This window comes from Burkholderia sp. GbtcB21 (assembly GCF_019091065.1).
Classification (GTDB): domain Bacteria; phylum Pseudomonadota; class Gammaproteobacteria; order Burkholderiales; family Burkholderiaceae; genus Burkholderia; species Burkholderia pyrrocinia_C.
The window spans coordinates 56,307-113,977 of the sequence record NZ_JAGXKA010000015.1; the positions used below are offsets into that span (position 1 = coordinate 56,307).

The following is a 57,671-nucleotide window of genomic DNA, read 5'->3' on the forward strand; positions in this document are numbered from 1 at the left end:
GCCGGCGTCGGTGTGCCGTTCGTCACCGCATACGAGGGTTTGCGCCGGGCCGGCATGCCGACGGCCGACGACGTCGTGCTGGTGTTCGGTGCAAACGGCAAGGTCGGCCAGGCCGCGATCCAGTTGGCGACCGCGCGCGGCGCGACCGTGATCGGCGTCGAGCGCGGCCCCGGCGGCTATCGCGGCCACGCATCGGGCGACGTGCACATGATCGACGCGTCGCGCTGGCCCGTCGCCGATGCCGTGCACGCGGCGACCGGCGGCCGCGGCGCGGACATCGTCTACAACACGGTCGGCAGCCCGTATTTCGAAGCAGCGAACGCATCGATGGCGATCGGTGCGCGGCAGATCTTCATCTCGACGATCGACCGCAGCGTGCCGTTCGACATCTTCGCGTTCTACCGCGGCCAGCATACGTATGTGGGTATCGATTCGCTGCAGCTCGGCGGCGCCGCGGTCGCGCAGATCCTCGACACGCTCGCACCCGGCTTCGGCAACGGCACGCTGCGCCCGTTCCCGATCGGCGACGACTACGTGTACCCGCTCGAACGCGCACACGACGCATATCGCGCGGTGCTGGCCGGTGCGCGCGAGCGCGTCATCCTCAAGCTCTGACGCCGGACCGCACGGGAGACCGCCATGATGGATTACCTGACTTCGCTCGCGGTGGGCCTCGGCGTCGGCGTGCTGTATGCGCTGCTGCACGTGCGCTCGCCGGCCCCGCCGCTCGTCGCGCTCGTCGGCCTGCTCGGGATGGTGATCGGCGAACGCGCGATCGCGCTGCTGCGCTGACGCGCCGAAACGGCGCCGGCGCTAGCGATCGTCGCGACGTCGGAACGCCCACCATGCGGCGAGCGCGGTGAAGCCCGCGACGAGCAGCACCATCAGCCAGAAGCCGTGCTTGTTCTCCGAGAACGGCACGCCGCCGACGTTCATCCCGAAGAAGCCGGCGACGATGTTGATCGGCAGCGCGATCACGGTCACGAGCGTCAGCGTGAACAGCGTCCGGTTGTTCTGCTCGTCGAGACGCGACCCGATCTCTTCCTGCAACAGCTTGATCCGCTCGTTGAGCCCCGACAGATCGCCGAGCACCAGCGAGAACTCTTCGGTCGATTCGCGCAGCTCCTGCGTGTCTTCCACGTGCAGCCACGCGGGCGGCTTCGCGAGCAGCCGGAAGATCGACCCGGGCTCGGGCGCAAGCATGCGCTGCAGGCGTGTCAGCGTGCGGCGCATCGCGCCGAGCTCGATGCGGCTCGACGTGAGCCGCTGCGACAAAAAGCGATCCTCGATGCGATCGACGTCGATGCTCGTGCGCCGCATGATCTGGATCAGCAGGTCGGCCTGGTCGCGCAGCAGGTGCACGAGCAGTTCCGCTGGCGACCGGAACTGCTCGCCGTCGCGCACGCATGCGCGCAGCGTGTCGACCGAGCGCAGCGGCTTGAGCCGCGCGGTGACCATGATGCGCTGCTCGACGTGGACGAACAGCGTCGCGATCTCCGACGGCGTCAGCTCGAGATTGAACATCACGTCGTTGACGATCGCGCGCAACGCGCCGTCTTCCTGCTCGATGCGCGTCGAGCGCGAACCTTCGTGGAGGAATGCGAAGAAGCTGTCCGGCAGCCCGAGATGCGTGCGCATCCAGCGCTCGCTCGCGCCGTGCGCGAGATTGAAGTGCAGCCAGACGAAATCGTCCGACGCGACCGCGTCGCGCTCGCGGCACGTGCGCAGCCACGCGGCGGCCGCATCGGCGTCGAGCATTGCGCCGGATCCGCCCGGAACGAAGCGGAAGCCGCACACCATGCCGGACGTATCGGCGCCGTAAGTCTGTACGATCAGGTCCATCGTGTCGAAAGTCGTGCGATGCGCGGCGCGCCGCACATCGCGGGTCGCGGGCCCGCGCCGGGAAAAGAAAGGAGACGTATGCCCGACGGGCGTGACGCACTCGTGACAGTGTCACGCCGCATGATACCGGCAGCTTCCGTGCCCCAAAAGCAACGCGCCGCCCAACGGGCGGCGCAGATACGGCATCGCGGCATGCGCAGGACGCGTTACTGCCGCGTCTCCGACTGCGCGGCGTTCGGGCACGCCGGGTCCTTGCCCCAGTGGCCGTCGCAGACGCGCCAGCGGCACAACTGATCCTCGAAGAAGCCGCGCTCCGAACACTCCTTCACGCGCGCCCCAAGCGAACCGGTCGCCGCCGCCGTCTTGGTCGGCACGGCCTGCGCCTTCTGCGCGGCGAGTTTCTTGTCGGCCGGCTTCGTGCGCGCGACGAGCGCAGCGAGCAGATCGGCATCCGGATCGTCCTTCCCGGCCGCCTTCGCATTCGCGGTACGCGTCGACGCCGCATCGCGGCGCTTCTTCGCCTGCGCGAGCTCGGCTTCCTGTTCCTTGCGATGCTTGCGGGCTTCAGCCTTCGTCTCGGCCTTCGTGTTGGCCTTGCCTTGCGCGACCTTCGTGCTCTTCGCGGCGTCGGCCTTCGCGGTTTTCGTCGTCGCTGCCGCGGCGGCCGTGGCGGCTGCGGCAGCGCCGGCCGTGGCTGCGCCCGATGCGTCGTCGGCGCCATCGGCGAGCGCGCGCGACAGGCGGCTGTTGTCCGCGCCGGACGCGGACGATGCGGACGCAACGGTCCGGGAAGCCGAATCGTCGTTGACGATCGTGGCCGGCTGCGCGGCGGACGCGCCATTCTGCGCGACCTGCACGGCGGCACCGCTGGCCGGTGCGGCCTTGGCCGGCTCGGCCGCTGCGGGCGCGGCTGCAGCCGTGACAGCGACGGCCTGCTCGCCCGAATGCTGCTGCATGCGCCATGCGCCCCAGCCGCCGACGGCAATCACCAATGCCACGACGGCCGCAATCGGTGCCTTCAGCGAACGGCGCGCCGGTTCGGCGGGCGGCGTGACACGCCCTTCCAGATTCGCGAGAATGCGAGACTGCTGAGCTCCTCCGTTGCCTTCCGGTTTAGTATCGGACAGCAGGCTGGGTGGAGTTTTCGAATTTGAATTTTCCGGCGCACTCATTCAGCGTCTCATTGAATCCTGGTTTAATTCACCGCGATAATATAGCCCGGCCTCTCAAAGCAGCCTGATTCTAAGAGCAAGCATTGCAAAACACAATCAATTCCAATTTCCGGGGATTTCGTTGATTGCCGTCGCACTCGTCGCCTATTTCGCCCTTGCCGTCGCGGTTGCGGCACTGTTGCTTTTACCGGGTATCCGCGCGACGGTTTTCGAATCCGTCGCCCAGTTTCACGGCCGTCTTACGCGCCGTGCGAACGATCGCGCCGCGCGTACGCGGAGTCAGATTGTTAAATCGGCAAGCGCTACGCGCGGCGCATTAAACGATGTGCAAAATTTACTGGTTCGGCGGCGCTTGATGATTACGGTATCGGCAGGTATTCTTGCGACGCCGCCATTGGTCGCCATTGCGTTACGCGGCCGGCAATTGTTCCAGTACGACGACACGGCGCGCGTGCCCGACGAGAAGATCGCCGCGCTGCTGCAGGGCGAACAGCTCGTGCCGCCTCCGCCGCTGCCGCCGGAAGTCTTCGCCACCCGGGAAGTCGAACAGGTGCGCCCGGCGCTGAAGGATGCGAGCCGCGACTGGAACCTGCTGGACCCGGATTTCCGTACGCGTTTGCTGCTGGTCTACAAGATCATGCACGAACAATACGGTTATGAAATGGCGCTGCTGGAAGGTTACCGGAGCCCGGAACGGCAAAACCGGCTGGCGCAGATGGGCAGCAACGTGACCAATGCGGCGGCCTTCCAGAGTTATCACCAATTCGGGCTGGCGGCCGACAATGCATTCCTGCGCGACGGCAAGCTGGTCATTTCCGAGAAAGATCCGTGGGCGATGCGCGGCTACCAGTTGTACGGCCAGGTCGCCGAGCAGGTCGGCCTGACCTGGGGGGGCCGCTGGAAAATGATGGATCTCGGGCACGTGGAATACCATAAACCCGGTTTTAAACTGGGACGCGGCAGCTAGCCAGGGCTGCCGGACAGGAAATAATGAGGGCGGCATGGGGCTTTTTAATATCCCGGCAGGAAACGATACGGGCGACGCAAAAAATCGGGCATTCCGGTGCGCGATTTTTTGCGGCCGCCGCTTCCGTTTTAAATCTCACAGCGTCCTTTCATTAATGCGCGCGCCTTCTCCGATGCCGCGGGCGCATTGATGCCGGCCCCCTTCATCCCGTTTGACAGCATGGCGACACATCGCGGCGCCACCCTTGCCGCTCGGCGCGCCTGCGTCGCCTCACCGAATCGCACCGGAACCTGAACGTCCTATGCAACGCATCCTCAACGTGCTGACTCATCCGCGTACGCTCTCGATCGTCGGGATCGTCGCGCTAGCGGCCATCCTCTTCATCGTCGCCGACATGCTGCAGCTGCCGCTCCTGTGGGCGGCGATCGCGTTCGCGGCGATCCTCGCGCTGTGGCTCGTCGTCGCGCTGTGGCGCCGCTGGCGCGTGAAGCGCGCGAACCAGCAGCTCGGCCAGGTGCTGGAAGAGCAGGCGGAAACCGGCAAGATCGCCGCACCCGCCGCCGCCGCGCTCGCGCCCGACGCGAAGACGGCCGACCTCGACGTGCTGCGCACGCGCCTGTCGGACGCGGTGAAGACGATCAAGACGTCGAAGATCGGCCAGGTCTCGGGCGGCTCCGCGCTGTACGAACTGCCGTGGTACATCGTGATCGGCAACCCGGCCGCGGGCAAGAGCAGCGCCGTGCTCAATTCCGGTCTGCAGTTCCCGTTCGCGGACAAGAACAGCGCCGTGATCCACGGCATCGGCGGTACGCGCAACTGCGACTGGTTCTTCACGACCGAAGGGATCCTGCTCGACACGGCCGGCCGCTATTCGGTGCACGAGGAAGACCGCAGCGAGTGGCTCGGCTTCCTCGGCCTGCTCAAGCGCTATCGCCCGAAGGCGCCGATCAACGGCATCATCGTCACCGCGAGCATCGCCGAACTCACCGGCAACCGCCCCGAATTCGCGATCAACCTCGCGAAAAACCTCCGCCAGCGCGTTCAGGAGCTGACGGAAAAGCTCGAGGTGTTCGCGCCGGTCTACGTGATGTTCACGAAGGCCGACCTGATCACCGGCTTCACCGAATTCTTCAGCAGCAGCGACAAGCACGAGTACGACCGCGTGTGGGGCGCCACGCTGCCCTACGAGCCCGACGACAAGCGCGACGTGGTCGCGCAGTTCGACACGCACTTCGAGGAACTCTACGAAGGGCTGAAGGAGATCAGCGTCGCGCAGCTGTCGCTGTCGCGCGGCAACCAGCTGTCGCCGGGCCAGTTGAGCTTCCCGCTCGAATTCTCGACGATCAAGCCGTCGCTGCGCGCGTTCCTCGCGACGCTGTTCGAGAACAACCCGTTCCAGTACAAGCCGATCTTCCGCGGCTTCTACTTCACCAGCGCGCTGCAGGAAGGCGAAACCAACAGCGCGGCCGCGCAGCGCATCGCGCACCGCTTCGGCCTCGACGCAACCGCGCTGCCGAAGCCGCACAGCGCGTTCTCGAAGAACGGCTTCTTCCTGCGCGACCTGTTCTCGAAGGTGATCTTCGCGGACCGCCAGACGGTGCGCCAGTTCGCCAGCCCGACCAAGACGCGGCTGCGCTACGCGACCTTCTTCGGCTTCGTCGCGGCGCTCGCGCTCGCGCTCGGCGGCTGGACCTGGTCGACGATCGGCAACCAGCAGCTGGTCTCGAACGTGCAGGCCGACCTCGACAACGTCACGCGCCTGCAGCAGGGCCGCAACGACCTGCAGTCGCGCCTGCAGGCGATGGACATCCTGGAAGACCGGATCGAGCAGCTCGAGCAGTTCCGCCGCGACAAGCCGCTGTCGGTGTCGCTCGGCCTGTACCAGGGCGACCGTCTCGAGCAGCACCTGCTGACCGAGTACTACAACGGCGTGCGGCAGATCCTGCTGGCCCCCGTGTCGCAGAACCTCGCGTCGTTCATGAAGGACGTGAACGCGCACCCCGAGCAGCTCGTGCCGATGACCCGCCCGCCCGAATCGGGCGCCGTGCAGGGCGGCACGATGCCGGTCTCGACGAACGCGGCGGGCGCAGCACCGCAGGCAGGCGCCGCACCGGCCGCGTCCGGCACCGCGCCGGCCGCCGCGCCGCAACAGCCGGCCGCGCCGCAGGGCGGCCTCTACAGCGACGCGTCGCCGACCAACGTGCAGGACGCGTACAACGCGCTCAAGACGTACCTGATGCTGTCCGACAAGCGCCACGTCGAGCAGGCGCACCTGACCGACCAGCTCGCCCGCTTCTGGCGTGGCTGGCTCGAGACGAATCGCGGCAACATGCCGCGTGACGAGATGATCAAGAGCGCGGAGCGCATGATCTCGTTCTACCTCGCCCGCGTGAACGACAACGACTGGCCGATGATCGACGCGAACCTCGCGCTCGTCGACCAGACCCGCGAGAACCTGCGCCGCGTGGTGCGCGGCATGCCGGCCCGCCAGCGCGTCTACGAGGAAATCAAGGCGCGCGCGTCGACCCGCTTCGCGCCGATGACCATCGCGCGCATCGTCGGCGACGGCAACCAGGGGCTGGTGGCCGGCAGCTACGCGATTCCGGGCACGTTCACGCGCGAAGCGTGGTTCGACTACGTGCAGCCGGCGATCCGCGACGCGGCGACCAAGGAACTGCAGGCGAAGGACTGGGTGCTGAACACGTCGACGCAGGACGACCTGACGCTCGAGGGCAGCCCCGAGCAGATCCAGAAGACGCTGGTCGGCATGTACAAGACCGAGTACGCGCAGCACTGGCAGAAGTTCATGCAGGGCATCGCGGTGCAGGGCTTCAGCAGCTTCGGCCAGGCCGTCGACGGGATGAACCGCCTCGGCGACCCGCAGGATTCGCCGATCCGCAAGATCCTCGAGACCGCGTACGACCAGACGTCGTGGGACAACCCGTCGCTCGCGAACGTGGCGATCAAGAAGGCGCAGACGGGCGTGGTGAACTGGGTCAAGCAACTGTTCTCGCGCTCGCAGGCCGGCCAGGTGGCGGCCGCCAACATCGACATCAACGGCAATCCGGCCGAGGTGCCGATGGGTCCGGTCGGCCAGGAGTTCATCGGGCTCGCGCGGATCGTCGCGACGCATGACGGCACGTCGATGCTCAAGGGCTACATGGATTCGCTGTCGAAGGTCCGGACCCGCTTCAACGTGATCAAGAACCAGGGCGACCCGGGCCCCGGCGCGCGCCAGCTGATGCAGCAGACGCTCGACGGTAACGGTTCGGAACTCGCCGAGTCGCTGAAGCTCGTCGACGAGCAGATGCTGACGGGCCTCACCGATTCGCAACGCAAGTCGCTGCGCCCGCTGCTCGTGCGGCCGCTGATGCAGGCGTTCGCGGTCGTGATCCAGCCGGCCAGCGCCGAAGTCAACAAGGTGTGGAACGCACAGGTCTACCAGCCGTTCCAGAACTCGCTCGCGACGAAGTACCCGTTCGCGGCCAGCGCGAAGGTCGAGGCCGGCGCCGGCGAGATCGCGCAGGTATTCGGTCCGGACGGCTCGATCGCGAAGTTCGTCGGCACGACGCTCGGGCCGCTCGCGGTGCGCCGCGGCGACACGCTCGCCGCCCGCACGTGGGGCGACATGGGCATCGGGCTCACGCCGGACTTCACGAACGGCTTCGCACGCTGGGTCGCACCGCTCGCGGGCGGGGCGGCAGGCGGCGCGGCCGCGGCGTCCGAGCCGCAGACGGTGTTCCAGATCCTGCCGCAGCCGAGCTCGGGCACGACGGAATACACGATCGCGATCGACGGGCAGCAACTGCGCTACCGCAACACGCCGCCGCAGTGGACCAACTTCGTGTGGCCGAACCCGCAGGGCTCGCCGGGCGCGACGCTGTCCGCGACGACCTTCGACGGCCGCACGGTGCAGCTCGTCAACGAGCCGGGCCGCTACGGCCTCGAGAAGCTGATCAACTCGGCGCAGCGCAAGCGCCGTCCGGACGGCACCTTCGACCTGACGTGGGTGCAGGGCAGCGTGAACGTGTCGGTGACGATGCGCATCATCAGCACGTCGCAACCGACGGGCGGCGGCGGCGACCAGCCGCAGCAGCAGAGCCTGCGCGGCCTGCAACTGCCGTCGTCGGTCGCCGACGCGAGCGCGGGCGCCGCGCAGAACGCGACCCAGTCCGGCACGGGCACGCCGGGCGCAGCGCCGGCCATCGCGGCCGCCAACGCAACGAATGCACAGGGGGCGCAATGACGCAAACCGTACAGGCGCAAATCGCCTACTTCGGCAAGATTCCGTCGCGCGGCGACTTCGTGAAGAGCCCGCACAATCCGCAGTTGCTGCAGACGCTCGATCGCTGGATCGCGCAGGCGCTCGAACTGCTCGCGGAAGACCCGCGCTGGAAGCTCGTCTACGAGGATGCGAAGCCGATGCATTTCGCGTTCCTCGGCTCGCGCAGCAAGCTCGCGATCGCGGGCCACATGGTCGCGAGCCACGACGTGTCGATGCGCCGCTTCCCGTTCCTCGGCGCAACCGCGCTCGAGGTCGACCGGCCGCTCGCGTTCCTCGCGCGCAGCCCGCTCGCGTTCGCGCGGCTGTGGTCGCGCGTCGCCACGCAGATCCCGCCGCTGCTCGGCAAGGAAGAGCCGCCCGGCGCGCTGCAGGCGCTCGGCGACACGCAGGTGCCGATCGACGTCGGCGGCCCGGGCACGTCGCATGACGGCACCTTCAACGATTTCGTCGAACACCAGTCGCTGTATGGCCTGCAGCAGATGCTGCTCGAAAGCGGCCACCCCGTGCGGCTGCGCGGCGCGATGCTCGCGCTCGGCTCGCTGCTGCGGCCGGTGATGCAAAGCGGCTCGTCGCACATCGAGCGCGGCCTCACGCTGCCGCTGCCGGTCGATCCGTTCTATCGCAGCCTCGTCGCCGCGTTCTGGCTCGAACTGATCGCACCGTTCGTCGCGCAGGCCGACTTCGAGCTCGCGATCTTCATCGGCTCGATCGCCGAACGCGAACGCCTGATCATCGGCTTCAACGGCGCGTCGGCGAAGACGCTGCTGAGCGTTGTCGATCCGCAGACCTACGCCGCCCACAACATCGACATCGACGATCCCGAGTGGATCGACGCCCATGCGCAAAACGATCACCAGATCAGCAAGCTCGTCAGCTACCTCGACCAACCGCAACTCTCGCTGCGCGTCGCGATCGACGCGTTCCGCGAAGCGTTCATCGGAGGCTGACGGGATGCATCGCACGATTCACGCCCGGCGCCCGCGCTTGTCGCCCGCCCTCGCCGCTCTGTTCGCCGCCGGCCTCGTTGCCAGCGGCGCAGCCTTCGCGCAGAACACCGGCGCGACCGTCACGCCGGTCGGCAACGGCTCGGTCGCGACGACCGCACTGCCGTCGTCGAACCCGCCCCCCGGCGCCGCGCCTGCGACCGCGTCCGGCACGCTGGTGCACGGCACGGCCGGCACCATCACGCCGCCGCCCGCGAACGCGGCGCCCGGCCAGGTCGTCGCCGGCGGCAAGGTGCCCGACGAGGCGACCAAGGCCGCCGTGCTGCAGAAGCTGCGCGATACCTACGGCGCGGCGAACGTCGTCGACCAGATCGAGGTCGGCGACGTCGCGACGCCGCCGAACTGGAGCGCGAACGTGCAGAAGCTGCTCGGCGCGCAGCTCAAGCAGATCAGCAAGGGGCAGTTGAAGATCAACGGCACGCAGATCGAGATGAAGGGCGAGGTGCACAACGAGGCGCAGCGCCAGCAGCTCGCGAGCGACATGGCGAACACGCTGAACCCGACCTACACGATCAAGAACGGGCTGCGCGTGTCGGCATCCGAGCAGGGCGTGCTCGACCAGACGCTCGCGAATCGGACGATCGAGTTCGAGACCGGCAGCGCGACGCTGACGCCGCAGGGCCGGCTGATCCTCGACCAGATGGCGGCCGCGCTCGCGAAGATGCAGAACCGCACGGTCGACATCATCGGCCACACCGACAACTCGGGGAACCGGACGTCGAACATCGCGCTGAGCCAGGCGCGCGCGGATGCGGTGAAGGGCTACCTGATCACGAAGAGCATCCCGCCGCAGCAGATGACGACGACGGGCGTCGGGCCGGATCAGCCGATCGCGCCGAATGATACGGCGGATGGAAGGGCGCGGAATCGGAGGATCGAGTTCCGGGTGGGGCAGTAACGGATCGATCGGCTGCTCCTTTGCGGGGCAGCACGGCACACGACGGGCGGCGGCAGCGATGCGCCGCCCGTTTTCTTTTGCAGTGAACGGCCCTCAATGGGTGGGGGTTGCGCCCCCCTTGTAGCCCCTCGCCCACTCCTGGCTTTGCTTGGCAGCCTGGTCGATACGCGCGGCTGCAAGATCGTCCTTCTTGCGCTTCTTTGCTTCCTTTTCGATATCGGACGAGCCGAATTCGTCCTTGTCCCGCGTGCGAAAGTACAGCGACGGCGCGAGCACGTGGTCCTGCCAGCTCGTCAGCAACGTATCGTGGACGAGCATGTCGAATAGCGCCATCACGTCCGGCGGAAGCGGGTGCTTGCCGTCGATCCCTTCCTTCCAGGCCGACACGAGCTCCATTTGGGCTTCGGGTAGCATGAACGCCTCGACCGCATCCGCGCTCGCCTTGTTGTTGGAATCCCACGAATCCGGCATGTTGCGGATGCGCTCCGCAGATTGCCGCAGGCCGTCCTGAAGGGACGCGCGGCGCAGCATCTTTTCCGACTCCTTGTGAAGTCGCTCCCACACGGTCGTGTAGTCCTTCGGTGCTTCCGCGATCAGCTTTTCGTAACGCTTCTGCGCCGCGTCGCTGGCCGCTTTCATTCCGCGCAACGTCGCCTGGTCGGCCTGGCTGCGGCTGGCCAGCATGCTCATGTTGATGCCTTGCCGCTGCAGTTCCCAGTCGAGCTGAGACTTCGCCGTCTTGCGCTGCAGGTCGGCGTCGGACATGTTTCGCTTCCAGTCGGCAACCGGATCGGACATCGTGCGACGGAACTCGGGGTCCTGGTAGCGGACGGCAATCCAGCGCAGGAATACTTTCGAGTGCTCGACGAAATCGACACCAGGTTTGCGAGGGATGAGTGCGCGGTAGGCGTCGACGAGTTGCTTGATGCGGTATTGCTTGCCGTCGCAGTTGATGGGGTGAGCGATCGAAAACTTGTCAAAGGTCTTTCGCTTATGGAGGTACAGATCCTCCATCATGTCTATCGCCACACCGGCCTTCAGTGCCTCCAGCAGCATGTCGCGAAGCGGTATCCTCATCAGCTCCGCATTCAGACCGAGCGAACCACTCACCGCACCGCCAACGACATCGCAACTCGTTCCAGGATAAAGAAACTGCTCGCCGCGCGTCTTTTCCAGACTGTCAAGGCGCTGATAGAAACGCATTTCATGAGCAGCAGCGAAATGAACACAGCGCTGCACGCTCGCGGGTATGCCAAGGTGGCGGTCTTTATAGTTTGGTTTGATCAGGCCCATATAAGGCACCATTCCGATCAGTTCGCCAGCCTCTTCCGACATGATCGACGAAACTGCGTCGAATAAACCGACAAACTTGATTTGAATGGAGACGCCGTCGATTGCCAGATCTGTATCGTCCCTGCGCTTGTACTTCTCTGCCAGATCGTTGACGAACGCCCGAGCCAGTACGCAGCCGCGATCCGCGCCGAACACCGATACCTCAATGACGCGGATCTTTGGCATCTTCTGTTTCACTTCTTTGTATGCAGCCTCGAACTGTTTTTTCGCAGCGATAAGGCGGGTATCGACGCCCGTTCCGAAGACTTCTGCCATGACCGCGTTGTCACGTGCGATCGGCACATTCTCCATCACCAGTCCGACGAAAAGGCCGCGTGCAACCGCCAATGCCGTCTTGATCGGGTTACCCCTGATATTGGCCTTGGCGTCATTCTTGGCGTTGCGCCACAGTAGCCTGCCGGTAGCCTTGGTCCGTTCCCAGAGTCGTTCCGGCGACGCGTTCAGCACGTTCGTGATGCGCCGTGCCTGTGCGGGAATGCGTTCGATATCCTTGCGGAAATCCTCGAATGCTTTCTCGATTGGCCGGAATGAAAAGTCCCCCCCGAGAATCTCCATCCCCGCCGCCTTGGCGCGCTTGCCAAGGTCGGCCTGATCAATCGGCGCCTTGACTCGCGCATATGACTCGCCAATCTTTTTTGCAGCACCAACGGCTTTCTTCGCCCCTATCATGGCTGCAGCCTTGACTGCATTGCCCACAGCGTCGGTATCGCTGTCGTTGTTCAGCGGTGTACCCAGGCCCGAGTAATAGTAGCGATACCAGAACTGGTTCACAGGCCGTCGCTCGTCCTTCATTTCACGATGTGCTTCCCAGAGCCGCGAAATGTTCGAGTACTGAGAGCTCGCCGAATCGTCAATGTCACGATTGCGGCCAAATGCATCAAAGAAGAATCCCATGCGTATCGTTGCTCCGCACGGCAGGCAATCGCCCTTCGGATACATGGTCGCGTTTTGGCGGGCAACCTGTATGTACACCGATGTTGGAGTCGTATCGTCCGGGTCGAGCTTGATTTTCTCAGCCATGGTTTTTCTCCTCTGCCCGCGGCGGCGGCAAGAGCCCCACGGGAACGGCCGGCACCGCAACCGCCTTGAATTTATCGCTTTTCAGTTCAGACAAAACGCTCTGTGGCAGCGCTTGCATCGACTTCGAGAACGAACCGGGCTTGCTACCGGTAGTTTTCAGTATCTGCTGGACCTCGGGGTGCGTGTCGAATCGGCTATTCACGAGTAGATCGAAATACGCGTACTGCTCAAGATCGTTGACATCGGTTAGCCGGTATTTCAGCCACGCAGCGGCGACAATGCGCGCAATGCGACGATACTGCTGATCCTCGCGCTCGTCGTATCGCTTGTTCAACTGCCCCTGGTAGTGACTCGCAACCCAGCGAGACACATCAATCATCGGAATACGCGAGTCATCCGTCGGCGCGCCGGGAAACTGAAGCTCAACGTGACGATCCGGATAAAAATGAACCGCAAGAATTCGGGTGCCCACATTCTCCGGAACCTTTGACGGAGGCAGCGCAACCTTTGCTTCGGCGTGAAACGTCTGTTCGTCCCCCTTATGCCACTGGTCAACGTCGTAGTAGTCCCATTTGACGGTGAAATCGGTCCCCTTGAGCTGATAGCAACAAGTCACGCCCCCACCGCCACCCGGCATGCTGTCGCCACCGCCGCTAGCCTTGTTGCCATAAGCATCGGTGATCGTGAATTTATCCAGGTTATAGGGCAGATAGTTCTGGGCCATAACCGAAATCCCGCTGTATGTAGGCTCCGACTTGCCGCATGCCGCCATGGCCATCACGAGCAGACACCCTGCCAGAACACGACTCATCAGACTCGAAAATCTCATTGCTCTATTCACTGATGTTTTCCTTCCGAATATTGCCCAGCATGCCCTGCCGACGTATCGATTGCATCGGTATCGCTCACCTGTGTCGTCAGGCGCCTCCGCCTCTCATTGCCCGAACCGCTCCCGACGCAATCAGCTATGCCGCGCCGCCTCCGCACGCGGCGGCGGCAGCAAGCCGTCCGGAATCAGCGGGACAGTCACGGGTTCGAAGTTGTTGCTCGTCAACGCGGACAGCACATTCTTCGGCAGCGATTGCATTGCCTTCGCGAACGCACCCGGCTGACCGGCCGCCGTCTGCAAGCTGCGTTGAACCCCGGGATGGGCATCGAATCGGCTGTTTACGAGCAAACCGAAGTACGTGTACTGCTCCAGATCATCACGATCGGTCAGACGGTATTTCAACCACGCAGACGCAACGATACGGGCAATACGACGAAACTGCTGGTCTTCGCGTTCGTCGTATCGCTTGTCCAGTTGCGCCTGATACTGCTTCATCCATCTCACGACATCGACTATCGGCAGGCGTGAATCGTCAAGGATCTTGCCGGGAAGCTGGAACTCGACATGCCGGTCCGGGAAGAAATGCACTTCGAGAATTCGGGAACCCACCTCGTCGGGCAACTGGGACTGCGGCATCGACACTTTCGTCTCGCCGTGGAACATCTGCTTGTCCCCTTTGTGCCATTGGTCGACATCGTAGTAGTTCCACTTGACGAAAAATTCCGTGCCCTTGAGCTTGTAGCAACATTTCACGCTACCGCCCCCCGCTCCCGGTGGGTCGTCGCCACCTCCGCTCGCCTTGTTTCCAAATGCATCGGTAATGGTGAAGCCACTCATGTTGTACGGCAGATAATTCCGGCCAATGACGGAAATCCCGCTGTATGTCGGTTCCGACTTCCCGCATGCAGTCACGGCCACCGCGAGCAAGCCCCCTGCCAGAACACGACTCACCAGAATCGGCAATCTCATTGCTCTACATCCGCCGCATGCGGCGGTGGCAGCAAGCCATCGGATATCGCCGGCACCGCCGCCGCTTCGAACTCGTCGTTTGCCAACACGGACAACACGCGCTTCGGCAGCGACTGCATCGACTTCGCGAACATCCCCGGCTTGCCGGTGGTTGACTGCAGGACGCGCTGAACCTCAGGATGCGCATCGAACCGGCTGTTCACGAGTAGGTTGTAGTACGCGTACTGCTGCAGATCGTCGAGATCGGTGAGGCGGTATTTCAACCATGCCATCGCTACCACGCGGACAATGCGGCGAAACTGCTGATCGTCACGCTCGTCGTATCGTTTGCTCAACTGCGCCTGATAGTGGCTCGACATCCAACGTGACACATTGATCATCGGAATGCGTGACGCATCCATCAGTGCGCCGGGAAACTGCAGCTCGACGTGACGATCGGGGTAAAAATGAACCTCGATAATTCGATCGCCCACCTTCTCCGGTGCCTGCGATGGCGGCATTACGACCTTTGCCTCGGCGTGAAGCGTCTCCTCGTTACCTTTGTGCCACTGGTCGACGTCGACATAGTTCCATTTGACCGTGAACTCAGTACCTTGGAGCTTGTAGCAACAAGTCACTCCCCCTCCGCCACCCGGCAAGCTATTCCCACCACCCGCCTTGTTTCCGTAAGCATCGCTGATCGTAAATCCATCCAGGTTGTACGGCAGATAGTTGTGAGCGATCACCGAAATCCCGCTATACACCGGCTCCGATTTCCCGCACGCGCTCCAAGCCACCGCAACCAGGCCCACCGCCAGCACCGACCTACGCCACGCCACCGCGCGCCTCCAGCAATTCCCGCTCATGCGCATCGCGAATCGCATCCCACGTCGCATCGTCGATCGCCATCAGCGCCGTGTCGACGCCGGTTTCCCCGCGTGACGCCGCTTCGAGGCTCGCCTTGACCGCCGGATGCTCGTCGAACTTCGGTGCAACCTGCACGCCCATCACCACGTAGCAGAGCAGCTCCGCTTCGCCGGAGATCCCGTGCCCCGCTGCGCGATCGAGTTGCTCGACAACCTGCTCGTACAGTTCGCCATCGGACAGGTGATCGACCGCCGCCGCCATCGTCTCGCGAAACTTCAGCACGAGCTTGTCCGAATAGCCGAGTTCGATCAGTTGCGCATGCTGCTTTTCGCTCAAGCCCTGCACATCGCCTGCCTGCGCGGCCCCGGCAGACGCCGGCGCATCGTTGCGCCACACGACCTCCTCAAGCCGCCGATTGCGATAGCGGATCTCGCCGAACGGCGCAGCGAACTGCTGCGCCTGCGTATCGCTCCACACCAGCCGTAGCCGTCCGAATACATGATTGTCGAAGAAGAACAGGTAATACGCGCGACCGTTCGGCAGCGCGTACTTCACATATCTGCGCAGATGCGCATCGAGCGCATCGAACGACCACGTCGACCACAGCCACGTCACCGCGTGCAGATCGACCGCATCCAGCCACAGCTGACGCAGCAGCCGATGTTGCTCGCCTCCCTCGTCGTCGAGTGCCTGGCGGTCGAAGGCAATCAGGTACGGTGCGATATCCGTATAGGCGTCGAGACCGGTATCCGTCCAGAGCGACGCGTAGCGCAGGCCGTGCACCGTCACGAGCTGCGTATCCAGCTCCTGATAACCGCGCGTATCGACGATCGCGTACAGTCGCATCGGCCGGCCCTCGCTGGTCTCGCCCGTCAGCGACGCCTTCAGCGCCTCCAGAAATGCCGGCCATTCCGGCTCCCGCGGATTCGGCGCGGCGTCGACGGCCTCGCTCATGTCGGCTGCATCGCTCCCATCGCCCGCGTTGCCGATGTTGCTCACGTCACCCATCAATCCGCCTCGACCATCGATTCGCGCCCGCTATGCGCATTCAGCACACATTGCTTGCACGTGCCGCCCGGCATGGCGGGCAGCGGATACGGCATGCTCGTCGGGCCGCTGAATGCGTGCTGGGCGCCCTTGATGTCGATCTTCCCCGGCGCGTGAATCTCGATGTTGCCGCCCTTGATCCGCACGTACGCGCCGCCTGAGGTCAGCAGGATCTCCTGTTTGGCGGCCACGTCGACGTTCTCGGTCGACGACACGATCTTGACGACCTTCTGCGCGGTCATCTCGATACTGTCCGCATGCGCCTGAATCTCGACCTTGCCCTTGCCCGCGAACAGTTTGATCCCGGCATTCTGGGCAAACAGGCTGATGCGATCCCTGATACCGGCGATCAACGACTTCCCGCTGGTGATGAAGGTGCTTTGGCCGCTGACGATGTTGGCCTGCTGATCGCCAGACAGGTGCACGCTCTGCTGCGACGCCATCCCGATCCCCGCCGGGCTCGCGAACAGCATCACCGGCTCCTTGAACGCATTCGCACTCCCCGTCCCGCCGCCGGCGGTCCTGCCGCCCGATGACGCCCCCGCCACGCTGTTCTTCGTGGCATCGGCGAATTGCTTCAGCGCATCGTGCCCGGTACCGAGGCTTTCGGCCTGATGCATTTCACTGACCTGCGACATCGACTCGAGCAACCCGTCGGCATTGGCGAGCTGCTGCTGCGCTTCGCTCACATCGAGCGGCTGGCTGTTCGCCTGCTTCGGATGCGTCGTGACATACAGCCCTTGTGCCGCACGCACCGCACCGTAAGCATCCGTGCGCAGGTCGAAACCCGAGCCGAGATATGCGCCGCGCGTGTTGCCGCTCTGTTCGATCAGATAGCCGAGATGCAGCAGCGAATTCGCGCTGCTGCTGAACAGGCGCGCCCGGTTCTGCCCGGTCGCGTCGTCGAGCACCATCTCGTTGTGACCCGATCCCGCATACTCCTTCGACCGGAAGCCCGACAGGATTCCGTCGCTATGCCACTGCGGCTTGGCGGCGCCGTTATAGACGCGATGCATCACGATCGGCCGGTCGCAGTCCCCGCCGATGTAGCCGATCATCACCTCCTCGCCGACCCGCGGAATATGAACGCCACCATAACCGCCGCCGGTATCCGACTGCACGACGCGCACCCAGCACGACGCGTTTTCGCGACCGTCGCTCTGCCGGTCCCAGACGAACATGACCTTGATCCGGTTCAGTGCGTCCGTGTAGACCTCCTCGCCCTTCGGCCCGACGACGACGGCCGTTTCGAGCTGCATCGCGGGCTTCCGGTGCTCGAACGGGCTGCGATACGGCACGGCCGCGCGTTGCGCTTCGACTTCGACGAGATAGAACCCGGCCGAACCGTCGTCATGCCCGACTTCGAATGCGGCCGCCTCACCGTGGCCGGCTTTCACCTGCGCAAGCCGATCCTGGAGGCTGTGCGGAAAATTCGCTTCGCGGTCCGAGATCGGCAGGTTGTTCTCGATGTACCGCGACACCTTCAATGCCGCGAATTCCCGGTCTTGCGCCGCATCGCGGTCGTGCTCGGGGTGATCCGCCAGCGTGAAGCGCCGGCCGGCGTCGATCCCGCGCACGCCGCCCACGCCGAAGAAGCGCTTCGCGCGCGACTCCCATTCTTCGAGGCGAATCTTCGACAGATGTTCGCCGCGGTCCTGGCCTGCATACGTATACGCCCCGGTGTATTCGTAGATTTCGGCCTGGCCCGGCAGATCCCCTTGACCGGCCTTCGTCGGCAACGTCGTGCCGTTCGGGTTGCCCGGCGAGGACGGCGACTTATAGTCGAACGTACGCGTCGTATGCAACGTGCTCTGCAAGGTCCGCGACGCTGCCCATTGCGTGAAGCCGGCGGTTTCGCTACCCGTTCCCGAGTGGTCGAACCTGACGGTTTTCGGCGACAGTTCATCGACGGCATGCAGGTCATCGGTCACGACGAGCGTGTGCGCGTTGCCGTCCTCGCTATGCCGCCAGAAACCGAACAGCCCTTCGTCTTCCATCAGGCGATGCACGAAGTTCCAGTCGGTTTCGCTCTGACGGCAGTACGAGCGCGACGGCAATGGCTTCGACAGCGCGAACTGATACCACCCCTTGGCCTGCGGATGCGCGTCGAACACATCGGCGAGGATCGCGTCGACGCTCTGGTCCTGCCAGTACCGCATGTCGCTGCGGAACTTGAGGAAGTGCATCCACGACGCGAAAGTCAGCTGGTAGCTCGACAGGCTGCCGTCCGCGCCGAGCCTGCGCGCCGTATGGATATAACCGTTGATCGGCAAATACGACTGGTTCGCCTGCTGGATCCACAGCGTCATCGGCTTCGCGATCAGCGTCTTGAGCTCGATGTCGCTCGCGGTGGAAACGAGATCGAGCGAGACGCTGAAATCGCGCCCCAGTTCGGAACGGGTCACGGCCCGACGCGGCACGAGCGCATTGTTCGGTAACGACGGAATGTCCACCTTCAGCAGGCGGTCCTGCTGAATCAGGCCACCGCGAATCGCCTGTGCCAGTTCGCTCACGTTCATGCGTCAATCCTGTTCTTGTCTGCCGCGAGCCCGCCGGGCACGCGCTCTCAGGTCAACAGGCAGCCGCTCACGACTGCTCGTCCGGCCTCACCCCCAGCAGCTCGCGAATATGCGACAGCGAGCCGTCGTCCTTCACGACGCTCTCGAGCCACTTGTGCAGCGGCATGTCGGCCCATTCGGCCGCCTTGTCGGCAAGGTACGCGACCGGGCTGTGCGGCTCGGTCTGGCGGAAATAACGCGCCACCGCACGCAACTGGTCGACGGCCTGCGCGCGGTTCTGGATGCCGGCGATCATCTGCGTCACCGGAGGACGCGGAGCGGTCTGCGACTGCACGTGGGTCTCCTCGGTCTGAATCGAATTGCCGAATACCGGCTCGATGCGCTCGGGCTGCGCCTGCTGCGCCGCCTGCGTGTGCGGCGCGCTGCCCGTATAGCCCTGCTCGCGCGCAAAGCGCTCGGCGAGCCGGTACACGGTCTCGAACGCGTCGCGCGCCTGCCGGAAGCTCGGCGCCGAATCGCCCGCGCGCTCGACGAGCCGCTCCTCGAACGCATCGAGCGCGAATTCGAATGCCTTCAGGTTCGCCAGCAGCGCCGTGTAGAACGCGATCGACGTCACGCGCCGCGACGCATCGATCTGGTCGATCGACGGCTTGCCGCGCGCGATGTCGTCCGCGTGTTCGGGGTCGCGCTTGATCGACTGCGCGACGTGCTGCGCCACTTCCCAGTCGAGCGTGCTGAACGCGTTCGACGCGCCGTCCGTCAACGGCACCGCGCGTAGCAGCTCGGCCGTGCGGCCGGCCAGCCACGCGACGTTGCCGAGCCGGTACTCGGTGTCGTCGCCTTCGGGCAGCGGGTGCACGGTGTCCCAGAACTCGCGGCACAGGCCCTCGAGCAGCGCATAGCCTTCGGTGAGGCCGGTGACGCCGTCCTCGAGCGCGAGCGCCTCGGTCAGCCACACGGCGAGCCGCAGGTCCTTCGTGCGCGTGCGCAGCAGCTCGCCCGCATGGTCGACGACGAAGCCCCAGTCGGCCTCCTTGATCTCGGTCACCCATTCGCCCTGGTCGAGCGTCGGATCGTCGTAGCGCCGCGCGTCCTGGATCGCGTCGAATTCGTTCGAGAACAGCAGGTCGTCGCCGCTGGGCGACGTGTCGCTGATCGGCGTCAGCAGCTCGGGGAGATTGATCGGCATGGTTCAGTGAATCCGTTGATGCATGAGATGTCGCGCGCGGGGCTCATTCGACGGTGTACGCGAATTCGCCCGCCTCGTCCGCGCGCACCGCGATGCGCGCGATGGCCTCGCCGTCGGCGATCCGGCCGAGCACGTGGCCCGCGATCTCCGGCAGCAGCGTGCCGTTCAGGATATGGTCGACGTTACGGGCACCCGAATCGACCTCGGTGCAGCGCGCGAGCACTGCCTCGACGAGCGACTCGTCCCATTCGAACGCGGCCTTGTGGTTCGCGTCGATCCGGCGGCGGATCCGCTCGAGCTTCAGCTCGATGATCTCGGCCAGCACGTCGTCGGAAATCGGGTAGTACGGCACGACCTTCATCCGGCCGAGGAACGCGGGCTTGAACGTCTTGTACAACTGCGGGCGCAGCGTCTCGGCGAGCGCGTCCGGATCGGGCAGCTCCTCGGCCGGCTTGTTCAGGCACGCCTGCATCACCGCTGACGAGCCGACGTTCGACGTCAGGATGATCAGCGTGTTGCGGAAATCGATCTCGCGCCCTTCCGCGTCGTCCATCGTGCCCTTGTCGAACACCTGGAAGAACATCTCGAGCACGTCGGGGTGCGCCTTCTCGACCTCGTCGAGCAGCACGACGGAATACGGGTTGCGGCGCACGGCCTCGGTCAGCACGCCGCCCTCGCCGTAGCCGACATAGCCGGGCGGCGAGCCCTTCAGGCCCGACACGCTGTGCGCTTCCTGGTACTCGCTCATGTTGATCGTGACCATCTTGCGCTCGCCGCCGTACAGGATGTCGGCCAACGCGAGCGCCGTCTCGGTCTTGCCGACGCCCGACGGCCCGACGAACATGAACACGCCGCGCGGCTTGTTCGGATCCTCGAGGTTCGCGGTCGCGGTGCGCACGCGCTGCGCGATCGCGTCGAGCGCGTGGTCCTGGCCGATCACGCGCGCGGTCAGCAGCGGCTGCAGGTTCAGCACGGTGTCGATCTCGTCCTTCACCATCCGACCGAGCGGAATGCCCGTCCACGCAGCGACGATCTCGGCGACGACGTGGCCGTCCACCTGCAGCGGCACCATCGGCTCGCCGCCCTGCAGCGCGTGCAGCGCCGCGACGCGCTCCGCGAGCTTGTCGCGCGTCGCCTGCACGTCGACCGGCTGGCCGTCCTCGGACGGGCCGCGCGCCTTGTCGAGCGTGTCGCGCAATTCGGTGATCTCGGCGACGATCGCACGCTCGGCTTCGTAGCGCGCGTCGTCCTTTGCGAGTTGCTCCAGCGCCGTGTCGCGCGCGCCGCGCAGCTCGCCGAGCCGCTCGTCGTGCGGCGCGCCGCCCGCTGCCTCGCGTTCCAGCGACGCGATTTCCGCATCGATCCGCTCGATGCGCTTCTTCGTGTCGTCGATCGCGGCCGGCGTCGCGCTGTGCGCGAGCGCGACCTTCGCACATGCGGTGTCGAGCACGCTGATCGCCTTGTCGGGAAGCTGGCGGCCGCTGATGTAGCGGTGCGACAGGCGCACGGCCTCGGTGATCGCGTCGTCGAGAATCCGCACGTTGAAGTGCTTCTCCATCAGGCCCGACATGCCGCGCAGCATCGCGGCCGCGAGCGGCTCGCTCGGCTCCTCGACCTTCACGACCTGGAAGCGCCGCGCGAGCGCCGCGTCCTTCTCGAAGTACTTCTTGTATTCGCTCCACGTCGTCGCGGCGATCGTGCGCAGCTCGCCGCGCGCAAGCGCCGGCTTCAGCAGGTTCGCCGCATCGTTCTGGCCGGCCTGGCCGCCCGCGCCGATGATCGTGTGCGCCTCGTCGATGAACAGGATGATCGGATGCGCGCTCTTCTTCACTTCGTCGATCACGCTCTTCAGCCGGTTCTCGAACTCGCCCTTCACGCTCGCGCCGGCCTGCAGCAGCCCCATGTCGAGCACGTGCAGCGCGACGCCGGAGAGCGGCGGCGGCACGTCGTCGGCCGCGATACGCAGCGCGAGGCCCTCGACGACCGCGGTTTTGCCGACACCGGCCTCGCCGGTCATGATCGGGTTGTTCTGGCGGCGGCGCATCAGGATGTCGATCGCCTGGCGGATCTCGGCTTCGCGGCCGATCACCGGATCGATCTTGCCGTCGCGCGCGCGCTGCGTGAGGTTGGTCGTGTACGTGTCGAGCGCGGGCGTCTTCGACGGGCCGGCCGCGGGCGCGGCACCGTCGACGGCCGGCGCCACGCCGCCGTCGTCGGTATCGGCCTGGCGCGGCTCGGCTTCGCTCGACCCTGCCACGATCTCGTCGAACTTGTGCTTCAGGTCCGTCACGTTCACTTCCGCGAACTGCGACGACATCCGCTGCGCGAACTGCGCGAGGTCCGGCGCGGTCAGCAGCGCGAGCAGCAGGTGCCCCGAACGGATGCGGCCGAGCTGCGAATCGAGCGATGCAATCAGCCACGCCTGTTCGAACAGCGCGATCAGGTGCACGGAGAACACCGGCGTACGCGTGTTGCCGGTCTTCAGGCGCGTCAGCTCGCGCTCGAGATCCGCGCGCAGCGCATGCGGATCGACGCGGCTCGCGCGCAGCGCGAGCGGCAGGTCGCCCGCCGGCTCCTCGAGCAACGCGAGGAACAGGTGCTCCAGATCGACCTCGTAGTGGCCGCGCGCCAGGCACGCGCTCGCCGCGCGCTCGGCCGCGTGCCGGCACAGCGGGTTCAGTTTCGTGATCAGGGTCTTCAGAGGCGTGCTCATGGCGTCGATCTCAGGTTCGATTGCGTGTTTGTTGTCGTTAGGAATCAGTGAATCACGTGCAGTTCGTAGCGGGCGTCCGAGCGATCCTCGATCGCGTCGCGCGTGCAGAGGAACGCGTCCCAGCCGAGCCGCGAGCCCGCGCCGAGCACGCTCGCGCCGACCTCGGTGCGCTTCAGCACCAGCTTCACCTCGTATTCGAGCGTGACGCCGGCGAGCAGCGTCAGCATCCGTTCGAGCGCGACGGCGTGCGCGCCGCCGGGCAGGAACGCCTCGTAGTCGCGCTTGGACAGCGGGCCGACGACGATCCGCGCGCGCATGTCGCGCTGCCACACGCGTTCGCCGACCAGCGCCGTCGCGCCGAGCACCGCGTTGACCTCGCCGAGCACGCTCAACTGGTCGGGCGGCACGTCGTACCACTTGCCGACGAACTGGTCGATCTTCACCGGCACGCGGAAATAGTCGGACAGCGTGCGCTGCAGGTACGCGGCCGACATCGGCCGGTGCCGCGCGGCCAGCGCGTAGCCGGCAACGGCTTCGTCGAGCACGCCGCCCGCGCCGGCCGCGAGGCTGTCGCGCACCTCGTCGCTCGGCACGCCCGCGATCGCGAGCAGCAGCGGCAGGTAGCGCTCGTCGCGATCGAGCTCGTAATGGAACGGCAGCCGGTATTTCTTCCACGCCGCATAGAACAGCGCGGTCGCGCGGTTCGAGAACACGTCGAAGAACGCGCGCGCCGCGTGGTCGCGCTTCAGGTGCTCGCGCGCGACGATCTGCTCGGTGTAGTGCAGCGGCAGCGCACCCTGCCCGCCGAGCAGCCCGAAGAACGCGGGCGTCAGCTCGACGTGGCCGAGCTCGCCGGCCGCGAGCGCCGCGCCGCGCTGCTCGCCCGAGTCGAGCAGCGTGCCGTCGTCGCCAAACGAGCGCGCGCCCTCGATCTCGCTCGGCGGAAAACCGAGCGACAGCGTGTTGCGGAATTCGATGCGCTGCGCGACGACGTCGCCCTGCCGCCATGCGCCGGGCGCATCCGACGCCTGCCGCGCGAACAGCCCTTCGAGCACGCGCACCGCCTGGAAGAATTCGAAGCGGTGCGGCTCGTCGAGCAGCGCGTCGACTACGCCAGGATCGATTCGCCGGTCCGGGGCTTGCATCGGATGATCTCCTCGCCGGTGCGTTTCGACACGACGACTAGTTGAACGAAACTGTTGAGGTGGACGTAAAGCCCGAAGAAGCTGTCGAGCACGCGCACGAACGACGCGAGGCTCGCGCCGACGAAGTGTTCCTCGTCGATCGTCAGGCGGATCTCGATGCCGCGCACGAAGGTCGCGAACGGCTTGCCGGGCAGCCACTGCACGGCGCCGCGCTGCTCGATGCCGGCGAGGCCGTCGATCTGGCGCATCGACACGGCCGTGCGTCGCAGGTCGTACAGCGTCAGCATTTCCTTCAGCGGCGCGAGGCCGTGCGCGACCAGCGACACGTGATTGAGCGCGAGGTGCGACACGAGCCGCCAGTGCGCGGCGCGGCCGCGCTCGAAGCGCACGCTCTGCGTCGGGCGGCGCAGCATCGAGATGCCGCTGGTCTGCGCGCCGCCTTCCTGGAACAGGTCGCCGCCTTCGAGGCCGAACGCGAGCATCGCCGGCAGGTCGCGGTTCGTGCAGGTGAGGTCGAGGCTCAGCGTGTCGGTCTGCGGCGACGTCGGCTCGAAGTCGATGTCGACGATCGAGATCTCGGTTTCGTAGCCGGGGCTCTTCTGCGCGACCCAGTCGTTGCGGCGCGCGAACCAGTAGTGGCCGATCCGCGCCGCTTCGCCGTGATGCAGCGAATAGAACGGCCGGAACTCGATCACCGATTCCTCATGCGCCTGCTGCCTGACGAGCTTCACCGAGTCGATCGAGTACACCTCGTACGCGAACGCGCGGCGCGCCTCGGCGATCACCGGGTAGGACACCGCGCGGTGCGTGATGCGGATCGGCTCGCCGTGCTGGCGGAACAGGTTGACGATCGGCGTGCAGAACAGCCGGAAGTGGCTTGCCGTCAGCAGCTCGAGCAGCCGCGCGACGTGCGAATCGCTGCGCACGTCCTGCAGCACCAGATGCAGCGTCGCGCGCTGGCAGCGGCCCGACGCGCGCGCGATCGCCGCGAGGTCGAAATCGACGAAATCGAACTTGTCGGGGAACGCGAAGTATTCGGTGAGCAGGCGATACGCGGGATGCGATTTCGCCGGGTAATCGATCAATGCGTCGTCTTCGTCGAAGCCGGCCTGCTCGATCGGCAGCTTGCGCAGCGCGGTCCAGCGGCCGTTGCGTTCGGGCTCGACATACGCGCCGAGCACGTTGACGAACAGGCAGTCGGTCAGCGCGGCGACGAACGACTGCTCGCCGTGCAGATGCGCGCGCAGCGTCGGCACCTTCAGCGCGCCGAGATCGAGCTGCGCAGCGAGCGACTCGAACGTGATCGAGATCACGCCCGTCGCGTTGGACGGCAGCACCGTCGCGCTCGGCGCGAGCGCGACCGGCGTGTAGCGCGCTTCCGAGATGCGGATCGGCGCGAGCGTCACGTCGTAGGCGGTGCGGAAGCGGCACTGCACGCCGCGGATCGGGCGGCTCTTCAACTCGGTGCCGCGGCCGATCACGACCGGCTCGGTCTGCTGGCCGGGCGACGCCGGCGTGAACTGCGCGATCGAGCACGACGGGAACGGCCGCAGGTAGTGCGGATACAGCACTTCCAGCAGCGCTTCGGTGAATTCGGGGTAGTCGTCGTCGAGCTTCTTGTTGATGCGCGCGCCGAGCAGCGCGAACGACTCGATCATCCGCTCGACGTGAGGATCCTCGCAATGCTCGCCGGACAACGCGAGCCGCGCCGCGATCTTCGGATAGCGTTCGGCGAAATCTCGCGAATAGCGCCGCAAAAACGATAATTCGCGCTCGTAATACGGCAGCAATTCTTCCATCGACGACCCCGAACCTCAATATTTCCTGCCGGACCTGATCGACCACCGGGCGGTCCGGCCCGCTCGGCGGCTTGATTTACTGCATTCTCGCGGCGCGTGCGCGCGTGACCGAATACTGCAGCGTCGACGGCTGCAGCATCGCGTCGAAATTCACCGGCTCCTCGGCCGGGTGCACGACGAGCAGCGCCTGGATCGCGAAGTAGAGCGCATTGGTCGCCTGCTCGTTCAGCTCGAACGTCACCTGTACCTGCTGCAGGCGCGGCTCATGGCGCGCGATGGCCTGCTGGATCGACTTGCAGATGAACGCGCGGTCGTAGTGACTCGCGAGGCTCAGCCCCGCGAAATCGTTCAACCCGTAGGTCAGCACCGACTTCTGGCATTCCGGCAGCGCGGCCAGCTCGTTCTCGGTGTGCGCGATACGGGTGTTGAGGATCGCCTCGACGTCGCGGGCGACCGTGGTCTTGAGCTCGTCCAGCGACAATTGCCGCATCGCTGCCGAGGCCGGCAGGTGCGGTTCGTCGTCGAACAGCTTGTCGAGAAAACTGGGTTCGAATCGTTTCATCGGCCGGTATGAACTACGAAAACGGCAACGGGACGCCGTGCGCCCCGTTGCCGCAACCGACCTTAGACCGCGTAGGTCTTGTCGTTCTTCGTCAGACTCCAGGCGCCCTGCGTGTTGCCGCCCTGGTTGCCGCCGATCTTCTGCTGGGTTTGCTTCCACTGCACGGCCGCGTACTTCAGCGAGAACGTCTCGAGCGGCAGACCTTCTTCGCGAACGCTCGGGGCGATGCTCGAGATGATCACGTACTTGAGCTTGACTTCCAGATACTGCACGCGCTTGCCTTCACCGTCTGCGCGCGAGAAATGGACCGTCACCTCGTCGAACGTGGTGCCGCCCGAAGCGTGCTGGTACAGCAGCGGGCTCGACGAATCGATTTCCTTCGTGAAAATCATGTCGCCGTGCTCGCAACGCGTCATCGTGTGACCGCCAGCGGTCGATGCGGTTGCCGAACGCGGCTGAACGATCGAGTGATCCCACGATTTCAGTTCGATCCAGCCCTGATGGTCTTTGTCCGCGGATTCGCCCTTCACCGCCGGACTACCAAACTGCAAGTGCATATGTAACATGGCCCTTCGACTCCCCAAAGAGGTGGTTTTAACGTCCTACCCAGGCGGCCCGCCCGGGCGATTTACTCGCTTATGAATTTGCCGGTTTGGGCAGATCAGCGACAAGTCGCAGAGAAATCGAGAGTTCGTCGAGCTGAAAGTGCGGGCGCAGGAATGCGACCGAACGATACGAGCCCGGCTTGCCCGGAATCTCCGACACTTGTATGGATGCCTCGCGCAGCGGGAATTGCGCTTTCTGTTCCTGCGAGGCGTTGTCGTCGAGCAGGACGTACTGCGAAATCCACCGGTTGAGGAAAGTCTCCACGTTCTGCGCCGATGCGAAGCTGCCGATCTTGTCCCGCATCATCGCCTTCAGGTAGTGCGCGACGCGCGATACCGAGAAGATGTACTGAAGCTGGGCGGACAGGACGGCGTTCGCATTCGCGCTGTCGGTGCTGTATTTCTTCGGCTTCTGCACCGACTGCGCAGCGAAGAACGCGGCGTAATCTGAGTTCTTGCAATGGACGAGCGGGATGAAGCCGAGGTCGCTCAGCTCCTTCTCGCGGCGATCGGTGATCGCGATCTCGGTCGGGCACTTCAGCGCGACTTCGCCGTCGTCGGTCTTGAACGTGTGGGTCGGCAGGTCCTCGACGAGGCCGCCGCCTTCGACGCCGCGGATCGCCGCGCACCAGCCGAAGTCGTCGAACGCGGCCGTCAGGCGCGCAGCGAACGCCCACGCGGCGTTGCACCACAGGTACTTGTCGTGATCGGTGCCGTCGACGTCCTCGACGAAGTTGAAGTTCTCCGCGGTCTGGCCGTCCTTCGGATTGAACGGCAGGCGGCCGAGGAAGCGCGGCAGCGTCAGGCCGACGTAGCGCGAATCCTCGGCGTCGCGGAACGACTTCCACTTCGCGTATTCGACGGTATCGAACACCTTGCCGAGATCGCGCGGCTTGCCGAGGTCGGAGAACGACTCGAGGCCGAGCAGCTCGGGCGATGCCGACGCGATGAACGGCGCGTGCGCGGCCGCCGCGACGTGCGACATCTGCTCGATGAAGTACATGTCTTCCGGCTGGCGCGAGATCTCGTAATCGCCGATCAGCGCACCGAACGGCGAGCCGCCGAACGTGCCGAATTCTTCTTCGTAGACCTTCTTGAACAGCGCGCTCTGGTCGAACTCGCTCGCCCCCTTGAAATCGCGCACGAGGTCGCGCTTCGGTGCGTGCAGCGCCTTGATCTTGATCGTCTGGCCCGTATTGCTTTCCTTGACCAGGTAATCCATCCCGCGCCACGTGCTTTCGAGGCGCTGGAATTCCGGCGCGTGCATCACCGCGGAAAGCTGCGTCGAGATCAGGCGGTCGAGTTCCGCGACGCGCGCATCGATCGTGGCCGACAGGTTGTCCGACACGATCACCGTGCCGTCGAGCACCTGGTGCACGAGTTCGCCGATCAGGTCCTTCGCGCGCGCATGCTCGGAATCGGATTTCGCGACCTTGCTCTTCTCGACGATGTCGTCGAGCAACGAGGTCCCGGCGGCGTATTCCGCGCCGCTGGCTTGGGCCGCAGCCGTTTGCTGGTTCATCTCAACACTCCGTCGTCATTCGCCGTCTTTGTCGCCGCCGGTGCCCTTCGCGAGCTCCTGCAGCTGCTGCGTGTTCTTCAGCACCTCGGACAGCAGATCCTCGAGCTTGTCGTTGCCGGCGAGCTTGTTGCGCAGGTCGGCGAGCTTCGAGCGCGCCTCGAGCAGGCGGCGCAGCGGCTCGACCTGTTCGACGACTTCGTCCGGGCTGAAATCCGACAGCGAGCGGAACTTCAGGTCGACCGCGAACTTGCCGCCTTCCGGGCTCAGGCGGTTTTCCACCTGGAACGCGGCACGCGGCTCGATCGCCTTCATCACGTCGTCGAAGTTGTCGCGGTCGATATTGACGAACTTGCGGTCGCGCAGCTTCGGCTGCTCGATTTCGGACTGGCCCGCCAGATCGCCGACGACCCCGACGACGAACGGCAGTTCCTTCACCTCGATCGCGTCGCCCTTCTCGACCTCATAGGTCAGCTGGACGCGCGGCGGCCGTATTTTCTGCAAGCTTTTCTGAATGCTTTCTTTCTTGGCCATCGACGGCTCCCAGGTTAGTTGTGGTTTTCGCGTCAGTTGCTTTCGCGTCAGTTGCGCAGCGCGCTGAACGGGTCGGCGCCGCCTTTCTGCGGCGCGCTGCCGCTCGACGTCGGCGGGGGCGGAGGCGGCGTCGTGGCGCCGCTGTCCGCCGGTGCCGCCGCGCCGGCTGCCACCTTCGGGCGGTGAATCGGGCGGCGGATCTTCTTCGTTTGCGATTTCTGCTCCGGCGGGAACAGCGCCGATTCGCCCAGCGTGTCGCGCAGTTGCTTCGCGAGCGTCTGCGCGTCCGACTTCGCGTCGCCCGCGAGCGACGCATCCTGGCGCAATTCGCCGAGCGACTGCGTCGCGATCCGCAGGCCGGCGACGGCCAGCACGCTCTTCGCCTGCCGGTCGGTCGCGTCGCGCTGCAGCGCTTCCTGGGCGGCGACGATCGCCTGCCCGTAGTGGTTCTGTGCGAACTGGATCTGCGCGATGCGCGACCACGGCTCCTCGCGCGTCGGATCCGACTTCGCGAGCTGCTGGTACAGGCCGAGGGCCTTGTCCTGATCACCCGACTTCGCAACGGCGTCCGCATCGGCCAGCGACTTGTTGAAAACCTCGGCGCTCGGCGGCGTGGTCGACTGGCTCGCACAGCCGGCGATCACGCCGCAAGCCAGCACTACCCCAGACAGTTTTGCGAAGAGACGGTCTTTCATCGTTATATCCACCGGCGCGTGAGTTTTAAAATCGTTGAGAATCTGGTTCTTTTGCTTTGCAAGAAGCGCGCGGGTATAGTACCGATCAATTTTTCATAATTCAATCGTCGTGTGAAGAGTAATTCCTTTTAAAACCGGGCGCTACCCCCTCGAATGACCTCTCGCTGCGGGCTCGCGGCGGTTTTTCCTTCGGCCGGGATGCGCAAGTTTTACTGGCCGCACGACGCGCCGCCCGGGTGGCGGAAAAAATTTCCGGGCGCTTGCCGCGACGCAGGCGTGCTTAATAGTTGAGCGATTCAATGTCGGGGATACGCGGCGAACGCGGAAATACCCGGCAGTTTTGACAGGGATAAAGGCGGCACGCCGGAAACACGATGAGATCGTCCATGATTCGCTACGCGCTGCCGCTGGTTGCCTGCGCCCTTCTGGCCGGATGCGCGGCCGCCCCGCTGCTCGGCTCGGCCGCAAGCGCCGTGATGCAGGCCGCCGGCATCGGCAAGCCCGAGCTGCCGGACTCGCAGAAGCCGCCGCGCAATCTCGGGATCACGCTCGCCGCCGCGCCGAACCTGAATGCCGCGACCGACCACAAGCCGCTCGCGCTCGTCGTGCGGCTCTACGCGCTGAAGGATCCGACGTCGTTCCAGCAAGCGCCGTTCGACGCGTTCACCGATCCGACCAAGGAAAAGGCCGCGCTCGGCGCCGACCTGCTGAATGTGCGTGAAATCACGCTGATTCCGGGCCAGCGCTATACGGCGACCGAAAAAGTCTCGCGCGAAGCGCAGGCATTCGGCATCGTCGCGCTGTTCCGCGATCCCGCACTGCAACGATGGAAACTGACGTTCGATCCGGCGAAGTCGGAGAAATCCGGCATAATCATCGGCCTGCATAATTGCGCGATGACGGTCACCGACGGCACCGTCATCGCACCGCAACAGGGTGCGCCTTCACAACCGCTGAATATGCTTTCCTCGGTGTCCTGCGGTTAAACATGACGCACGAATGTCAATTAACAAGAGTTAACAATTGGCGATTTAATTCGGGCACGAACAAATCGATTACATCGCAACGCCACATTAACCGGATTTGACATGAGTTATTCGGCCAAGGTGCTGTGGGGGGAAGGGCTGTTCCTCCGGCCTCAACACTTTCAGCGACAGGACGCGTACCACGAGGCGCGCCTGTTCGAGTCCATCCAGGCGATCCAGCCGTACAACTGGGGCGTGCGCTCCGTGCGCATCGACCGCGACGCACTCGGCAGCAACGTGCTGCGGGTTGCCGATCTCGCGCTCGTGTTCCCGGACGGCGCGCTGTATGCCGCGCCGCAGGCCGATGACCTGCCGCCGCCGATCGCGCTGGACACGCTGCCCGACGGCATCAACGAATTCGTGTTCTATCTCGCGCTGCACCCGCTGCGCGAGAACGGCACCAACTACAGCGACGATCCGGCCGCAGGCTTCATGACGCGCTTCGTCAGCGAGCAGACGAGCGTCGCCGACAACTTCACCGACGCGGCCGAAGCCGACATCACGTTCCTGAAGACGCAGGTCAAGCTGATCGCGCACAGCGAACCGCGCGACCAGTTGCTGTCCGTGCCGCTCGTGCGCGTGCGCCGCACTGCGACGTCCGGTTTCGAGATCGACGACAGCTTCGTGCCGCCGTGCCTCGCGATCGACGCGTCGCCGATCCTGCACCAGCGGCTGCGCCAGCTGGTCGACGCGCTGCAGGCGAAGGTGAACGCGCTGTACGGGTTCCACCGCGAGCCGTCGAAGAACATCATCGAATTCCGCTCGGGCGACATCGCGTCGTTCTGGCTGCTGCATACCGCGAACGCCGCGTTCGCAACGCTCGCGCACCTGCACCAGCACGCGGCGCTGCATCCGGAGCGGCTGTTCCAGGAACTGCTGCGCCTCGCGGGCCAGCTGATGACGTTCTCGAAGGGCTATACGCTCGCCGACCTGCCCGTGTACCGCCACGACGATCCGGGGCCGAGTTTTGCACGTCTCGACCTGATGCTGCGCGAACTGCTCGACACCGTGATCTCGACGCGCTACTTCGCGATCACGCTCGACGAGGTGCGTCCGTCGTTCCACCTCGGCCGCCTCGATTCGGGCAAGATCGACGACAAGACCGAGTTCTACCTGGCGGTGTCCGCGGACATGCCGAGCGTCGAGCTCGTCGATGCCGTGCCGGCCCGCTTCAAGGTCGGTGCCCCCGACGACGTCGACAAGCTCGTGCTGTCGGCGATGCCCGGCGTGCGGCTGTCGTACACGCCGCAGGTGCCGCCCGCGATTCCGGTGCGGCCGGGCGCGTGCTACTTCGCGCTCGATTCGCGCGGCGCGCTGTACGAGCGCATGCTGCAGGCCCAGTCCGCGATGATCTATGCGCCGACTGGCATCAATGACCTGAAGTTCGAACTGATCGCGGTCACATCATGAGCTACGCGCCTTCCCTGTTCGGCGACAACGCGCCGGCACCCATGCATACCCCGGCGTCGACGGACTCCGCGTTCCAGGCCCGTTCGCTGCTCGACTTGCTGTACGACGGCTTCTTCATGCTGTTCCTGCTCAAGAACGGCCGCGAGCCGGACAGCGCGAGCGAGTTCAGCACGCGGATCCAGGAATTCCTGTCGGATTTCGAGCGCGGCGCGAAGAAGCTGAATATCGCCGCCGAGGATGTGTACGCCGCGAAGTTCGCGTTCTGCGCGGCCATCGACGAGATGGTGCTGTCGTCGCAGTACAAGATCCGCACGGACTGGGAGCGCCGGCCGCTGCAGCTCGTGCTGTTCGGCGAGCAGTTGGCGGGCGAGAAGTTCTTTCAGTATCTCGAGGAATGTCGTGCGCAAGGCGCGGCGCGGCTGCAGTCGCTCGAGGTGTTTCATATGTGCCTGCTGCTCGGATTCCAGGGGAAGTATCTGCTCGAAGGGCCGGAGAAGCTCGCTTATCTGACGGCGCGGCTGGGGGACGAGATCGCGCATATGAAGGGCAAGCGGGCTCCGTTTGCGCCGCACTGGCCGTTGCCGGATCAGATCGCGCACCGGTTGAAGCGCGAGGTGCCGGTTTGGGCGATCGGGGCGGTGTTTGCGCTGGTTGCGCTGCTTGGGTTCCTCGGACTCAACTCGTATCTGAAGGACAAGACGCTGCAGGCGCTCGCGCCTTATTCGCAGGTGATCAAGGTGGGGCCGGAGTCGGCTAATTTGACGATTTCGTTGCCTTGATGGGTGCTTCGCGAGAGCGTCGCCTCATGAGGAAAAGGACCGCTGAGCGGTCCTTTTTTTGTTTCGGCGCGCTCGTTGCGCGTCGTCAGAAAAGAATGAATGCGTCGTTTTCGACGTAGAACACGAACGCATCGAACAACTGCGCAAGCGTAGGTTCGTCGATCTGGTCATGCGCGTTGATCACGATGTCCTCGATCGTTGAGCTGTTCAATGTGATCTGCCAGCCGGGTTGGGTTGCGATGACGGGCGCCGTGTCTTCGTCAGCGTCCTTCGTGTCGTCGGAGAATGCGCCCTCGGTATCGGGCGTCCACGGCATCGGCGGCAGGCAGAGCCATCCGGAGAAATCGCCGGGGGTTTCGAGGACTTGTTTCAGGCTAACTGCAGTCGCCGTATCGGTCGAGGTAGGCATTACGTTCGTAGCATCGGATAAAAGCGGCTGCCGATTCGAATCACGCTGCACGGGAACGCTTCACCTAGGTGCCCTCAACGAATCCCTGAGGGTTCGTCGGATGTGTTCTATCGCCCTGCGGCACCTGGAACGCGAAACAGTGGCATCCAGCGCATCCGTATCGTCAAAGGCCGTGATTATGCCAATGAACCGCGAAATTCGACACTCGACGTTTCGAACGTTGACGGTTCCGACGCTCGCCCGGGCAGGACACGTTGACGATGCCCCGCCGCGTCACGATATGCGGATGCCACCCCGAAACAGACGCGGCCTGCTCGGCTGCTTTCTCGTGAGGACTGAACGGCCACGAAAACTGTCACGGCGCGTGCGAATCGATCGCGCTGTATCAAGGTTGATAGCGGATCGTTTCATAGATCTTGGCCATACCTTGCTTCGCAGCGCTCTCGTTAGCAGCCAATCCCGACGAGAAGACAACGCAGGTCCAACCTTTGCCGCAGACCTTGCTGGTGACGAGATCGAGACGATGCGCATAGAGCTCATCGTCGTTGAAGATCTTGTGCGTATAGCGCGAAGCGAGCGCTGGGTATTTGTCGCTCAGCATGATCGGCGCAAAGTCCGGCTTCGTGTATTGAGCGGACTTGTCGTCCACCTGGCTCTCGTAAAGATATTGCGCAGTACCTTCGAACGAAGGTGCGACCTTGGTTCTCAGCACCTGAACAACAACGTCCAGATTCAGTACTTCGAGTGCGGACTTGTCGGCTTCGATACTGACGCCCCGGCCATCGGCGTCCCGGAGTCGATCGTTTGCCGTGACCTTCCAGTCCGCAGGGAGCTGGAAGCTCAGGCCGTTGGCTTTGAAGAGCTTTGGATGCGTCAGATCAGGGGAGGCGGCGGCTCTTGGCCGAAAATCGTAAGCATGTGAAGCTGTCGCAAGCGCGAGAAGGATTAAAGGCACAATAACTATTCGCATAGGTGACTTCACCAGTCCAATCTTCCAGTTTGATATCCCAATTGCGCACACTTCATCACGCGTGAGCATGGAGTCGTAGAACGTCTTCGGTCTTCTTTGCGTGGGCTGTCATCGCCTCCGACACCACATCGCCATCGTCCGCGGTCAGCTACTGCTCCACCTACGAACCGATGTACTTGTACTTTAGGTTCAGGTCATCACCCTTACCGCTCAGTTCGACGTGCAAAATGGGCTCCTGTGCCTTCCCATCCACCCAAAGAATGCATTCCGCGCCCCAGGATTGACCGTCGTCCATCTCGAAGAGATCAATGTATGGTCTCGATCCTTTCTTGCCCGAGAAAGCCACTTCAATCGGCGCTAAGCTGATACTAGGTTTTCTTCCAAAATAGTCGTCGAGCGATTCGCATATCTCATCGAGAATCGGTTCGGTGACCCCGAACGTCGACTCCAGTAGATGCTTGTCCATCGAGTTGAGTGCGCCAAGGAATTCGGAAATCACTTTATAAGCCTGATCGTTCAATGATGGGGTCATTTCAGCCTCATTCGTTTCGATGGTGTGCTCGTCCCAGAACCGGCATTTGCACCAATGCTGGAGAAATAGCCTCGTGCGCGTAAGACAGCGCACTTAGCCGCTTTGGGGCTTAGCCCGGCGGCCTTCAGTGAGTTGAAGGCTACTACAGTCTCGCTTCCTAAGGTGCCGGCAAGAGACGCGTTGTCCTGAGTCCGGTTCGCGCGGTAGTGCGGCGTTCCGCGAGTGGTACCGTCAGCGTTTCGTCCCTGCAAACTGATCGCTGGGGCGTCGTTGTAATCATAGTTCGGCAGACCATTCACGGCTGCATCTTGGTAAATGTGATGGGAGTCTTGCTGGCCGCCGATCTTTCTCAGGTTCCCGTGCCTCCCGGTTACCACTCCTTCGTCGGCTAGAATCTTCTCGCAGTCGTCTGCGCAGGGACATTTCGCGAGCCCTAGCGGATCGATCCATTGAATCGGATTGGGCGCATATTGATAGACGTTGATGCCGCCTTCAAGGCCAATCGGGTCGTTGCTGATGAACCGCCCCGAGTTCGGGTCGTAATACCTGTGCCGGTTATAGTGCAGCCCCGTCTCTTCGTCCGCCTGCTGCCCTCGGAACCGCAACGGATTCCTCGGCACGATTCCCGCGGCGGCCTTCGATGCCCGCGCGATCACTTCCCGCGCTTCACCCCACGCCTTGTACGACGCCTCCCACACGACGTCACCGTCGTCATCCGTCAGCAACTGCGGCGTCCCGATCTGGTCGCAGTGGTAATAGAACAGTTTGGCATCCGCCCGACGCTCCGGCACCTTTTGCAGCGGATCGTCCTCCGGTACGTACCGATCGGTGCTCTTCCACACCGGCGTCGCGATTCCCTCGACCGGCTCGGCCACGTACTGCGCCAGCGGCGCGAATGTCCCCGGCTCGTAGATGTAGTGCGTACCGCGTTCCCCGTCACTTTCGTACGCAAGCGTATCGCCATCCCACCCGAACACCGTCCGCTCGCCGTTCACCTCCTTCGCGATCCGGCGGCCGAATGCGTCATAGAAGTACCGCGACTGACTCTGCCGCGATGTCTCGGCAACACGCGCCGCCAACAAGCGGTTGAACTCGTCCCACTCGTATTCCTGCTCGCCGGCTGGCGTACGCTTGCGGATCAAGTTCCCCCGAGCGTCGTATTCGAAGTGCATTCCCGCATACGCCTTCAGCAGGTTACCGAGTACTTTCGGCACCTCGGCCGGCAACGTGCTTTCCGGCCTCACCGGGCTTCGCCGCGGCGCAAGCGCCTCTGTCGTCTGCGGCGGATCGATGATGTTACTCGCAGGATCGAACGAGAACCGTTCCTTCGCAACCGGGCTAATCGCCTCGATCAGTCTCCCCACCGGGTCATACCGATAGTCCGTCCCGCCCTTGCGGCTATCCTCGATCCGCGACAGTTGCCCCACCGCGTCATAGCGATAACGCCTCTCGGCCAGCGGTGCGGGTGACGTCGACCGCTGCACCGTCTGTTGCAGCATACGTCCCGCCGGATCATAGTGCGTGCGCTGCCCGACTTTGTTCGACAGTTCCCGCACCGTCTCGCGGTGCAGGTCATCGCGCTCAAACTGCACCCGTTCCTGGCCATCCAGCAGCATCCCGTGCACATGCCCCGAGCCATACATTAGCCAGTCGACTGCATGACCATCCGGACGCACGGTCCGCCGCCGATTGCCGAGTTCGTCGTATTCGTGATGCCAGATGTAGCTGCGCCGCTCCCCGAACAGATCGTAGGCATGATGTTCGCGCACAAGATTGCCAACCGGATCGAAGAAGAACTGCACGCGGCTGTACCGGTTCACCGCGTCGATCAGTCGCCCGCTCGGATCGTAGGCAAACCGCTCTTCGCTTTCACCCGACATACGCTTCAGCAGGCGGCCATTTGCATCGAGGTCCATCGACCTCACGCAACCCGCTTCATCAATGGATACGAGGCTGCCGCTTTCTCGATCGTACTGATAGCGCGTCGACTTACCGTCGAAGCCGATTTCCTCAATCAATCGCCCCGCCGGATCGTAGTGAAACTGATACGTCGCAAAGTTCGCATCGGTCAGCGCGGTCAACCGACCGAGACGGTCATAGCGATACGCAATCGTCTGCCCAAGCACATCGGCGCGGCTCGCAATGCGACCGACCGCGTCATAGCTGTATCTCGTGGAGCGATTGAGTTGATCGGTATGTCGCAACAACCGGCCTTCCGCGTCGTAATGCACCTGCTCGACACCGGCGGGCGAACGTATCTCGGCCAATTTCCCATTCGGGCCATAGCCGTAGGCCGTCACACCACCAGCAGCGTCCTTTGCCTCAATCACACGTCCGATGTCGTCGTACCGCCACTCGGTCTTCTTGCCGGAGCAATCCGTGTAGCTCGTCAATTGCCCCGCGGCGTTGTATTCGAGCGCTTTCGATCCCCCCTTCGCATCGGTAATTTGCGTCGGCAATCCCTTGTCGCCGTATGCGTACTTCGTCGAGTGCTCGAGCGGATCGATCTCCTCGACGAGATTGCCCGCATCGTCGTACTTGCGCTGCCAGACATGGCCGTTCGGATCGACGAGCCGAACCATCTGGTCCTTGTCGTCGTAACCCATCTCGACAATGCTGCCGTCCGGACGCTCGTGCCACGTGAGGTTGCCGCGCGCGTCGTACCTCATCTGCTCGATGCTGCCGTCCTGCAGAATGTGCAGCGTCAGATTGTTGTGCGCGTCGCGCCGGAACCATTCCTCGTTTCCGTCGGGATAGGCGATCCGGTAAACGTAGCCGTTGATGTTGTAGTAGTAGCGCGTCATCTGACCGAGCGCGTCGGTCACGTAGGTGAGACGAATGTTCGGATGCCACGCAAGACGAATGTCGAGGCTGCCGTCGTCCGCGTACTCGCGCACGCATTTCGCATTTGCGTTGTCGTCAGCGTCTGCACCGTCCCATTCGAGCGTCATCCCGCGGCCGGTACGATCGGTGTAGCGGGTGATGAGATGTCGATGGTACTCATAGCTCCACGCGTTGCCGTGCCGATCGGTAGCGCGCACGAGATCGCCTTGGTCATCGTATGCGTAGCGCGCAAGCGTGCGACGCTCGCCGCCATCGAGCACTTGCTCGATCAGCGCGATCCGCCCGTGCTTGTCGTGCTCGAACGACAGCACGTTGCCGCTCGCGTCGATCAACCGCGCGACGCGGTCGAGCGCATCGTAATCGAGCGTGATCGTGTTGCCCGCGCGATCCTTCTGCATCGCCAGCCGGAATGCATCGCCGCGCCGTTCATACACGTGCAATGCGTCGTAACCGTACGCGATCGTGAGCCACGTATCGTCAAGGCGCGACAGCGTCAGGTTCTCCGCGAGATCGTCATGCACGCCACCGACGGCAAGCGCGCGATATTCGATGCTGCGTCCGCTCGCGTCTCGATAGAACCACGTATCGCCGTCGACATCGATGCGCGTCGTATAGGGCGTAAGCCAGCGCGCGCCGAGTTCGCCGTCGTCGTATGCAGACAGACGCGATCGATACGTGCGAGCCCAGACGAGCGGCAACGCACCGGGAAGTTCGAAATCCGTATGCGTGAACGTCTCGTCGCCGAATGCGAAATCGATCGATGCAGGCGACGCGCCGATCTGGCAACCCTTGCATGGACTTTGGCCCGCACCGCCCGCTCGCGCTTGCTGCCCGGTCATGCCGACCGGCTCCTGAGGGCGATCGTTCCGCGCCTTCCCCTTGCCTCCGGGCGGCACATCCGCCGTCTTTTCGTGGGGTTTCCCGCGCAAACGTACCTGTGCAACCGCCTGGACCAGCTGCGCGATGAGCCACAGCATCTTGCCCTCTTCGCTGCCGTTCAGATCGCGGATCGCCTTCGCGACCTTCGGTGCCTCGGTCTTCAGGAACGTAACGATATCGCGGAACGGTTGCAGCCACGAATCCGGCGCGAGCTTTGCGGCAGCCCCGGCCGTCGCGTTCCCGACCTCCTTGCCCAGCGCGATCGACCCTTCGTAGCCGTACTCGAACGCGTCGACCACCAGCATCGGGTTGTACCAGGACCGATCGTCCATCTTCCGCGCGATCCGCTTGGTACGCTGCACGTTTGCGCTGCTGTCGAAAAGCTGCCCTTTGAGCGCGAGTTCCAGTCCGGTCGCAAGCCCGACCATCAATTCCTGCGCTTTCGCAGCGCAGTCGTTCAGCAGCTCGACAAGAACGTCCTGCAGCGTCTTCAGGAAATTTTCGATTTCGGTCGCGGCTGCGGCATTGACGTGCGTAACGAGCACCGAAATGATCGCCGCGCCGAGATTGCCGCGCGACACCAGCAACTGATTGCGCACGAGCCCGAGCAGCGGCCGCGCCGACAGGCGGAACGACGCCAGCGGCGGCGGAACTGGAATAACGCCGATCAGGTTGATCGCAAGCCCGAGATAATCGAGCAAATTGGCGCTGCGCTTCTCGATGATCGTCACGATGTCGCACACCGCATCGTAAAACGCCATCAGGTTGCCGATGATCGGTACGGCGCTTGCAACGGTCTTGAGATCCTCGAACGAAATGTGATTGCCGCTGATGCGGAGCAACCACTGATTGAAGCGATCGCCCCCCGCCGCGACATCCTTCGGCGAAATATCACTGAGCCAGGAAACAGCCTGTTCCTTCTCTGCGCCCGGTGGAAGTTGTTGTGCCATGTCGTTTTTCGTTCAAATCGCGATTTAGTTGTTCTTGACGGTTGATGCACCGCCCTCTCAGGATTTCAGCGGTCCGCCGAACCCGCTCGTCGGCAGCTTCATGCCGGTCGCACCGGCCGCCGACGCCACCGTCGTCGCGCCCTTGCCCGCAATCCCCGCGACACCGGGCAATGCGCCCTGCAGCGCCCCGGATGCTGCGTTCGCCGCCGGCGCGGCCAGCGCCGCGAGCCCGCCTTGCCGTGCAGCCTGCACCATCCCGGCCACCTGCTTCGCGGCACCGCTCAGGCTCGAAGCCGTCTGCAACGCAGACGCCACGCCCGCGCCGCCGAGCGCAGTCGCCGCAGCCGGCAACGCGGAACTCGCCAGCCCGCCCAGCGCAGCGCCTGCGCCACCGCCGCTCACGAGCCCCATGGCAGCCGTTGCCGCTGCAGGCGTCATCCCCTGCAACTGGCTGGCAAGCTGCCCAGTCGCCGTGGCCTGCGCGGCTTCCGGCGACGGCTCGACGGGCTCCGCCGGCCACTTCGCCTGCTTGAAGTAGTTCGCCGGCTGATCCGACTCGCGCGGGTCCTTGCCGAACTCGACACGCACCGCACCGGGCGGCAGCCCGCTCACGACCGTGTAGCCGCTGTTGTCGAGCGCGCCCTTCTTCAGCACCGCGCCGTTCACGTCTTTCACCGTGAACAACCCGCCCTTCACCGCCTCGCCGTTCACGTACTTGTGAAACAACTCCAGCTGCCCCGGCTGATCCGGCCGCGGGCTCGGCAACGGATACCCCATGCTCGCCGGCCCAGCGAACGTATGCGACGCGCCCTTCACATCCACCGCACCCGGCGTGTGAATCTCGATGTTCCCGCCTTGAATGCGGATATACCCGCCGCCGCTCGTCAGCAAGATTCCCTGATCGGCCGCGATTTCAATCCGGTCGGTCGCCGACACGATCTTCACCGCCTTCTGCGCGGTCACCTCGACGTTGTCCGACTGCGCCTGGATCTCGACCTTGCCCTTGCCCGCGAACAGCTTCATCCCCGCGTTCTGCACGAACAGGCTCAGCTTCTGCCCGATGCTGCCGATCAGCGACTTGCCTGCCGCAACATGCACGCTCTGCCCGCTCGCGACGTTCACGTGATCGTTCGCGACCACATGCACCGACTGCTGCGTCGACATCCCGATCCCCGACGGGCTGCCGAACAGCATCACCGGTTCCTTGAACGCGTTCGCGTTGCCCGTGCCGCCGCCTGCCGTGCGTCCTCCGGCGGCGCTGCCCGATGCGCTGTCCTGCGTCGCGTCCGTGAACGCGCGCATCGTGTCCTGCGCGTCCTTCAGGCTTTCCGCCTGATGCTGCTCGCTCACGCCCGACATCGCCTCGACCAGGCTCTCGCCCGTCACGAGCTGCTGCTGCGCCTCCTTCACGTCGAGCGGCTGGCTGTTCGCCGCCTTCGGATGCGTGGTCACGTACAGGCCCTGGCTCGCCCGCACCGCGCCGTACGCATCCGAGCGCAGGTCGAACCCGCTGCCGAGATACGAGCCGCGCGAATTGCCGCTCTGGTCGATGATGTAGCCGAGATGCAGCAGGCTGTTCGCGCTGCTGCTCATCAGCTGCACGCGGTTCTGCCCGGTCGCGTCGTCCATCACGAGCTGGTTGTAGCCGCCGCCCGAATACTCTTTCGACCGATATCCGGACAGGATCCCGTCGGTATGCCACTGCGGCTGGTTCGCGCCGTTATACACGCGCCCGACCGCGAGCGGCCGGTCGCAATCACCGCCGACGTAGTCGATCAGCACTTCCTCGCCGATGCGCGGCACGTGCACGCCGCCGTAGCCGCCACCCGTATCCGACTGCACGACGCGCACCCAGCACGACGCGTTCTCGTTGCCCGGGTTCAGGCGGTCCCACACGAACTGCACGCGAATCCGGTTCAACGCGTCCGTATAGACTTCCTCGCCCTGCGGCCCGACGACGATCGCCGTCTCGAGATGCATCTCCGGCTTGTGATGCTCGAACGGGCTGCGATACGGCACGCTCGCGCGTTGCGCTTCGACTTCGACGAGATAGAAGCCGGTCGAGCCATCATCGTGCGGCACGCGAAATGCGGGATCGGCGCCGTAGCGCTCCTGCACCTGCGTCAATGCCTCGCGCAGACTATATGGAAAGTCCGCGCCGTCGCTCGCGACGGGCAGGTTGTTCTCGATCCACCACGCCACCTCGATCGCGGCGAATTCGCGCTGATCGGCGGGATCGCGATCGTGCTCGGGATGGTCGGTCAGCGTGAAGCGTCTGCCCGCATCGATCGCGCGCACGCCACCCGCGCCATGGAAGCGCTTTGCCTGCGACTCCCATTCCTCCATCCTGACCTTCGTCAGATGGTCGCCGCGCGTCTGGTCCAGGTATGTATAAGCGCCCGTGTACTCGTAGACTTCGAGCTGATCGGGCAACTCGCCCTGGCCGCCCATCGTCGGCAGCGACGTGCCTTTCGGGTTCGACGGCTGCGAAGGATTCTTGTAGTCGAACGTGCGCGTCGTGCGCGTCACGCTCTGCAGCGTACGCGTGCCCGACCATTGCGTGTACGCGTCGGCCTCGCTGGCCGCGCCGCCGTGATAGAAGCGCACGGCCTCCGGCGACAGCGGCGCGAACGCCTGCAGGTTGTCGGTGATCACGAGCGTATGCGACTTGCCGTCGTCGGCCTGCTGCCATGCGCAGTAGAGCCCTTCGTTCTCCATCAGCCGATGCACGAAATGCCAGTCGGTGTCGTGCTGGCGCGTGTACGAACGGTTCGGCAGCGGCTTCGACAATGCGAAGCGGAAATGGCCCTGCGCCTGCGGATGCTTGTTCAGCACGTCGCTGATGATCTGGTCGACGGTTGTGTCGTTCCAGAGCCGCTGATCGCGGCGGAACTTCAGGAAATGGGTGAAATCGGCGAATGCGAGCTGATAGGTCGTGAGCCCGCCGTCGGCACCCAGCCGGCGCGCGGTATGCACGTATCCGTTGATCGGCCGGTAGCTGCGGTCGCCCTGCTGGATCCACAACGTGACGGGCTGCGCGATCAGCTTTTTGAGTTCCAGATCGCTATCGGTCGACAGCACGTCGAGCGTGAACTCGTACGCGCGCCCGATGCGCGAACGGCCGACCACCCGCTGCACGGTCAGGACATTGGCCCCCAACGGCGTGTCGAGCTTCAGCAGCCGGTCCTGCTGAAGCAATCCGCCGCGCAATGCGGCAATTGTGTTCTGCATGTTCATGACTACGGCCTTTTCTTCTTTTGACGCGCCCTCGGATGGCGCCGGCATTTGATTCCGCTCGCGCGATTTTACAGACAAATTACAGCGCGAACCCGAAATATGACCTGATTTAAAAGAACATTTCGAGTGCAATCGGAAAATATCCGAGCGGGACTGCTCACCGAATTGCTCGCCCCAGCCGAGCCGATTTCTGCCCATGCCACTGGAAGTCAGTCGCCTCTCCCCATGAAATCGATTGCAATCAGGGCCAATTCGACTTTCGGCGCGGCGCGGTTGCGAGTAGTGTCTACGTGCCCGTATTGCGGCCCACCGGGGCCGGCCGGCGCCCGGCGCTCACCACAACACCGTACTGAACACTGGAGATCTGCGATGAAACGTTCGAAGTTCCTGCTGTCGGGCCTGCTGCTCGCGTCGGCCCTCGGCTTCACGGCCGTCGCCGCGCACGCTGAAGACCTGCTCGATTCGGTGAAGAAAGCCGGCGTGCTGCGCGTCGGCCTCGAAGGTACGTATCCGCCGTTCAACTCGCGCGGCACGTCGGGCCAGCTCGAGGGTTTCGACGTCGACGTCGCGAATGCGGTCGCCGGCAAGCTCGGCGTGAAGACGCAGTTCATCCCGACCGAATGGAGCGGCATCATCGCGGGCCTGCAGGCCGGCAAGTTCGACGTGATCGTCAACCAGGTCACGATCACGCCGCAGCGCAAGGAAGTGCTCGACTTCAGCCAGCCGTACACGTACTCGGCCGCGCAGCTGATCCAGCGCAAGGACGACACGCGCAACTTCAAGTCGCTCGACGATTTCAAGGGCAAGAAGCTCGGCGTGACGCTCGGCACCAACTACGACCAGATGGCGCGCACCGTGCCGGGCATCGAGGTGCAGACGTATCCGGGCGCGCCGGAGAAGCTGCGCGACCTCGCCGCGGGCCGGATCGAGGCGACGCTCGACGATCGCCTGATGCTGCCGTACATGATCAAGACGTCGAACCTGCCGCTGCGCGCGGGCGCGGTGCTGAACGGCGGCAAGCAGGAAATGGCGATCCCGTTCCGCAAGGGCAACCCGAAGTTCGAGAAGGCGATCAACGACGCGCTGGCTTCGCTGCAAAAGGACGGTACGCTGAAGAAGATCTCGATGCACTGGTTCGGCAGCGACGTGACGGTGCCGGTCGCGCAGTAAGCGGTTCGGCGTTTCGATGCGTCACGCCCTTCGTCTCGATGAAGGCGTGACGCTTCCTCTCAGGCCGCTTCGTCGAAGCGCGCCAGCAGCATCTGGCCGATCGGCGTCAGCGCCGGGCGCACGGCTACCGCGCTCATGCGCACCTGCGTATCGACGACCAGCCGCTTTTCTACCAGCACGGCGAAGGCCTGATTCGATTGATCGACGCTGTCAGGCGCGCGCGCAATGCGCAGCAGCATCGAGAATTCATGCGGACTCAACATGGTCCAGGTCTCCTGATCGTTCGCGATCCGGTTCGAATCGGCGTCGATCCTGCTTTCGAATGAAATGGTGGGGGGCATGGACGGTGCGCCGCCGGGAGCGAGATCCCGGTTGCCCGCCTGCGACGCGGGCACGTCGTCGGAAGCAGGTTGCGCACGCCCCGGTTCCGGCGATGCCGCCAAGACGGGAACGTGCAACCTTATGGGCGCATCGTGACGCGACCGTGACAGCAAAACGGGGGCGCAACGGCGCGCGCTTTCCCGCGTTCCGTTTCGCGCCCGTCAGCGCGGATCGACCGAATACGGAATGCCGCTGCGTGCCGATTCTCCCGCATGGCGCATGCAGCGCACGACCACGTTCACCGCACGCCCGAGCGGCATCCCTGACTTGGCTGCATGTGAAGTGCTGTCGCACCTCTTGACCGAGAAAGTGCCCCTCTCGGCATGAAATACCGAGCTTACCCAGCGCCTCTCGAAATCGTTGCTCGACCCTTCTTCGCTCACACTCCAGGCACGATACCGTACCGCGCATCGCAACCGTGCCGATACGCGTGAATTCATGGCCGAACGCGCAGCGAAACAGGTAGGCAAATTGCGCACCGTTCCATTGCTCGGTCAGCAGCGTGAGCCCACGGTTGCCCGCGATTTCGCGCAGAAGCGAAAATGCTTCATCAGAATTTCTGCGCGTGCGCTTTAGTGGTGTGGTACTGCTCATCGTGTCGCTAAGCTTCGCACCTCTCTTCATCAATCTCCGGCAGCATCGTCGGATCAAGCAAGATCCGGTGTTGCGTGGGGTTGCGCTCGCACACGAATTCGTTATGTCGAGGCCCCTCGCGCGGACCGACACTACGCAAATTCATATGCGAATGACACCAGGGACATGTAGCTGCGAAGGTACTGAGGTGTATTCGCCCTTTCGCACCCAGCTCCACGAAGTGCCTTCGGCTCACTGGCTCAAACCGACGGCGACGCAGTGCAACGACCAAGACCCATGAAATCGCTCCGATAACCATTGAAAAGAAAAACAGCGAACCCCAAGACGCATATTTCTGTTTTGCAAAAGGGGAGTACAAAGTGAAATACAGTCCGAGCAGGCTCGCCAATCCTGTCACAATCCCGAACACGCTCAATCGTTCGGCTTTAATCGATGCGCCACCTAGCAGACCGTTGAAATACGTCGGTCCGTCCTGCACGATGTAGGCTCCCGAGATCAAGGAAGAGCAGGCAGATGCGAGGCGCGGACGGTTACAACGAATCGTTGTTCAGCACGGTGAGGCTAGAGGAATTTGTTCCGCAGGCGCATCCGCTGCGCCAGATCCGGACGTGGCTGAACGAAGCACTGTCGAAGATGGATGCGAAGTTCTCGGCGATGTACGAAGTCGACGTGAAGGGAGGCCGACCGAGCATCGCGCCTGAGAAACTGATGCGGGCGATGCTGTTGCAAGTGCTGTACAGCATCCGTAGCGAGCGGCAACTGGTTGAGCAGATCTCGTACAACCTGCTGTTCCGTTGGTTCGTCGGCCTGTCGATCGAGGAAACGGCGTGGAACCACTCGGTGTTCAGCAAGAACCGGGATCGGCTACTGGAATTCGACGCGGTGACGGAGCTGTTCAACGCGACGGTGGAAACGGCGCAGAAACGGGGCCTGCTGTCGGGCGAACATTTCAGCGTCGATGGCACACTGATTCAGGCCTGGGCTAGCCATAAGAGCATCCGTCGCAAAGATGGTAGCGACGACGACCGGCCGCCAGGCAACTGGCACGGCCAGCCGCGCAGCAACGAAACGCATGAATCGAAGAGCGACGGTGACAGCCGCCTGTACCGAAAGAGCAATGTTGCACCGGCGCTGCCGAGCTATCTCGGTCATGTGCTGACCGACAATCGGCACGGTCTGGTGGTCAATGTACAGGCCAGCCGGGCGAATGGCCGAGCCGAACGCGACGTTGCCGCCGAGATGTTGCAGGACGTCGCGCGACCAGATCGACGCATCACGGTCGGGGCCGACAAGGGTTACGACACGCGCGGGTTCATCAAGGCTTGCCGGGACGCGAACGTGACGCCGCATGTGGCGCGGAACACGAAACGCAGCGGCGGCAGCGCGATCGATAAACGCACGACGCGGCACCTGGGCTACGCGCTGAGCCAGCGCAAACGGAAATGCATTGAGCAGTGCTTCGGCTGGGGCAAGACGATAGGCCCGCTGCGACAGGTCATGGTTCGTGGTCTCGAGAAAGTGGACCAACTGCTGACTCTGACGATGGCAGCCTACAACCTGACGCGGTTGAGATCGCTGGCCGCGTTGCGCCCGCAGAGCGCCTGAGGTACCAGAGTGGGCACCGGGAAGCCCACGACGTTGATCCATTCGCATTGAAATCGGCAGAGCGAGCCGAAATCGAACGCTTCGCGGTGATCGTCGTGAACGGCGGAAGGGAAAATACGTCAGGACGGACAGTAATTCAACGGCCTGTTAAATCGATCTACGGATGCCGAAGTCAACGCCCCCGTCCCACCGCCGACAAGCGCCCCGGCCCCACCAGTGAGCAGGTTCGAGGTCACGTTGCCGAGCAACTCGTCGACATTTGCATTGCCGGTCGGCCCCGTCTCCTTGATCGACTACGCGATTTCATTCAGTTGCGGGGCGAGCTTCGCCGACACGCCCGCACCTGCCGCTCCACCAGCCGCACCCAAGCCACCGCCGGTCAACCCGCCCGTCAACGCACCGCCGGCAATATGCAGCGCAACACGGTTGTCCCCGCCTTCGGCCCAACTGTCGGCTGCCTGCTGATACCGTGCCTTGAGCGTCGGATCGGTCGCATTATTCGCGTTCGTCTGTGCCTCGTCCCGCTTCCTGTCCGCATAGCTACCAATCTGCTTCGCGATCGCTTCCGACGCCGCTTGCGCTGCGTTGATCAGATCCGACTGGCTGCTCAACACCTGTTGCAGATCCGGGGTCTTGCCGACCGCGCCATTCAAGCCCGACGTGTCACGATTCAGCGTCGCTACATCCTGCTTCTGGTTCGCCTTGTCCGTGATCGTGATGTTGCCAGCACTGATTGCGCTTTTCGCGGGTCGCGCTACTGCTGTCGCTCTCGCTCACATACAGTGGCTGACCGCCACCCGTATAGGTTGAAACCCGCAGACTGATGGATCAAATGACCGCGTTCGCCAAATATTCGCCCATATTCAGCACAACCACGATAAGAATTTCCTCAAGCAGATTGTGGAAGTGATAGTTATTTGAGCCAGAATGCATTGACCTCTATCCAACTACGCTACTAGCATAACCTCGCCACAGTGGTCATGACTTGAACCAAGGCCCGAACTTCTCCGGGTCATCACTCAACAGCCCTGCCTTGCGCAGCGGCTTTGGCAGGTGCCTCGCAAAAACGAAGAACAAGATAATGAATAACGGCAATCCAATTGAAAGTAGCGCTATAGTGTCATCCATTTTGAATGCAATGCGGCATAGTCCGGATACAAGGAAGGACCAACAGCCAGCACCGACTGAAGATGCGAGGCATACAGTGAAAAAAATTTGAGACGTTGCATATAATCTACGCCAGTTCACTTTTCACCTCCACCTCGAATGTCGTTGACAACGGCTGCCCCCTTCGAACCAACGCCGTAAAGCAAAAACCCCTGCGTCGTACCATATGGCCACGGCTGCTTAAGAAAAGGAAGCAAATTTACATTATTAATGCGCGGAACGGTTACGCCAAACATAGAAACCGGCCGATTCAATCCATCAGCAACGCCCACGTTCAAAGGTACCGGAGCCTTCAAGGCGAGAATGGCCATTCCAAAATTAATTCCGTCATACACGGCGCTTCCCCATTGCGGAGAAAGTTGGTTAAATCCCCAGCGCAATGGGTTATCTCCCGGCTCGCTGATTCCGTTGTAGCGTTTATACAAGCCGCTACCGCCTTCTACGACTTCACTCAATCCAAACGTGGTCATCCAGCCACCGACGGCACATCCAATACCACTCGTGCAAAGAGCCGCACCAGTCTTCGCCGTCATTCCACCAAGGGCGATTTTAGTCGCATCTTTTGCCACACCCACCGGATCGTTCTTGATGGCGTCGCCACTTTTCTGCAGAAAAGTATATTCGAATAGACCCGAACTCTTCTGTTGGCTCATCCAGTCGAATTCTTTGGTAAGCGACGCCGCTTCAACCTCGCTCACAAAATTCTTGTTTCGGTCATCGCTACCTACGGCATATTCCGCCCAGCATTTGACGGCATAACAAGCGGCACGCGTAAGGCGCTCTTCCTCTTTCTTGTCGCCGTTCGCCTTGTCGTGAATCGCCTTCTTCTCGTCCTGATTCAACTGCCGGTTGAACCGATCCACGGCCGCCGAAGTCAACGCACCCGTGCCACCGCCGACGAGCGCACCGGCCCCACCGGCCAGTAGGTTCGAGGTTACGTTACCCAGCAGCTCGTCGACATTCTTGTTGCCGGTCGGCCCAGCATCCTTGATCGACTGCGCAATTTCCGTCAGTTCGGGCGCAAGCTTCGCCGATACGCCGGCACCCGCCGCACCGCCAGCCGCGCCCAGTCCGCCAGCCGTCAGGCCACCCGTCAACGCACCGCCCGCAATATGCAGCGCAACACGATTGTCGCCACCTTCGGCCCAGTTCTTCGCGTCCTGCAAGTACTGCGCCTTGAGCGCCGGATCATCGGTCGCAGCGGCTGCGTCGCGGGCGGCTCGTTCCTTCTTGTCCGCATAATCGCCGATCTGCTTGGCGATCGTCTCTGACGCCGCCGTCGCCGCGTTCATCAAGTCCGACTGACTGGACAGCACCTGTTGCAGGTCCGGGTTCTTGCTCACCGTCCCGTTCAGGTTCATCGCGTCCCGGTTCAGCGTCGCCACGTCCTGCTTCTGACCCGCCTTGTCGGTAATCGTGATGCTGCCGTTGCTGATCGCGCTTCGCGTCGTCGCGCTGCTACTGCCGCTTTCGCTCACATACAGCGGCAACGCGCCGCCCGTGTTCTTGCCGTTCGTGTTCGTCGGCCCGTGCGTCGCATAGTTGTTGCCGCCGTCGCCGATGCCGCCGCCCGCGCTTACGCCGACGCTGCTGGCGTTGTAGTCCGAGTGGTTCTGGATGTCCGAGAAGGACAGCGTTCCGGTCATCAGCTGGTTCTTGTTAGGCGTCGCCGTGCTCGCGATGTACGCTCCCTTCAGGTCCGTGTTGCCCTTGACCGTCACGTCAAATCCACCGTCCCCGGCCTGAATACCCGACTGCTCGTTCACGCCAGCGTAGTTGCCGGTCGCATGACCGCTCTGCGCGCTGAAACTCGCGCTTCCACCGCCCTGGCTGACACTGAACCCACCGCCAGAACTGCTCTGGTGCGCCTCGCTATGGCTCGTATCCTGCACCGACGCGAGATTCAGGTTGCCACCTACATCCGCAATCACCTTGTTCGCATTGACGTTCGCGCCGATGATATTGGTGTCGCCGCCGCTGATGATCGTTGCCGTGTTACTCGCGTTGACGTGCGTGTTGTTCTGCGTCGCTGCATCCGAGTTTGCATCGCCGTGTGCGCGCGACATTGACGCCGATACGCCGAACCCGCCCGTGCCGTACGACACGCCCACGCTCGCGCTCTTCGACTCGTTCGTGCTGCGCGTGCTGTCGGTATCCGTGCTGTTGACCAGATTGACCTTGTTCGTCGCCTGCAACAACACATCCTTCGCGGTCACGTCCGATCCCTGGATCGTCACGTTACCCTGTCCGGCGTTCTTGTCACCCGTTGCGACGAACGCGGCAGTACCGCCCGCCTTCACGCTGCTGCCGTTGTTCTGCGTGCTGTTCTCGGTGAACGTCGACTTGCTGTGAGACGAGCCGAAACTCAATTCGACCTTCGCCTCGACCTTGCCCTTCGGATCGTTCAGCGCATTCGTCATGCTGCCCGTTGCGCCGACCAGATCGACCATGCCGCCCGCCGCCGCAATCGCATGCAGTGCTGCCGCCCGTCCGTCCTGACTACCGCCCGCGCCCTGCGCCTGTTGATTCACGTTCTGGATCGCATCGATCACCGGCGACTTCACCGCCAGCGTGAAACCCGAACTCTTCACCTCGTGCGTTTCTTCGTGATGACGATCCGTCTGCGACGCATCGATCGTCACTTCCTTCGCGACGCCCGTCACATCCTTGCCGGCGACAATGTCGGAGCCCGTCACATGCAGCTTGTTGCCAGCCACCATCGACACGCTACCGTCCGTGCTGCCGATCAGGCTGCCCTGCGAACCCTTCACCGTATCGCGGCTGGTATCTATCGTCTGGTTCGTGCCATACGAGATTCCGGCGCCTGCACTACCGAGGCCGGATTTCTTCACGTCCTTGTAGTGATATTCGCTCGAGGCCGTGTCCGCCGTCGTAACCGTCAGGTCGTGTCCTGCGGCGAGGCTCACGTCGTTGGTTGCAGCGATCGTTGCGGCCTTCGCCGTCAGGTCGTTGCCAGCCTGCACCGCAACCGTGCTGCCCGACAACGTCGTGCCCACCGCATTGGTGTAGCTGCTCGAATCGATCGTGTGCGTCGATTTAGACGACAGGAAGCCGTTTTCTTTGTGATAGTGCTCGTCGTTCGCGCTCGCGCTCTGTTCACCGGCCTTCAGGTTGACATCGTGCCCGGCGCTGATGCCAATCGCACCCTGCGCATTCGCATAAGCTGCCGTCGCATTCACGTCATGGCCAGCCGCAATCGCCAAGTTGCCACCCGTTGCGATCTGCGTGCCCGTGTCGCTCGACGCCGAGTGTTCGGCGTGATTGCGGGCGTCCCACTTCACCGCGTCCTGGCTGCTCTGGCGAACCGCGTTCAGATTGACGTCGTTGTTCGCGGCCAGCACTGCATCGCCGGTCGTTGCAATTACAGCCGCGTTGGCGTTCAGGTCTCGACCGGCAACAGCCTGAAGCGTGCCCGCATTGACCGTCGATACACGATCGATGCCGGTCGCACTGCCATTCGCAGCCTTCGCAGAACTGGTCGTGCTCGTCAGGTTGAGGTCGCGCCCCGCCGACAGCGCCACCGTATTGCCTTGAATCAATCCACCGAGATTATTGAGATCCTGGTTCGCACTCGCGAGCACGGTTCCGCCCGACACCGTACCGCTGTTGTCGATCGAATCGGCGTGAATGATCGTGACGTTGCGGCTGGCGATCGTGCCCGAGTTCTTGTACGCACCATCCGAATCAATGGTGACATTCTTGCCGGAGATGATTGTGCCTTCGCCAGTCACGTCCGCCGCGTTCGCGTGCAAATACACCTGCGGCACCAGCACCGTCTGCTGACTACCATTCGGCAACGTCACCGTCTGATTCACGAGCCAGACGATGTCGCTCGTCAGCGCGGCCATTTGCGCGTCGGTCAGCGCGGTGCCTACGTTCAGCCCGAACTGCTGCGACGCCTTCACGCCATTCGCCATCAGCGCCTGATATTCGCTCTGGTTGTCCGTATAGTCGCCGATGAAACGCTGGCCGGTCGTCTGGATAATCTGCTGCTGAATCAGTTGCTGCTCGTAAAAGCCGTCGCCTATGCGTTTGAGAACCGTATTCGGGTCGACCTTGAGCGCATCCAGCATCGTGTCGCTCGACAGCCACTTCCGGTAATCGGTAAAGCGCGGGTCCGTCTCGATCAGGAAGTGGCTACCGGGGTCGCTCGTGACCTGATACAGCGCGTTGTTGGGCAAACGTGTGTTCGGCGTCACCGTGCGCACGACGACATCGCCCACATTGGCCTTCACGGCCGATACGTTCCCCGCACCGACACCAGACACGCCGGAGCCGACCAGCAATTGCCCGCCAATATCCTTGTCCGCCACCGGCGTCACGCCCGTACCGCTTGCGCCCTGCGCAACGGACGTCGCTACCGCCACGCTCTTGATCGGATTTGACGGCTTGCTCGGATCGCTCAGCACCACCGGCAGATCGATGGTCTGCGCCGGAATGGCCGGCATGAAGGGGGTCGAACTGGTTGCTCGCTCGTCACCGCTGAACGCACCGCCAGACTGAACCCACGTATAGATCGCCTGACCTGAACCCGTGAACGTTTCCGTGCCTTGCGCACCGATGTTCTGTACGTTTTTCGGATTGTTACCGTCACCGGCCACGATCTGACTCTTGTCGTTGACGCCCGAGACGGTATTGATCGTGATACTACGACCAGACGTGATCGTGCCCGGTTGCGAAGCCGTAACAACATCCTTGGTCGATGTCACGTTGGCCGTATAAACGGTGTACGTCTGGACGAGGCGGCTCGCCACGTCAGCGTTATACCCGACCAGCGCCTGATTCAGGTTCTGATAGGCGGCAACGGTCTCCTTGTACCACTGCTGGAAAGGCGCACATGCCGCGTTGGTCGAGGTCAGACACGACGGGCTCGCCGGATCGAAGGGATTCGGTTTTGCACCCGTTACGTCCGCTTCAGTGGGGGCCTTGATGGAAAACCAGTCGCTGCCGACGCCCCTTCGTCCGAAAATTAGCGCGGCGGGCGCCGTCATGGCGAACGGCCCCTGCGTGACCCACGCCGGGTTTGCGTCGGGTGGTGGCGCCACACCGAACGTCGTCCAAATGTCGGCCGGTACCGTACGATATGCACCTGTCTGTGCCGCCGCCGCCCCCGAGCCAAAGTAATTGGCGGTGTACGCCGTGTTGTCGATTTTGCCAGCCACGCCGTTCATCGTGTACTTCGCGTACTCGGCGAACGGATACTTCGTCGACGGCAGCAAGATGAATTTCTGGTCGTCGTCCAGCGCCCACTGGTAATCCGTGCCCGGATGAATCTCCTGGCTGTTCTTCTGGTACAGGTAAACGGTCGACGGATCGATCTTCTCGGTCGAGCCCGGGACCTGATACCACAGCTGGTTGCCGCTGTCGGTAGTGACGGTCGAGGTCAGGAAGTTCGAGTTCAGGTTTTCGAACCGATACGCGCCGATCGTGATGTCACGGCCAGCATCAATCTGCGCCCCGTTGTTTGTCACGGTCTGCGCGCTGCCGGTTGCCTGATGGTTCGCATCCAGCGCGCCGCCGACGCGAATGTCGTTGCTCGCGTAAATCAGCGCGTTGTTCTGGTTCTTGAGCGTCTGCGCCCCAATGTCGAGATTGCCGCGAGAAGCGATCACGCCACCGACGCCCTGGGCGTTCTGGTCGTTGACAACCGTGTTCGCGCCCACTGCGACCGTATCGCCGTAGATCCGTCCACCGACATTCGTGATGGTGTCCCCCGCCGTCACCGTCGTGGTACCGCCATCGATCAGACCTTCGTTCGTAATCGACTGGTTCGCGTGGACGTTCGTAGCGCTCCCACCGAAAATCTCGCCCGTCGCGCGGTTCCGAATGGAATTGGCGTTCACATTGGCAACATTGCCGGCCGACAGTGTGCCGCTGTTGTCGAGCGCGCCGCTGGCAGTCGTCGTCAGATCATGACCCGCGACGATCTGCCCATTGTTGGTGAGATTGCCTTGCGTCGTTACGTTGACGTCGCCCGCCGATTGGAGCTTGCCGTCGTTGTTGAGCGTACCTGTCGAGACCGCCAGTTGCTGACCGCCATTGATGTCGCCCTGGCTGTTGACCAGCGTATTCGATGCCGTCAACGTTGCCGAGCCTTTCGACTGGATGCCGCCCGACGTGTTGTCGATGGTCGGTGCGGTGAGCTTCGCATCCTTGTCAGCGCGGATAGAACCGGACGTATTGTCGATCGTCTGGTTGGCGTTAAGGGTAACGCTCGCGCCCTCCATCCCTGCAGTCAGCCCCGGCACGCCTGCCGTTGTCGGCAACGTCGAATTGGCGGTCTGCGCATTGCGAATCGTATCGCCCGTCACCGACAGCGCACCGCTCGCGTGCATGGCCCCGCGCGTGTTGTCGACCATCGTACCGGACACCGTCACATCCCGGTTGCCGCCGATCTGGCCGGCCACGTTCGACACCGTACCGGCGCTCCGTACGGTCAATGCACCGTCCGCCACGAGCGAACCCGCATCGTTGGTCACGGATGCGGCATTGACGGTCGCCGCACCGCTCGACGAGATGGCACCACCTGCGTTGTTCAGCGCTCCGGTTGCCAGCGTGACGCCATTGCCGAGAACCTGACCGCCCGTGGATTGCCCTGCCAGTACGCCGTTGTCGAACGTCTGGCCGTGCGTATCGATGTCAACCGCTCCCGTTGCCTGAACCAACCCCGACCGGTTATCAAACGCACCCGACCGGCTCGTCAGTGATTGGCTTGCCGCCACTTTACCGAGCGTGTTGTCGATCGCCCCCTGTCCGGACGCGAGCGTGACGTTCGCCCCCGTGATCGTGCCGCCCGAGTTCAGCAATCCCGCATTGGTCAGGGTCGTGTCACCCGACGCGAGCAGCTTGCCGCCAGCGTTGTCCGTCGTGCCAGATGTCGCCACCGCCAACGCGCCGGAAACCGAACCGATGGTGCCACCGTGGTTCGACACGGTCTGCGCCGCCACGGTCGTGTCGTGTGTCGCCGCGATCGTCCCGCCTGCATTCGTCAATGCGCCTGCTACAGTGAGCTTCGCCGCATCCGCCGACACCGTGCCTTGCGAATTGTCGAACGTACCGGCCTGCGTATTCAGCGCGCCAGCTGCGGTAATCTTGCCCTGGGTATTGTCGAGTGCCTGAGAGACGGTCAGCGCCATGTCGCCGGTGGACGTACCGATCTGGCCGGCACGGTTGCTCAGCGTGCCTGCGGTTGCGGACAACCCGGTCGCCCCCACCAGCTTGCCGCTGTCGTTCGACAGCGTGCGCGTGGCATTCAGCGACAATGCATCCGACGTTGATCCGATCTGGCCGCCCGCATTGACCAGGTCCCCCGTCTGGATTTGCGCACCGTGCACGGCCGTCATACTGCCGTTCGTGTTGTCGATCGTGTCGCTTGCAACGACAAGCGCATTGGCCGAACTCACCGTGCCGCCAGTGTTCGTCAGGGACTGCGTCGCACGCAGCGTCGTGTCGCCAGCGGCCGATCCGATCGTGCCCGCCGCGTTGCCAATGCTGTTTGCCGTCACCGACAGACCATTGCCGCCGACCATGGAGCCCGACTGATTCAAGACGGCGCCCGTCGCCGCCACGTTCAGTGCGGCAGTGGTGCCGATCTTGCCGCCTGTATTCACGACATCGGCCGCGGTGATCTGTGCGGCGTGTGCGCTGACCGATCCGGCCGAGTTGTCGAGACGGGCCGTGTGGATGGTCAGGTCGTTACCAGACGCAAGCGTGCCGTTTGCGTTGCTCAGCGATTGCGTGACGTCGAGCGAGGTATTGCCTGATACGGAGCCAATCTGGCCCTGTGCGTTAGAAACCGTATTCGCCGTCAGCGTGAGACCATTGCCACCTGCGATCTTCCCGTTGTCGTTCGACACGTTCCCGGTCGCCGTCAATGTCAACGCACCCGTCGAGGTGCCGATCTCGCCCGCCACGTTCGTGAGGTCGGTTGCAGCGATCTGCGCCGTGCGCGCAGTCATGTGCCCCTGCGTATTGTCAAGCGCGCCAGCCGAGTTCAGGGACAGCGCATCCGCCGCCAACGTACCGGACCGGTTCGAAACCGATTGCGCGGTCACGTTTGCCAGGTTCTGCGAACTGATAACGCCTGAGTCGTTAACGAGTCGCCCCGCACTCAGCGTTACATTCTGACCGCTCATCGTGCCGGCGACGTTCGACAACGTGCCATTCGTCGTGACGTTGACTGCACTGGTCGCGTTCACGGTCCCGTGGTCGAGCGTGACGTCGTTTGCGAACAGATTGACGTTATCGCCCGCTGCCAGCGTGCCGCTGCTCGTCACGTTCGCAGCGCGCGCCGTCACCGAGCCACCACCGACGAGATTGCCTGCGGAATCTGCCCCCGCGTATGCCTGCCCGCTATTGTTGAACGACGTGGCGGCTGTCAGGTTCGTGTTGCCGCCCGACGAAATCGTTCCGGCGTTCGACAATGCCTGAGACGCGTTCAGATCGGTGGTCTGCGTACTGACAATCGTGCCTTGCTGGGCGACGTTGGTGCCATCGATCCGGGTGTTCGCGGACGACTGAAGACGCGCCGTCGGCGCAATCGTCACATCGCCGTTGTTCGAGACTTGAATATCGCCGGTCAGTGACGTGACCGAACCGGCATCTCGCACCCCCACGCCGGCCTCGGTCCCGATCATCCGGACGCTATTGGCAAACATGCTACCCAACGCTTGCACGTCGATCGCGACGCCCGGCGCTGCGCCGGTGCCGGTCTGAGCCTGCGCAGTGTTGCTCGCATAGTCGACCCGGTTCGCACCCGCCACTGCGTTGATCGAATCCGCCCACACCTGGCCGTTGATCGTCATCGCGCGCGCGATCAGGTCGATCGCACTGCCATGCGCATCGAGCCCTGCACCGGCGATGCCGATCTGCCCCTGCGTCACGTTGAAACCGGCCAACGTGCCATCCGGATTGAAAGTCGACACGCCGGTCGTCAGCGTCACACGCGGAACATTCAAAAATCCGCAACCCGCACAGGTGATGCCTGCCGGATTGGCGATCACGAGATTCGCGCGATTGCCCGCGATCTCGGTCGGCCCGAGCAGTTGACTGGGGTTACCCGACGTAACCTGGTTGACGATCACGCGCGCCGAGTTGTTGCCAAGGAATGGGTTGCCTTGAACCCAGCCGGCGAGCTGCGTCTGTGAATCCCGGCCGCTGTTGACCAGCACCGCGCCCTTCGTCCCGACGTTGTACTGCGTGAAGTTGTTCAGCGAGACGCCGTTCTTCGGTGCAGTAATGTTGACAAGCGGTACGCCCGATGCAGACACGCCGACGACCGGATGGGTCGGACCGCTTCGATCGGGCGTGATCGGCAGCGTTGCCTGCGCTTCGGCGACGAGCGGCTGCATGCCGAACGTACAGAGTGCGGCAAACGCGGTTGCGCGTGCCGCAAACCAGATCGAGATCCCGGAATCCGTCGACATAGGTCGAGTGGCTCGCCGCACGCGAGCGCGTTCACCGCCCCCGTGCGCCGATGCGTATTCGTCAACCGCTACCAGCATGCCGCGCACGGCACTGAAGACCAAGCGAAAGATTCCGGAATTCATAATCGTTTTATTCTTGAATGCATGTCAGGCCGGCCGTCCACGTATCGCGCGAATGACCGCCCCCACTCACGTTACTTGCAGCTCAGTGCCACCAAGCCGTTGATGTTGCCCGTCGTCGCGGCCGGGATGCCGTACGACACCACCAGATACGGCTGCTTCGCGTCCGTGCCCATGACCGTGCTCATCAGAGTCGATTTGGTTTTCGAGCTCAGCTCCGTCAGACCAATCGCAGAGGTTCCGACGAACGACTGGTTCTGGTCGCTACCGATCGAGTACTGCAGATTCAGCGTGTAGTTGATGGCCGGATTACCAAAGGTATCGGTACCGGTCGTCAGGGTCGCCGCGGCGCCATTCAGCGAACCCGGGGCCGTATTGCCGTCCGCCGACGTCGGACGCGTTGCGAAGGCCAGCGAGCATTGCATTTGCACAGGCGAGGTCGTGTCGATCGCAACCGGCACACCGATTGCCCATACTTGCCCCTGGTTGGCGTTATATGCAGCCCCCGAAGAATCCGCACCGTCGGCCCAGCGGCCGAGTGCGATGGCGCCATTGCCAGCGAGGTCCGTCACGATGCCTTTGGTCAGGGTCTTGATCGTGCCCGACGAGTCATACGGAATCGCGACATAGGCACCCGGTGC

At 63.5% G+C, this 57,671-nt stretch carries 38 protein-coding genes (2 of these 38 cut by a window edge); 11 read left to right on the forward strand and 27 right to left on the reverse strand.

The annotated features are described in order from the left end of the window. Nucleotides 1-615 carry the 3' portion of a zinc-binding alcohol dehydrogenase family protein gene (locus KVT39_RS28050; RefSeq protein WP_217590698.1) on the forward strand. Its footprint begins 363 nt before the window's first position, so only the last 615 of its 978 coding nucleotides appear in the window; its start codon lies off the left edge, out of view; the stop codon is at nt 613-615. A gap of 24 nt (nt 616-639) precedes the next feature. Beyond that, on the forward strand, nt 640-792 hold the full coding sequence (locus KVT39_RS28055; RefSeq protein WP_081938569.1) for a DUF1427 family protein: 153 nt from the start codon (nt 640-642) through the stop codon (nt 790-792). A gap of 21 nt (nt 793-813) precedes the next feature. Here the strand turns inward: KVT39_RS28055 and KVT39_RS28060 are convergent, their stop codons facing one another. Together KVT39_RS28060 and KVT39_RS28065 are read right to left on the reverse strand one after the other, a co-directional pair. After that, nucleotides 814-1,842, reverse strand: a complete 1,029-nt coding sequence (locus KVT39_RS28060) for a transporter (protein WP_034183748.1) — start codon at nt 1,840-1,842, stop codon at nt 814-816. A 206-nt stretch (nt 1,843-2,048) separates the two neighbouring features. Next, nucleotides 2,049-3,014, reverse strand: a complete 966-nt coding sequence (locus tag KVT39_RS28065; protein ID WP_217590699.1) for a phage tail protein — start codon at nt 3,012-3,014, stop codon at nt 2,049-2,051. Between the two features lie 121 nt (nt 3,015-3,135). Here KVT39_RS28065 and KVT39_RS28070 point away from each other — a divergent pair, with 121 nt between their 5' ends. The 4 genes from KVT39_RS28070 (at nt 3,136) to KVT39_RS28085 (ending at nt 10,168) form a co-directional block, all read left to right on the forward strand. Continuing rightward, nucleotides 3,136-3,981, forward strand: a complete 846-nt coding sequence (locus KVT39_RS28070) for a M15 family metallopeptidase (protein ID WP_034183689.1) — start codon at nt 3,136-3,138, stop codon at nt 3,979-3,981. Between the two features lie 301 nt (nt 3,982-4,282). After that, nucleotides 4,283-8,227 (forward strand): type VI secretion system membrane subunit TssM, encoded by a 3,945-nt coding sequence (gene tssM, locus KVT39_RS28075; RefSeq protein ID WP_217590700.1) that lies wholly within the window; start codon nt 4,283-4,285, stop codon nt 8,225-8,227. Continuing rightward, entirely contained in the window at nt 8,224-9,213 is a 990-nt protein-coding gene (gene tagF, locus KVT39_RS28080) for a type VI secretion system-associated protein TagF (protein ID WP_034183687.1), read from the forward strand. Before tssM ends, tagF begins: the two co-directional genes overlap by 4 nt. 4 nt (nt 9,214-9,217) lie before the next feature. Next, nucleotides 9,218-10,168 carry an OmpA family protein gene (locus KVT39_RS28085; protein ID WP_217590701.1) on the forward strand — a complete coding sequence of 317 codons (951 nt, stop codon included), beginning with the start codon at nt 9,218-9,220 and terminating at the stop codon, nt 10,166-10,168. 93 nt (nt 10,169-10,261) lie between these two features. On the opposite strand, the gene KVT39_RS28090 is transcribed toward KVT39_RS28085, so the two are convergent. From KVT39_RS28090 to KVT39_RS28160, 15 genes are all read right to left on the reverse strand, one after another. Continuing rightward, the gene (locus tag KVT39_RS28090; protein ID WP_034183685.1) at nt 10,262-12,541 is read right to left on the reverse strand and encodes a DUF2235 domain-containing protein; all 2,280 of its coding nucleotides are present in this window, start codon (nt 12,539-12,541) and stop codon (nt 10,262-10,264) included. Continuing rightward, entirely contained in the window at nt 12,534-13,370 is an 837-nt protein-coding gene (locus tag KVT39_RS28095; RefSeq protein ID WP_034183684.1) for a DUF3304 domain-containing protein, read from the reverse strand. The genes KVT39_RS28090 and KVT39_RS28095 overlap by 8 nt, the downstream gene beginning before the upstream one ends. Nucleotides 13,371-13,502: 132 nt before the next feature. Next, complete coding sequence (locus KVT39_RS28100) at nt 13,503-14,339, reverse strand: DUF3304 domain-containing protein (protein ID WP_131947070.1); 837 nt, start codon at nt 14,337-14,339, stop codon at nt 13,503-13,505. Then, nucleotides 14,336-15,184 carry a DUF3304 domain-containing protein gene (locus KVT39_RS28105; protein ID WP_131947069.1) on the reverse strand — a complete coding sequence of 283 codons (849 nt, stop codon included), beginning with the start codon at nt 15,182-15,184 and terminating at the stop codon, nt 14,336-14,338. Before KVT39_RS28105 ends, KVT39_RS28100 begins: the two co-directional genes overlap by 4 nt. Next, on the reverse strand, nt 15,144-16,193 hold the full coding sequence (locus KVT39_RS28110) for a DUF4123 domain-containing protein (RefSeq protein ID WP_131947068.1): 1,050 nt from the start codon (nt 16,191-16,193) through the stop codon (nt 15,144-15,146). The genes KVT39_RS28105 and KVT39_RS28110 overlap by 41 nt, the downstream gene beginning before the upstream one ends. Continuing rightward, a complete protein-coding gene (locus tag KVT39_RS28115; protein ID WP_217590702.1) occupies nt 16,193-18,751 on the reverse strand; it encodes a type VI secretion system Vgr family protein in 2,559 nt (852 codons plus the stop codon). Before KVT39_RS28115 ends, KVT39_RS28110 begins: the two co-directional genes overlap by 1 nt. 67 nt (nt 18,752-18,818) lie before the next feature. Then, nucleotides 18,819-19,940 (reverse strand): type VI secretion system protein TssA, encoded by a 1,122-nt coding sequence (gene tssA / locus KVT39_RS28120; RefSeq protein WP_217590703.1) that lies wholly within the window; start codon nt 19,938-19,940, stop codon nt 18,819-18,821. A gap of 43 nt (nt 19,941-19,983) precedes the next feature. After that, on the reverse strand, nt 19,984-22,653 hold the full coding sequence (gene tssH / locus KVT39_RS28125; RefSeq protein ID WP_217590704.1) for a type VI secretion system ATPase TssH: 2,670 nt from the start codon (nt 22,651-22,653) through the stop codon (nt 19,984-19,986). Nucleotides 22,654-22,697: 44 nt separating this feature from the next. Further along, on the reverse strand, nt 22,698-23,798 hold the full coding sequence (gene tssG, locus KVT39_RS28130; protein ID WP_034183679.1) for a type VI secretion system baseplate subunit TssG: 1,101 nt from the start codon (nt 23,796-23,798) through the stop codon (nt 22,698-22,700). Next, complete coding sequence (tssF, locus tag KVT39_RS28135) at nt 23,762-25,597, reverse strand: type VI secretion system baseplate subunit TssF (protein ID WP_105392229.1); 1,836 nt, start codon at nt 25,595-25,597, stop codon at nt 23,762-23,764. The genes tssG and tssF overlap by 37 nt, the downstream gene beginning before the upstream one ends. Nucleotides 25,598-25,673: 76 nt before the next feature. Next, a complete protein-coding gene (tssE, locus tag KVT39_RS28140; protein ID WP_034183677.1) occupies nt 25,674-26,159 on the reverse strand; it encodes a type VI secretion system baseplate subunit TssE in 486 nt (161 codons plus the stop codon). A gap of 62 nt (nt 26,160-26,221) precedes the next feature. Next, nucleotides 26,222-26,725 (reverse strand): type VI secretion system tube protein Hcp, encoded by a 504-nt coding sequence (locus tag KVT39_RS28145; protein ID WP_006477093.1) that lies wholly within the window; start codon nt 26,723-26,725, stop codon nt 26,222-26,224. A gap of 70 nt (nt 26,726-26,795) precedes the next feature. Beyond that, nucleotides 26,796-28,286, reverse strand: a complete 1,491-nt coding sequence (gene tssC / locus KVT39_RS28150) for a type VI secretion system contractile sheath large subunit (RefSeq protein ID WP_006477094.1) — start codon at nt 28,284-28,286, stop codon at nt 26,796-26,798. 15 nt (nt 28,287-28,301) lie between these two features. After that, entirely contained in the window at nt 28,302-28,817 is a 516-nt protein-coding gene (tssB, locus tag KVT39_RS28155) for a type VI secretion system contractile sheath small subunit (protein ID WP_006484395.1), read from the reverse strand. Between the two features lie 47 nt (nt 28,818-28,864). Continuing rightward, on the reverse strand, nt 28,865-29,512 hold the full coding sequence (locus KVT39_RS28160) for a M48 family metallopeptidase (RefSeq protein ID WP_072442952.1): 648 nt from the start codon (nt 29,510-29,512) through the stop codon (nt 28,865-28,867). Nucleotides 29,513-29,886: 374 nt separating this feature from the next. Between KVT39_RS28160 and tssJ the strand changes: the two genes are divergently transcribed. The 3 genes from tssJ to icmH all read left to right on the forward strand — a co-directional run bounded on the left by tssJ (nt 29,887) and on the right by icmH (nt 32,726). Beyond that, entirely contained in the window at nt 29,887-30,498 is a 612-nt protein-coding gene (gene tssJ / locus KVT39_RS28165) for a type VI secretion system lipoprotein TssJ (RefSeq protein ID WP_034183675.1), read from the forward strand. Between the two features lie 102 nt (nt 30,499-30,600). Further along, a complete protein-coding gene (tssK, locus tag KVT39_RS28170) occupies nt 30,601-31,947 on the forward strand; it encodes a type VI secretion system baseplate subunit TssK (RefSeq protein WP_111015437.1) in 1,347 nt (448 codons plus the stop codon). Beyond that, nucleotides 31,944-32,726 (forward strand): type IVB secretion system protein IcmH/DotU, encoded by a 783-nt coding sequence (gene icmH / locus KVT39_RS28175; protein WP_034183673.1) that lies wholly within the window; start codon nt 31,944-31,946, stop codon nt 32,724-32,726. The genes tssK and icmH overlap by 4 nt, the downstream gene beginning before the upstream one ends. Before the next feature lie 85 nt (nt 32,727-32,811). Here icmH and KVT39_RS28180 read toward each other — a convergent pair whose 3' ends face one another. From KVT39_RS28180 to KVT39_RS28200, 5 genes are all read right to left on the reverse strand, one after another. After that, nucleotides 32,812-33,135, reverse strand: coding sequence for a hypothetical protein (locus KVT39_RS28180; protein ID WP_175750225.1), 324 nt, complete (start codon nt 33,133-33,135; stop codon nt 32,812-32,814). Nucleotides 33,136-33,520: 385 nt separating this feature from the next. After that, nucleotides 33,521-34,174 carry a hypothetical protein gene (locus tag KVT39_RS28185; protein ID WP_217590705.1) on the reverse strand — a complete coding sequence of 218 codons (654 nt, stop codon included), beginning with the start codon at nt 34,172-34,174 and terminating at the stop codon, nt 33,521-33,523. A gap of 91 nt (nt 34,175-34,265) precedes the next feature. Next, nucleotides 34,266-34,637 (reverse strand): hypothetical protein, encoded by a 372-nt coding sequence (locus KVT39_RS28190; RefSeq protein WP_105393973.1) that lies wholly within the window; start codon nt 34,635-34,637, stop codon nt 34,266-34,268. Further along, on the reverse strand, nt 34,634-39,310 hold the full coding sequence (locus KVT39_RS28195; RefSeq protein WP_217590706.1) for an RHS repeat-associated core domain-containing protein: 4,677 nt from the start codon (nt 39,308-39,310) through the stop codon (nt 34,634-34,636). The genes KVT39_RS28190 and KVT39_RS28195 overlap by 4 nt, the downstream gene beginning before the upstream one ends. Nucleotides 39,311-39,367: 57 nt before the next feature. Continuing rightward, a complete protein-coding gene (locus KVT39_RS28200) occupies nt 39,368-42,547 on the reverse strand; it encodes a type VI secretion system Vgr family protein (protein WP_217590707.1) in 3,180 nt (1,059 codons plus the stop codon). Nucleotides 42,548-42,916: 369 nt separating this feature from the next. Here KVT39_RS28200 and KVT39_RS28205 point away from each other — a divergent pair, with 369 nt between their 5' ends. Continuing rightward, a complete protein-coding gene (locus KVT39_RS28205; RefSeq protein WP_034183669.1) occupies nt 42,917-43,717 on the forward strand; it encodes a cystine ABC transporter substrate-binding protein in 801 nt (266 codons plus the stop codon). Between the two features lie 59 nt (nt 43,718-43,776). Here KVT39_RS28205 and KVT39_RS28210 read toward each other — a convergent pair whose 3' ends face one another. Together KVT39_RS28210 and KVT39_RS28215 are read right to left on the reverse strand one after the other, a co-directional pair. Continuing rightward, the gene (locus KVT39_RS28210) at nt 43,777-43,980 is read right to left on the reverse strand and encodes a hypothetical protein (RefSeq protein ID WP_034183744.1); all 204 of its coding nucleotides are present in this window, start codon (nt 43,978-43,980) and stop codon (nt 43,777-43,779) included. A gap of 719 nt (nt 43,981-44,699) precedes the next feature. Then, nucleotides 44,700-45,170 (reverse strand): hypothetical protein, encoded by a 471-nt coding sequence (locus KVT39_RS28215; protein WP_217590708.1) that lies wholly within the window; start codon nt 45,168-45,170, stop codon nt 44,700-44,702. A 35-nt stretch (nt 45,171-45,205) separates the two neighbouring features. Between KVT39_RS28215 and KVT39_RS28220 the strand changes: the two genes are divergently transcribed. After that, nucleotides 45,206-46,297, forward strand: a complete 1,092-nt coding sequence (locus KVT39_RS28220; protein ID WP_217590709.1) for an IS5 family transposase — start codon at nt 45,206-45,208, stop codon at nt 46,295-46,297. A gap of 293 nt (nt 46,298-46,590) precedes the next feature. Here the strand turns inward: KVT39_RS28220 and KVT39_RS28225 are convergent, their stop codons facing one another. From KVT39_RS28225 to KVT39_RS28235, 3 genes are all read right to left on the reverse strand, one after another. After that, on the reverse strand, nt 46,591-46,950 hold the full coding sequence (locus tag KVT39_RS28225; protein ID WP_217590710.1) for a hypothetical protein: 360 nt from the start codon (nt 46,948-46,950) through the stop codon (nt 46,591-46,593). A gap of 591 nt (nt 46,951-47,541) precedes the next feature. Further along, nucleotides 47,542-57,033, reverse strand: coding sequence for a hemagglutinin repeat-containing protein (locus KVT39_RS28230; RefSeq protein ID WP_217590711.1), 9,492 nt, complete (start codon nt 57,031-57,033; stop codon nt 47,542-47,544). 71 nt (nt 57,034-57,104) lie between these two features. Next, nucleotides 57,105-57,671: the 3' portion of a hypothetical protein gene (locus KVT39_RS28235; RefSeq protein ID WP_217590712.1), read on the reverse strand. Its footprint extends 345 nt past the window's final position; the window shows 567 of its 912 coding nt (coding positions 346-912); its start codon lies off the right edge, out of view; its stop codon occupies nt 57,105-57,107.

Coding starts and splice junctions, on each gene's coding strand:
- KVT39_RS28055 (WP_081938569.1), top strand. CDS start 640: ATGATGGATTACCTGACTTCGCTCGCGGTGGGCCTCGGCGTCGGCGTG.
- KVT39_RS28060 (WP_034183748.1), bottom strand. CDS start 1,842: ATGGACCTGATCGTACAGACTTACGGCGCCGATACGTCCGGCATGGTG.
- KVT39_RS28065 (WP_217590699.1), bottom strand. CDS start 3,014: ATGAGTGCGCCGGAAAATTCAAATTCGAAAACTCCACCCAGCCTGCTG.
- tssM (WP_217590700.1), top strand. CDS start 4,283: ATGCAACGCATCCTCAACGTGCTGACTCATCCGCGTACGCTCTCGATC.
- tagF (WP_034183687.1), top strand. CDS start 8,224: ATGACGCAAACCGTACAGGCGCAAATCGCCTACTTCGGCAAGATTCCG.
- KVT39_RS28085 (WP_217590701.1), top strand. CDS start 9,218: ATGCATCGCACGATTCACGCCCGGCGCCCGCGCTTGTCGCCCGCCCTC.
- KVT39_RS28090 (WP_034183685.1), bottom strand. CDS start 12,541: ATGGCTGAGAAAATCAAGCTCGACCCGGACGATACGACTCCAACATCG.
- KVT39_RS28095 (WP_034183684.1), bottom strand. CDS start 13,370: ATGAGATTTTCGAGTCTGATGAGTCGTGTTCTGGCAGGGTGTCTGCTC.
- KVT39_RS28100 (WP_131947070.1), bottom strand. CDS start 14,339: ATGAGATTGCCGATTCTGGTGAGTCGTGTTCTGGCAGGGGGCTTGCTC.
- KVT39_RS28105 (WP_131947069.1), bottom strand. CDS start 15,184: ATGAGCGGGAATTGCTGGAGGCGCGCGGTGGCGTGGCGTAGGTCGGTG.
- KVT39_RS28110 (WP_131947068.1), bottom strand. CDS start 16,193: ATGGGTGACGTGAGCAACATCGGCAACGCGGGCGATGGGAGCGATGCA.
- KVT39_RS28115 (WP_217590702.1), bottom strand. CDS start 18,751: ATGAACGTGAGCGAACTGGCACAGGCGATTCGCGGTGGCCTGATTCAG.
- tssA (WP_217590703.1), bottom strand. CDS start 19,940: ATGCCGATCAATCTCCCCGAGCTGCTGACGCCGATCAGCGACACGTCG.
- tssH (WP_217590704.1), bottom strand. CDS start 22,653: ATGAGCACGCCTCTGAAGACCCTGATCACGAAACTGAACCCGCTGTGC.
- tssG (WP_034183679.1), bottom strand. CDS start 23,798: ATGCAAGCCCCGGACCGGCGAATCGATCCTGGCGTAGTCGACGCGCTG.
- tssF (WP_105392229.1), bottom strand. CDS start 25,597: ATGGAAGAATTGCTGCCGTATTACGAGCGCGAATTATCGTTTTTGCGG.
- tssE (WP_034183677.1), bottom strand. CDS start 26,159: ATGAAACGATTCGAACCCAGTTTTCTCGACAAGCTGTTCGACGACGAA.
- KVT39_RS28145 (WP_006477093.1), bottom strand. CDS start 26,725: ATGTTACATATGCACTTGCAGTTTGGTAGTCCGGCGGTGAAGGGCGAA.
- tssC (WP_006477094.1), bottom strand. CDS start 28,286: ATGAACCAGCAAACGGCTGCGGCCCAAGCCAGCGGCGCGGAATACGCC.
- tssB (WP_006484395.1), bottom strand. CDS start 28,817: ATGGCCAAGAAAGAAAGCATTCAGAAAAGCTTGCAGAAAATACGGCCG.
- KVT39_RS28160 (WP_072442952.1), bottom strand. CDS start 29,512: ATGAAAGACCGTCTCTTCGCAAAACTGTCTGGGGTAGTGCTGGCTTGC.
- tssJ (WP_034183675.1), top strand. CDS start 29,887: ATGAGATCGTCCATGATTCGCTACGCGCTGCCGCTGGTTGCCTGCGCC.
- tssK (WP_111015437.1), top strand. CDS start 30,601: ATGAGTTATTCGGCCAAGGTGCTGTGGGGGGAAGGGCTGTTCCTCCGG.
- icmH (WP_034183673.1), top strand. CDS start 31,944: ATGAGCTACGCGCCTTCCCTGTTCGGCGACAACGCGCCGGCACCCATG.
- KVT39_RS28180 (WP_175750225.1), bottom strand. CDS start 33,135: ATGCCTACCTCGACCGATACGGCGACTGCAGTTAGCCTGAAACAAGTC.
- KVT39_RS28185 (WP_217590705.1), bottom strand. CDS start 34,174: ATGCTCACGCGTGATGAAGTGTGCGCAATTGGGATATCAAACTGGAAG.
- KVT39_RS28190 (WP_105393973.1), bottom strand. CDS start 34,637: ATGACCCCATCATTGAACGATCAGGCTTATAAAGTGATTTCCGAATTC.
- KVT39_RS28195 (WP_217590706.1), bottom strand. CDS start 39,310: ATGGCACAACAACTTCCACCGGGCGCAGAGAAGGAACAGGCTGTTTCC.
- KVT39_RS28200 (WP_217590707.1), bottom strand. CDS start 42,547: ATGAACATGCAGAACACAATTGCCGCATTGCGCGGCGGATTGCTTCAG.
- KVT39_RS28205 (WP_034183669.1), top strand. CDS start 42,917: ATGAAACGTTCGAAGTTCCTGCTGTCGGGCCTGCTGCTCGCGTCGGCC.
- KVT39_RS28210 (WP_034183744.1), bottom strand. CDS start 43,980: ATGTTGAGTCCGCATGAATTCTCGATGCTGCTGCGCATTGCGCGCGCG.
- KVT39_RS28220 (WP_217590709.1), top strand. CDS start 45,206: ATGCGAGGCGCGGACGGTTACAACGAATCGTTGTTCAGCACGGTGAGG.
- KVT39_RS28230 (WP_217590711.1), bottom strand. CDS start 57,033: ATGAATTCCGGAATCTTTCGCTTGGTCTTCAGTGCCGTGCGCGGCATG.